At 41.7% G+C, this 57671-nt stretch carries 38 protein-coding genes, 1 pseudogene and 1 CRISPR repeat array (1 of these 40 cut by a window edge); of the genes and pseudogenes, 9 read left to right on the top strand and 30 right to left on the bottom strand.

All coding sequences use genetic code 11. The features are described 5' to 3' along the window. Window positions 1-393: 393 nt before the first annotated feature. The 10 genes and pseudogenes from HHO47_RS03445 to HHO47_RS03400 form a co-directional block, all read right to left on the bottom strand. Window positions 394-915 (bottom strand): hypothetical protein, encoded by a 522-nt coding sequence (locus HHO47_RS03445; RefSeq protein ID WP_169018923.1) that lies wholly within the window; start codon window positions 913-915, stop codon window positions 394-396. 6 nt (window positions 916-921) lie between these two features. Continuing rightward, on the bottom strand, window positions 922-8010 hold the full coding sequence (locus HHO47_RS03440) for an FG-GAP-like repeat-containing protein (RefSeq protein WP_169018921.1): 7089 nt from the start codon (window positions 8008-8010) through the stop codon (window positions 922-924). Window positions 8011-8120: 110 nt separating this feature from the next. After that, a complete protein-coding gene (locus HHO47_RS03435) occupies window positions 8121-11282 on the bottom strand; it encodes a PQQ-binding-like beta-propeller repeat protein (protein ID WP_169018919.1) in 3162 nt (1053 codons plus the stop codon). A 1-nt stretch (window position 11283) separates the two neighbouring features. Beyond that, on the bottom strand, window positions 11284-12654 hold the full coding sequence (locus tag HHO47_RS03430) for a hypothetical protein (RefSeq protein ID WP_169018917.1): 1371 nt from the start codon (window positions 12652-12654) through the stop codon (window positions 11284-11286). A gap of 124 nt (window positions 12655-12778) precedes the next feature. Next, window positions 12779-13030: a hypothetical protein gene (locus HHO47_RS03425; RefSeq protein ID WP_169018915.1), complete on the bottom strand. Its 252-nt coding sequence runs from the start codon at window positions 13028-13030 to the stop codon at window positions 12779-12781. Window positions 13031-13073: 43 nt separating this feature from the next. After that, window positions 13074-13478 carry a DUF1761 domain-containing protein gene (locus HHO47_RS03420; protein WP_169018913.1) on the bottom strand — a complete coding sequence of 135 codons (405 nt, stop codon included), beginning with the start codon at window positions 13476-13478 and terminating at the stop codon, window positions 13074-13076. Between the two features lie 283 nt (window positions 13479-13761). Further along, complete coding sequence (locus HHO47_RS03415; RefSeq protein WP_169018911.1) at window positions 13762-14292, bottom strand: response regulator transcription factor; 531 nt, start codon at window positions 14290-14292, stop codon at window positions 13762-13764. Further along, window positions 14280-15530: pseudogene (locus tag HHO47_RS03410) on the bottom strand (ATP-binding protein). Before HHO47_RS03410 ends, HHO47_RS03415 begins: the two are co-directional and overlap by 13 nt. A 70-nt stretch (window positions 15531-15600) precedes the next feature. After that, window positions 15601-16005, bottom strand: coding sequence for a DUF4440 domain-containing protein (locus HHO47_RS03405; protein WP_169018909.1), 405 nt, complete (start codon window positions 16003-16005; stop codon window positions 15601-15603). 8 nt (window positions 16006-16013) lie between these two features. After that, window positions 16014-17327 carry a metal-dependent hydrolase family protein gene (locus HHO47_RS03400; protein WP_169018907.1) on the bottom strand — a complete coding sequence of 438 codons (1314 nt, stop codon included), beginning with the start codon at window positions 17325-17327 and terminating at the stop codon, window positions 16014-16016. A gap of 153 nt (window positions 17328-17480) precedes the next feature. Between HHO47_RS03400 and HHO47_RS03395 the strand changes: the two genes are divergently transcribed. Beyond that, window positions 17481-18560, top strand: coding sequence for a ketoacyl-ACP synthase III (locus HHO47_RS03395; RefSeq protein ID WP_169018905.1), 1080 nt, complete (start codon window positions 17481-17483; stop codon window positions 18558-18560). Between the two features lie 148 nt (window positions 18561-18708). Here HHO47_RS03395 and HHO47_RS03390 read toward each other — a convergent pair whose 3' ends face one another. Both HHO47_RS03390 and HHO47_RS03385 read right to left on the bottom strand, forming a co-directional pair. Further along, on the bottom strand, window positions 18709-20070 hold the full coding sequence (locus HHO47_RS03390; RefSeq protein WP_169018903.1) for a leucyl aminopeptidase family protein: 1362 nt from the start codon (window positions 20068-20070) through the stop codon (window positions 18709-18711). 95 nt (window positions 20071-20165) lie between these two features. Further along, the gene (locus HHO47_RS03385) at window positions 20166-20615 is read right to left on the bottom strand and encodes a hypothetical protein (RefSeq protein WP_169018901.1); all 450 of its coding nucleotides are present in this window, start codon (window positions 20613-20615) and stop codon (window positions 20166-20168) included. A 249-nt stretch (window positions 20616-20864) separates the two neighbouring features. Between HHO47_RS03385 and rlmF the strand changes: the two genes are divergently transcribed. Further along, complete coding sequence (gene rlmF, locus HHO47_RS03380) at window positions 20865-21824, top strand: 23S rRNA (adenine(1618)-N(6))-methyltransferase RlmF (RefSeq protein WP_169018899.1); 960 nt, start codon at window positions 20865-20867, stop codon at window positions 21822-21824. On the opposite strand, the gene HHO47_RS03375 is transcribed toward rlmF, so the two are convergent. The 11 genes from HHO47_RS03375 to HHO47_RS03325 form a co-directional block, all read right to left on the bottom strand. Then, window positions 21801-22391, bottom strand: coding sequence for a thymidine kinase (locus HHO47_RS03375; RefSeq protein WP_169018897.1), 591 nt, complete (start codon window positions 22389-22391; stop codon window positions 21801-21803). The genes rlmF and HHO47_RS03375 overlap by 24 nt on opposite strands. Window positions 22392-22509: 118 nt before the next feature. After that, a complete protein-coding gene (locus tag HHO47_RS03370) occupies window positions 22510-23331 on the bottom strand; it encodes an amino acid ABC transporter substrate-binding protein (RefSeq protein ID WP_248290909.1) in 822 nt (273 codons plus the stop codon). Between the two features lie 76 nt (window positions 23332-23407). Then, window positions 23408-23881, bottom strand: a complete 474-nt coding sequence (locus tag HHO47_RS03365) for a methylated-DNA--[protein]-cysteine S-methyltransferase (protein ID WP_169018895.1) — start codon at window positions 23879-23881, stop codon at window positions 23408-23410. Continuing rightward, window positions 23878-25239, bottom strand: coding sequence for a DNA-3-methyladenine glycosylase 2 family protein (locus HHO47_RS03360; protein ID WP_169018893.1), 1362 nt, complete (start codon window positions 25237-25239; stop codon window positions 23878-23880). The genes HHO47_RS03365 and HHO47_RS03360 overlap by 4 nt, the downstream gene beginning before the upstream one ends. Before the next feature lie 78 nt (window positions 25240-25317). Next, complete coding sequence (locus HHO47_RS03355) at window positions 25318-25944, bottom strand: superoxide dismutase (protein WP_169018891.1); 627 nt, start codon at window positions 25942-25944, stop codon at window positions 25318-25320. A 31-nt stretch (window positions 25945-25975) separates the two neighbouring features. Then, window positions 25976-26482 (bottom strand): hypothetical protein, encoded by a 507-nt coding sequence (locus tag HHO47_RS03350; RefSeq protein ID WP_169018889.1) that lies wholly within the window; start codon window positions 26480-26482, stop codon window positions 25976-25978. 90 nt (window positions 26483-26572) lie between these two features. Further along, window positions 26573-27064 carry a GNAT family N-acetyltransferase gene (locus HHO47_RS03345; RefSeq protein WP_169018887.1) on the bottom strand — a complete coding sequence of 164 codons (492 nt, stop codon included), beginning with the start codon at window positions 27062-27064 and terminating at the stop codon, window positions 26573-26575. Between the two features lie 65 nt (window positions 27065-27129). Continuing rightward, window positions 27130-30270, bottom strand: a complete 3141-nt coding sequence (locus HHO47_RS03340) for an efflux RND transporter permease subunit (RefSeq protein WP_169018885.1) — start codon at window positions 30268-30270, stop codon at window positions 27130-27132. Between the two features lie 11 nt (window positions 30271-30281). Continuing rightward, window positions 30282-31508 (bottom strand): efflux RND transporter periplasmic adaptor subunit, encoded by a 1227-nt coding sequence (locus tag HHO47_RS03335; RefSeq protein ID WP_169018883.1) that lies wholly within the window; start codon window positions 31506-31508, stop codon window positions 30282-30284. Beyond that, a complete protein-coding gene (locus HHO47_RS03330; RefSeq protein WP_169018881.1) occupies window positions 31505-32764 on the bottom strand; it encodes a TolC family protein in 1260 nt (419 codons plus the stop codon). The genes HHO47_RS03335 and HHO47_RS03330 overlap by 4 nt, the downstream gene beginning before the upstream one ends. A 53-nt stretch (window positions 32765-32817) precedes the next feature. After that, window positions 32818-33198: a hypothetical protein gene (locus HHO47_RS03325; RefSeq protein WP_169018879.1), complete on the bottom strand. Its 381-nt coding sequence runs from the start codon at window positions 33196-33198 to the stop codon at window positions 32818-32820. Between the two features lie 249 nt (window positions 33199-33447). Here HHO47_RS03325 and HHO47_RS03320 point away from each other — a divergent pair, with 249 nt between their 5' ends. The 4 genes from HHO47_RS03320 (at window position 33448) to bfr (HHO47_RS03305) (ending at window position 38394) form a co-directional block, all read left to right on the top strand. Continuing rightward, window positions 33448-34539 carry a PepSY-associated TM helix domain-containing protein gene (locus HHO47_RS03320; RefSeq protein WP_169018877.1) on the top strand — a complete coding sequence of 364 codons (1092 nt, stop codon included), beginning with the start codon at window positions 33448-33450 and terminating at the stop codon, window positions 34537-34539. A 538-nt stretch (window positions 34540-35077) separates the two neighbouring features. After that, window positions 35078-37216 carry a TonB-dependent receptor gene (locus tag HHO47_RS03315; protein ID WP_169018875.1) on the top strand — a complete coding sequence of 713 codons (2139 nt, stop codon included), beginning with the start codon at window positions 35078-35080 and terminating at the stop codon, window positions 37214-37216. A 229-nt stretch (window positions 37217-37445) separates the two neighbouring features. Then, window positions 37446-37919 carry a bacterioferritin gene (gene bfr / locus HHO47_RS03310; RefSeq protein WP_149980077.1) on the top strand — a complete coding sequence of 158 codons (474 nt, stop codon included), beginning with the start codon at window positions 37446-37448 and terminating at the stop codon, window positions 37917-37919. 10 nt (window positions 37920-37929) lie between these two features. Continuing rightward, the gene (bfr, locus tag HHO47_RS03305; RefSeq protein WP_169018873.1) at window positions 37930-38394 is read left to right on the top strand and encodes a bacterioferritin; all 465 of its coding nucleotides are present in this window, start codon (window positions 37930-37932) and stop codon (window positions 38392-38394) included. A gap of 94 nt (window positions 38395-38488) precedes the next feature. Here bfr (HHO47_RS03305) and HHO47_RS03300 read toward each other — a convergent pair whose 3' ends face one another. Together HHO47_RS03300 and HHO47_RS03295 are read right to left on the bottom strand one after the other, a co-directional pair. After that, window positions 38489-38683 carry a (2Fe-2S)-binding protein gene (locus tag HHO47_RS03300; protein ID WP_011329912.1) on the bottom strand — a complete coding sequence of 65 codons (195 nt, stop codon included), beginning with the start codon at window positions 38681-38683 and terminating at the stop codon, window positions 38489-38491. A gap of 271 nt (window positions 38684-38954) precedes the next feature. Continuing rightward, entirely contained in the window at window positions 38955-39518 is a 564-nt protein-coding gene (locus HHO47_RS03295; RefSeq protein WP_169018871.1) for an isochorismatase family protein, read from the bottom strand. 133 nt (window positions 39519-39651) lie between these two features. Between HHO47_RS03295 and HHO47_RS03290 the strand changes: the two genes are divergently transcribed. Beyond that, entirely contained in the window at window positions 39652-44190 is a 4539-nt protein-coding gene (locus tag HHO47_RS03290) for an EAL domain-containing protein (RefSeq protein WP_348981633.1), read from the top strand. Here HHO47_RS03290 and HHO47_RS03285 read toward each other — a convergent pair. Further along, window positions 44187-46964, bottom strand: coding sequence for an ATP-binding protein (locus HHO47_RS03285; RefSeq protein ID WP_169018869.1), 2778 nt, complete (start codon window positions 46962-46964; stop codon window positions 44187-44189). The genes HHO47_RS03290 and HHO47_RS03285 overlap by 4 nt on opposite strands. A 76-nt stretch (window positions 46965-47040) precedes the next feature. Further along, window positions 47041-47928 carry a cation diffusion facilitator family transporter gene (locus tag HHO47_RS03280; protein WP_169018867.1) on the bottom strand — a complete coding sequence of 296 codons (888 nt, stop codon included), beginning with the start codon at window positions 47926-47928 and terminating at the stop codon, window positions 47041-47043. 344 nt (window positions 47929-48272) lie between these two features. Here HHO47_RS03280 and HHO47_RS19250 point away from each other — a divergent pair, with 344 nt between their 5' ends. Continuing rightward, window positions 48273-48764, top strand: coding sequence for a hypothetical protein (locus tag HHO47_RS19250; protein ID WP_248290908.1), 492 nt, complete (start codon window positions 48273-48275; stop codon window positions 48762-48764). Window positions 48765-48836: 72 nt separating this feature from the next. Beyond that, on the top strand, window positions 48837-49583 hold the full coding sequence (locus HHO47_RS19245; protein WP_248290907.1) for a GGDEF domain-containing protein: 747 nt from the start codon (window positions 48837-48839) through the stop codon (window positions 49581-49583). 127 nt (window positions 49584-49710) lie between these two features. Beyond that, a CRISPR array of direct repeats spans window positions 49711-56044; the repeat unit is 32 nt; unit sequence GTTTCAATCCACGCGCCTGCGTGAGGCGCGAC. A 180-nt stretch (window positions 56045-56224) separates the two neighbouring features. On the opposite strand, the gene cas2 is transcribed toward HHO47_RS19245, so the two are convergent. The 3 genes in view from cas2 to cas4 are tightly spaced (at most 36 nt apart) and all read right to left on the bottom strand, a layout consistent with a single transcriptional unit that may run on beyond the window. Next, window positions 56225-56518: a CRISPR-associated endonuclease Cas2 gene (gene cas2, locus HHO47_RS03270; RefSeq protein WP_169018865.1), complete on the bottom strand. Its 294-nt coding sequence runs from the start codon at window positions 56516-56518 to the stop codon at window positions 56225-56227. A 36-nt stretch (window positions 56519-56554) separates the two neighbouring features. After that, window positions 56555-57586 carry a type I-C CRISPR-associated endonuclease Cas1c gene (gene cas1c, locus HHO47_RS03265; protein WP_169018863.1) on the bottom strand — a complete coding sequence of 344 codons (1032 nt, stop codon included), beginning with the start codon at window positions 57584-57586 and terminating at the stop codon, window positions 56555-56557. After that, window positions 57583-57671, bottom strand: the 3' portion of a protein-coding gene (gene cas4, locus HHO47_RS03260) for a CRISPR-associated protein Cas4 (protein WP_169018861.1). 535 nt of this gene lie beyond the right edge of the window; the window shows 89 of its 624 coding nt (coding positions 536-624); its start codon lies beyond the right edge, outside the window; it ends in the stop codon at window positions 57583-57585. Before cas4 ends, cas1c begins: the two co-directional genes overlap by 4 nt.

Raw genomic sequence — 57671 nt, 5'->3', positions numbered from 1 at the left:
GGTAATATTCGTGATTTTCCACTAACAAGGCCTTTGCCAACAGCAGCAATTGCATTAACAGTAAATAAAACACTAATAAATATAAATACTCTTAATAACATTTTATTTAATATCCTTATTAAAAATAAGCCTCATAAGCAAAAAGAAAGACCTGACCCTATTGATTTCTTTATAAAACAACAAACTAAAACCAATACTAGTTTTTTTTAAACATCATTAATACTCTGCATAAAACAAATGCCAACTAACAAAAATTAAAATAATAAAAAGGAAAACAAGCCTCTGTTAATTTAGCCTTCAATGTCAAAAGTCAACTCCCCCTTTAGCTTTATTATTTACTTCTATTTGAAAAGGAATAAATAAAAGTTTTAAATTCGGATTATCTAGGATGATTTAGTTGTAGCAACTCAATTTGCCAACACCACCGTTGGCGATAATATTTCTACTCTCTCGATCTAATTTTTCGTAAGATTCCTTTCCAATTGGTTTTTCAAACTCTAAAAACACATGTTTTATATCACCAAATTGGTTTAGGAATCTCAATACTTCAAGATTTTTATATAAAGAAGCAGTATGTGCAACATTATATAAAATATATTCTTTTTCACTCTTGTTCTCAGCTAGGATTGAATCACAAAATACAGTAATAGTTTCTGACGACAAGCTCCACTCTTTAGGTAAACCAAGAGCGGACGGAAAAAGCATTTCCAAAAATATATTTTTCTTTTCTTCTAAAGTCACCCAGCTTAGTTTTTGTTGGACAACATAACTAGAAATAGATCTAATTAAACCATTATTATGATTACATAAATTTGTAAAGGAAAAATAATGGGTTTGCGAAATATACAATTTCGCAAACCCTATTGTGACAACAATAAGCAAAAATATTATCAGTGCCTTCTTTATTTTAATCATTGAAAATTAGCCTCCTTTTATAAACGTATTATAATAAGATCTTTGCTTTAGAATGGTCGCATTTTGTACTGATTGATAAATTGGAATTCCACCTCCACCTAGCAACTCCCAAGCCGTCATTCCGCCATTCACTAAATCACTTGTTACAGCAAAGCCGAAATCAAAAGCTGTAGTAGGAACTCCCATGTAAAGATAATTCATTGTTTTCTCAATAACGGCTTTTCCATAAGAAGCATCTACCATTTGATCTAGTAGGTATTGAGCATATTTGTGCTGATTGGTGCTAATTTCATCAGGGACACCATCACCAAATATAGAAAGAACTTTTCTTGCTTGATTCTTATTAATTCTTATTTTTGTTTTATCCCAGCTTTTCGAAGCCTGATTAAACAAATACTGATATGCAGCTGTCCTAGCTCCATTGGCAAATTTACCACCTGAAATCACGGATGCTGTGCCACCGATAACGGCTGATGCAACAGTTCCTTGGACAATTTGTCCTGCGGTTAAATCATTGCCACCGGGTAAGAAGCGCCCTCCAGCTCCTTTAGTAACACCCGCGGCAAAAAAACCATGACCAAATTTACCGCCTTGTAAATCCGCTATGACCCCGCCAGCAACGGCATGTGCGGTAACTTGCCCTGCTATTTGTCCACTAGTTAAATCTAGCCCTCCAAAAGAATGAGTTGTCGCAGAAGAAGGGTTGCTTGCTGCCACTCCTTTGAAATATTGGCCGATTCCATAGAATACTGCGGCAGTGGCACCAGCGGTTAAACCTGCTTGCAACGCCATGCTAGTACTACCTGTTTTATAATAGGTCAAGTTTGCTGTAGCAAGCGCTGTGAACCCAATACTACATGGCCCACAAAATACTGTAGTTACCACCCCGACAGCTGCAACGGTTAATTGAGTTAAAGTTTGGCTATTAGCAATCCATTTATGAGCTTGATGGGATAGAAGTGCCCCAGTAAAACCGCCACCAAGAAACCCAGCAAGCTTAGTTAAAGCTTTAAAAAAATACCCACTCGGATCGGTATAACTCAATGGATTATTCAATACATAACTGTACGCGTTGTAGTTTTGTAAATTACTCGGCGCTTGTACGACGGGATCGGCTTGCATCATTCGGCCGGTGCCGGCGTCGTAGATACGGCCATTCATGTGGATCACACGGTTGTCGCCATCGAGCATCACTTGTTCGTGTCCTGTATAACCACGAGTATTGCTGGCAATGGCGTTAAAAGCACTTAAATTACTTTGCTGGGCGTAGTAAAGCTGTGCTTCAAGTGCAGTTGGGGCAATCTCTGTTTGTTGACCAAATACATCGTAAGCAAAGCGTTTTAACAGTTTAAAGCTGCCATCAGTAATAGCGGTAATGGAGCCTTGATGGTCAGTAAACAGCCATTTTATGCTGGCATTGCCCGCAGCATAATAGGTTTGCATCGCGTCGTTACCAATATAGCGTTTGATGTATTCATCGTTCACGGTGTGATTAACCGTCAGCTCTAGTGCGCCTACGTAATAAATCGTTTGCTCAGTGTCTATGCGTTTATAGCGGCGGTTATTGGCATCGTAGTTAAAGTAGGCTTTTTTACCATTAATACTAATTTCAGTGGCTTTATTGCGGCCGCTATAGGTAACAGTACGCCAGTTTGTGCCGTTTTTCTTCGCCCAAGTTTGGTTACCGTTTTTATCGTAACCAAAGGTTTCGCTCATGCTGCCTTTACTGCGACTGGTTATACCATGAATAGGTGAATTTGCCGTTTCGTTATAGCGCTGCTCCCAATCGTCTTTACGCTCTAAATTACCGTTATCAGCATAACTATAAACAACTTGACCATCGACCGTGGTAACACGGTTAAGGTTATCGTAAGCAAAGGTTTGTTGTTGCGATGCGGTTAAATGGCGCCCGGTTAAATTACCCATGCCATCAAAGTTATACGTATCCGCTTGAATATAGTCAGTGCCCGTACTAATACCTGCTACATGGCCTGCATCATCGTAGTTAACGGTCATCAACTCTTGGCCTTTGTTGTAACCTATTACTTGGCCACGGTTGTTAAGCGCATTGACTTGGTAATACACACGACCAAAACTTGTTCCTTCACGGGCTTCTTGGCGCTTGAGTACTTGGCCGTTTTGATACGTGGTGTGTATGCCGCGTGCCTCGCTATACTTACCGCTAGCATCTCGACGGTAATCATCAAAACTAAGTAGTGGTCTGCCAAACTCATCGTAGTTTGTTTGTTGTATTACACAACGACTCGTGAGTGGGTCGTTAAGGCGTGTATCTGTGTAACGTAAATCGTTACTACGGCGATTAAAGACCACCATACTGGTACAGTTTAGGGCGCTTTCAACATTGGTTAAACTGGCTACCGCACGGCCAAAGTTATCGTAGTAGTAATTTTTTTGCCATTTATTGCCAATACTCTCAGATACTAAACGATGGGCGTGATTACCGGTGCCGAACAGCCATTGACTGGTTTGCTCCCCCGTGACTGTTTGCTTTGTTTTACGACCTAGAATGTCATAGCTATTAGTTGTAACAATACCCCGTGCATCGGTTTGCGTTTTAAGCTCACCAAAGGCGGTGTAGGTATAGCGCCAGTTACCACGGTCTTTATCATTCATTGATTTTTTACGACCTAAAACGTCGTAGGTAATTGTTGATAATATTTGATTATCGGCTGATGAATGCACAGTTTTTAAATTACCCAGTACATCATAGGTATAGGTTAAAACATTACCTGCGTTATCGGTCACAGAAGCTGTTTGGCCAAGCACGTTACTAAGCGTGGTTTTAACTTGTGTGCCCTGTGGTATATCGCCCGTTAAGGTAACTGTTTCCTTAAAACTATTAAGTTCATAGGTGGTGGTAATGTTTGAATTGGGATCGTCAATTTGTATTGGTCTGTCAAATACATCATAGCTGCTGGTAATTGCCTGCATACCCGGTGACGTTTGGCTCAGTGAACGGCCGTGTTTATCATACTGAGTATAGGCGGTTAGCCAATCACCCAATACGGTAATTTTACTTGCCGCTGTTGTGCGCCCTGCTTTATCAATGGTTTGCTTTTCAACCAATTCACCATTAACTAGTTTATTAACTTGTGCCACACAATTACTGCTATCGCAGTCACTCATATACGTACTAGTTTGTGCGCCAGTGGCGCTGTAACTTGATATTTTACTGCCAAACACATCATATTGAAAATACGCTTTGGTGCCATTAACATCGGTTACTGCTGTTGGCTGGCCGAACTTATTACGGCTATTGACCGTTTGCTCGGTAAATAAATCGTTCGCAGTAGATACTGCGTAGCGCCCTTCACTATCAAAGATTGAGCTTTTACTGCGTGTTTGATGCTTTTGCCCAGCTGCATTATTACAACTAGGTAAGTTTGCTGTTTGTATAGCAATTTCATTGCCAAGTGCATCATAGCGATGGATTGTTTTGAGGTAACTATCACAGCCACCTTGCGGCATCACAATTTCATCTTTAAGCATGCCTTCATTTTGATGGTTGCTTGGGTAATAGCTAAACGCTGTATTACGTGTAACAGGTGTAAGCCCACCTTGGCTTTGAGTAACCGTGGTCGCACTTAAACGGCCAAAACGTTTATCGTAATCACTTGTGCCGTAGCTGTTCGCTGTAACTACAGATGACAGTGAAGCGCCAGAGCCAAGCGACGCTAAAGACCCATGACTTTGCTCGTATTTATCGACCGTTAACTTGGTCACATTCGCATGTTCATCTTGCACAGTGGTTGTAACAGTACAGTTATAACCACTCACGGTTAAATCTGTATCAATACGAGCAGAGCATTCTTTGGTATTGGCGTTATACACTTGATAACTGGTTAAGTTATTTGCATTAACCGACGTTACATTGGTATAGCTATTAGCCGCAGAGCTTAGTAATGTGCGGTTGCTACCTGAGACCATATACTTTTCGGTTTTATCAGGCATACCTATAAATGGAAATGCTTGTCGGTAATAGGTATTGGTTTCAAACGTGTAACCGTCTTTTTCGGTTTCCGTAGTGAGCTTTCTAAAGCCCAGCCAGCCACGACCACCAAATTGCAATCTAGCACCTGCATAGCGATAGTTTACCGATAAAGTATCACTAGGTGACAAGGTACTAGGGCTATCGGTAGTCACTGTTTTAACCAGCGCAGATGAACCAATTAAATCCGTTACATTGAGATTTTGCCCGTCATAGAGCGCTCTATCAGCTGCGGCCGATTGCTCCTCACTCGCTGCTGGGTATTGTGCCGCGCTTTCTAAATTATATTTACTATATAATTGCGGATCAGACATTAAGCCATAATCTATAACTGTTTTACTGCCATACCCTTGACTCACTTCGCGTAGCATGCCTTGGCTGAATACTTCGTTTAGGTTGTACTTAACCTGAACTCGATTGCCACTTTTAAAGAAAATATCTGGCACGGCATCATGGTTGTGATCGGTGAAATACGCATAATCACCTTTTTCATAATTAATACCAGATGTATTAAAGGCTAAGTTTGCATTCTTATAAAAATATTTAGAGGCAGGATCCCACTGATAAGCGGTCCAAGTACTTGATCCCTCCTCTATAAAGAACAATTCGAGTTTACCATCACGGTCGATATCAATACTAAGCGGTGCAATATGCTCGCTCATATTGCCTACTCTAAATACTTGAGTAAACGTAAGTTCTTCACCACCCTCGTTAAGTAAAACTTTCCAGTTGTCGTCGCTTATATCATAAAATAATAAGTCAACTAAACCATCGCCATTGAAATCATTAGGTTGTAGGTGTTTTGCCTTGCCACTGCGAATAACAACTTGTTCTAAGTCTTTGCCATTATTGGTATTTATATAGGCTGAGATCTGGTCTACTTCAGTATTCCCATCGCACTTATAGCTGCTACAACCGAGCGTTAATATATCTGCTAAACCATCAAAATTTAGATCCAGCATGTACCATGGCGTGTCATCTTCAACAAGGTTACGCTGGTAACTTATGGTTCTACCTATACGCTCATTGTTTTGGGTTATGATGCCTAAGCCAACTTTAGCCTTATAACTTTGCGTATCCTGATCCCAAAAACGAGCATAGAGTTTTTCATCATCACTGCCTCTTTTATGAATGATATCAGCATAACCATCGCCATCGAGGTCTCCGAGCCTAATATCGGTCATATATCTATCAGTGCCTATTAATGGTAAGAGGCTATAATCTATGGAACTATTATTCTCATTAAAGCCATATTGATACCAATAATAATCAGTGTCACGAGAATGCTTATCACGCATGTTGACCCACAGCACTTGCTTACCATCCCCTTCAGGGTCAACGGCCATCATTTGCACAATATCAGCGCGATCAGAGCGGTAAATAGTTTTACACACCTTTGAATTAGTGCCATCAGTGAAGTTCAAACATAGCAAATACTGCTTATTATCTACTCGCTCAAGCGTGGCAAGTTCGGGTTTACCGTCGCCTTGCGCGTCTATTTGCGTCACTGCAGCTAACTTATTGCGGGGAAGGGTATGAAATACAGTGTGATAAGCTTCAAAGTTTAAGCGGTTATTAAATTCGTTGTACGCAAACTCAATGGGCTTTTTGCACACATAATCTGAACACTGCGCTACAGATTTCAGTAATCGAACTCCATTTGCTGCATTTTCAAAGGTTAAATTGTAATTAAAGAGCAGCTCATTCCTATGGTTATAAACTTTAATACCACTTAACTGCGCACGGGCTGTAAATTCACTACCATTTACATATGCCTGGCTGCGAATATCACCAGCTTGATGTTCAAAAACAACTTTATTACCGCTATAACTAATTTGTGCTAAGGCTTTTTCGCCAAAACCTAAATCGGCTGAATTGCTCGAATTTTTGTCTGTATAGCTAAAGTTAATGGCTGTGGTGTCGTTTTCTAAGTTGTCGTAAATTTTACGGATGTTCCATGTCAGTACTTTATCTGCTGCTATTGCTACTTCTGAATTTAACGTACCACCATAGTATTTTTTACTACCGTCTTTACCTTCAACAACAAACATTTTTTTGCTACCCGTTGTCGTGTTTGCAATTGTTATTAATAGCTGACTGTCTATTTCGGTTTTATAAGTAGCACCGACCTCGCCTTCAGCATAGCTATCATCGAGTAAAATAAGGCGTTGGCCATCTAAACAATAGCGATCAGACTCAGTAAACGTTAAACCACTAAATTGGCCATCTTGCGCAACTGTTTGACGACAGCGGCTAATAGAAGAGCCAGCACTAATGCCCCAACCAAGTCCCACTGACGTCTCTGGTGTTTGTGAATCATAGGTAAGCGCCACTTCAGGTTGCACACCAGCAATTCCTGCTGGTAACGAGATAGGAACCGTATAATTAGCAGAGCCATTTTCAGTGACTCTAAAACTGCCTAATGTCGGTGAAAATGATGCTGATGTGTTAAGCACATCTATACCTGGCCAATTTCTATCTGCAACTGACTCATTCAATGCCACTTGAATAGCTGACTCTTGCACGCTAGTAGTTACTAAGATTGTGGCAGGATCAGAGCGCTGCGAACATTGTTTTTTGAGCTGTCCCGTTTTAAGTGTTACTTCAATACAGGCTTTAGCCCAAAACTCATATTCGCCATTAGCCAAATCTACAGCATAACGGTTGTTAGTTACTGAGGCTAATAACCGCTCACTTTGTGCATTATATGACTGGATTAACTCATAAAAGGTAGTATTACTTGGATGATTAAAGCTTAATTCATATTGGCCTAAACCAAGTTCAGCATGGCTCAAGCTTGGTTTATCACTGAAGCCATCACGCGGATCGAGTGGGTTTTGCCCTAATAGAATTTCGACTTCATCTGAAAGGTTATCGCCGTCAGAGTCCGTATCGTATTGGCAATTACGCGAGCTTAAACAAAAGTCATAGAAATAATAAACCGTATTATTGGCAATAATATCAAAGCGCGATACTGAAAAAATAAGCTCATCAATTAAAGCGGCGCGTGTTAGCCCTTGGTTTAGCTGTGCTAACCACTGCGCTTTTGTTTTGCCTTTTACTACGGGGTTATTAGAAGCAAACAATAAAGTATAAAGTTTATTAATAAATACACTATTGCTATCAGCTAGCGGTAAATTGACTAAGCCTTCATCTGAATTTAAAAATGCATTGATCAGTTCATTATTTTCTATGCCTAATTGCTGGGCGTAAGCAAAAAAGTTAACTCTGCTTTGGTTGGCGCACGCTGTAATAATGCATAAAATAGCTTAGTAATTTGAATAATATTCTGGCTTTGTTGTGATGGCTGCCAACCATCAGGCTCATTATTTAATAAGTTTTTAATCAGTGAACTGTCAATATCGTCCCATTTTAATGCGTTGAGGCTGACACTCTCTCTATCAATAATATGCAGTTGTTGATCTTCGGTTGTAACATAAATTTTATTATTAGCCGAAACCACCGGCTGCTGAGTAATGCCACTGGTTAAAATATACTGCCACTGTACGGCACCCGTGTTTTGATCAAGCGAATACAATGCTTTATCCATAGAGCCAACATAAATATTTTTATGTTGATCGATTTGCGCGGCGGCTTTTATAGGTCCTCGGGTTTGTGTTACCCATTGCTCAACACCATCATGATTTAATGAGTACACCTTGTGATCAAATGAGCCTACAACAATATTGTCACGGCCATTTTTAGTAGTTAACAATGGCATAGCAACCACTGGGCCACCTGTTGTTACTTTCCAACGCTCTTGCCCTGATGCATTGAGGCCGTATATATCATTCCCACTGCCTAAGTAAATTGACCCAGTAGAGCTTACCACTGGTGCATGTGAAATCATGTCAAAGCCAGCATTAGCACCCGTGTTGTCTACGATGATTGAGCCTTTCTCAGCATCTGATACACCGTTACTTAGCTCTAGATACAAACCACCATTATTTAAACCTTCAATTACTCGTGGTGGTGCTTTAAATTGCAAGTTATACTCATCTATATAGCTCAACTGAGCGCTAGATAGCGAGTAATTAAAAACCTCCGCTGTATTACGAAGCCTTACATCCAACCGCATTTTTTTATTATTAAAGCCTACCCCTGTTATTTGCATGCAATTAATACCGCAATTAGGGTTCAACCTTGCTTGTTGAATATAAGCAGGAATATGATTTATTGTAATTTGCTGGCCTAACGTACAAGAGTCTTGGCTATTACAAGCAGATATTTGATATGTAAAATTGCCTAACTCTAGAGTGTTTATATCTTTATATAAACCGCTTAATGAGTATAGCAACTCCTTTGTAGCAGTTTGCGGATCAGCTGGCGTACCTTGCCAGCGCTCTAATTTATAATAAGCGGTTAAATTATCGTTGTTCTTTTGCCAACTAAGTCTATAAGGACCACTTTGCTGTAAGTTATGTGTTGTAAATACGGGCTGTTCGGGACTATCTAATAAGTTATTTATCTTGATAGTTTTACATTTATTTCCAGTGCCACGGGCACTTGTTTGCACACGACCATTAACGGTATTTTTTGCTGCTGCACAATAAGTAAATTCTTTATTGTGATCCTTAGTGCCTTTAGAAATTGCCACATTATAATTTTGATTTGAATACTCACCAATAAAGTTATCATTTTCATAAACTAAGTAAGTTTGTGCATAGGCAACTTGCTCAATTTTTACTGTAAATTGACCATTTGATTGTGGTCCAACTTGAATACTAGGCGTTGATGGCACAGGTAAGGATACATGACTTGTAACTGGTGCGCTTGTTCTAGACTTTCCACTTGAATCTGTGGCTATCGCTTGCACACTTACACCCCCTGCAACTTTAGGGATCCAAGAAAAACTAAACTCTTTGTGCTGCGTATTACTTGGAGGCAAATTTTGCGGTAAAACAGGCGACACTGAAATACTTTGCTCTTTGCCATTAACTAATAACTTTAATGACGATAATGGCTTAGCCGCACTTGTTAAAGCACCTACATGCACTTTCAAATTAACAGGTTCATTAAGTGTGATAGTCGTAGGTAGTTGCACTACTCTAACACCAAATGGCGCTAGTATATTAACATCAACACTGGCATGAGCTTTTAAACCGTGTAAGCCTTCAGCAAAAACATAGTATTTATAGCTAGATGCAGAAGACTTAGTGATATTTATGCCACAATTAGATGCCCCAACATCACATGTTTTTATTAAGTTTGCCCCACTGCATTGTGTAGGAGCTGTTGGCACACTCCCCGCCGGATACTCACATATTTGATAAGTGCGTAACCCCTGGCTATCATTTGCGTTAGCATTTATAGCGAACGGCTCATCAATAAATGGCGATGAGTTGGAAACACTTACAGCCACTGTAGGAGTATCATTAATATTGACTGCTGTAGAGCTTTCAACAGCACCGCCAGCATCTGTCGCTATAGCTTTAAAAACCGTATTCTTTGAAACATTTCGAGAAATGCTACAACTTAGATTTCTCCCTGTTGTTAAACAGCTTGTATTATAGTTAGAGACTGGCCTACACGAACTACCAACACAAAATTTAAACGACTTAATTTGGTTATAGCTTTGTGTATCATTATCAGTCGCTCTTAAAGTAAAGGTGACATTACCGCCCGCATTGACTAAGGTTTTATTGCTCGCGAGTGTGACTGTTGGCGCAGTATTTTTCTCCACAACATTAACCGTTGCAGTAGGACTTGATGTGCTTTTTATACCAAAGCTGTCTTCAGCGACTGCGGTGAATTTATATTGACCAAATGCAGTTCCTTTGAATGAAAATCTACAGCGACTAAATCTTGAAGTACAGGTTCTAACAACTTTATTTCCTTTTTTAATTTTTAGGGTCTTTAAATCATTACCAGCGTCAGAGGCAGAGAATTTTATTATTGCATTTTTTAAAGGCTCTATCGACACATTTAGATTCGATTTTAAAGTAATCTGAGGACGTGTTAGTCTTTTAACCTCGATATTAAAAACATGGTGCGTGGGGTAAGTAGCACCAACATCTTGACTGTAAGGATCATCTTCACCATGCTCTATGACTGCTGTTTTAATTAATATGGAATTAACACCTACAGGCAGATTTTTGAAAATCACATATTCATCTGCAATTACCAAATCAGTTACACTACGCTGATATAAAAATTTATTTATATTTACATAGCCTATTCCAAGATAACTTTCGTTGTGCCACAAACTCGGTTTCGGAACATTAATACGAACGTCATTACCTACTAGAATAATTTTATTTGGCAATGTTTTAACATATGGTGAAGCAGAGTAAGCGTTAGCATATGTAGAAAGTGAAAATAATAAAGTATAGAAAACAAAAAATAATAATTTAGACATCTTACAACTCCTTCTGCCAAGCAATATCTAACACTTGCGGCTCAGTATTTTGAGTATCGTCGCTGCTCGTTGTAAAAAAACGTTGTACGCTTGAAAAAATCTCACTGCCTCTTCCTGAACCCGAAGAAGGTATTAAAAAAGCAGTGACTTGATTTGGCGCTGTACGCAGCAGGAGTTCATTTTGCTTTGAAAGTTTTGCATCAGATAATATGGGGTTATTGCGATAATCACCTGGGAGTATAAATTGGTTTTTTACCGTTAATGTTTCAAGGCTATACTCATTGACTAAACCCGTTGTACTGACACTCAGTAGACTACTATTTAAACTGCCTGAAAAATAATTAGAGATAGAAAATGCTTGTTCGTCAGGTGGGGAAGTGCTGTTTTTGTTCGGCTTGATGACTGGGCTTGCAATAACCTCACTCCCAGTACTTTTACACTGAGTATCGGCTGAATGCATGTAGGTTTTGCATATTTCACCTTCACCGCTGATCAAACTAACACTGTAATATAGATAACCATTATCAATAATTGGTTTATTAGCCATAACACCATTAAGGCTTTTGCTCCAAATAATTTGCGATTGGTTATTTACCTTGTGTAAAAACCCATCTTGAGTAGGAACATAAGTAAAGTTACCACTTGTTACAATCGCTCGTTCAACAATATCTAACCCAAGGTTCATCAGTGGTTGCAGGTATCCGCTTAACTCTACTTCTTTAATTACTTGGGGCTTATCGACTACCACTGCCATTTTTTGTTTTTTAGTGCTGCCAAAACCCACTGCGGATAACTCAAATGAACTATAGTCATACGCTGTTATTGCTTTGTTGCCAGTAAAAGGTAACGCTTTATAATGTGTGCCATTTACTTTTAAATTGACTTCACTCGCCCCTTCAACATTCCACGACACAACAACTCGCTCACCTTGAGCAACTTTACTTTTGTTGGTAGAAAAGGAGGTAATATGAAGTGGTGACGTATTTACATTATTGATACTCGTCCAGCCTGCGCAACCATACTGATGACACCCTTTAACTCTGAATTTATTACCTAAACTTTTATCAGCACGGTATTCATTACCTGTAATATTGCTCGCAACTAACTGCCAACTACCATTAATGTAATGCTCAATAATATAATACTTACTGTCGGAATTTTTTGTCCATTGCAGCCAATATTCAGTTGGTGTCTCTTTAATAGTTAGGTAAGTTGTAGTATCTGGGTATAACTCAATGGGCACAAAAATTGTAATACCAGAGACATTTATAGGGGCATAAGCTTGTTGAAAGTCTTGCTGAGCAATGACTAAACAAGAGTAAAAGCTTAATACCGCGGTAAAGCAGTGAATTAATAAAAAGGCGGGCTTCATTTTAGTCCTTTAATTTAACCATGGTTACGTCCTAGTAATAATTATACGTAAACTATATATCGGTACAATCAGCCGAAAAGATGATTAAATGAATAAAAGATGAATGAAATATTGAATTAAGTAACTACTTAAACGTGACTTTGCCGCCGATCATTTTATACGCGGGTACGCCTCGGACAATGGCTTCTCGAGCAAAAGGGCGTGAGCAGTTGGGGCATATGCAAGGAATTGTGGTGAAATCTTGACTGATCCGTTCGATAAAACATTTAACCAATGCCCCTTTGCCGCCTTTACGATATTTGAATAAGGGAGCTTTACATTGACTACAAAAAATATCGACGGTTTTAGTAGGGCCTTTTTTATTCGGTTTTGCCATTATTTTGTTACTTTTACTACAAACACGCGAACAGATTAACAGCTTATGGCCAAAGTCCAAAGATTAAGCCCATTAAAGTAAACTGTAAAATATGGTAACCGCTATTGATTAAAAACAGCTTTAGTGGCCGTTGTTCATAAATATAGCTCATCCCTAAGGCACTGCTTACCAAACATAGTCCAACCGCAAAGCCAACGCCTACCGCAACTCCTAAATGTGGGTGTGGCCCTAAAAGCAGTGATAAACCAAAAGCGATAAATAACGATAAAACAAAACCGCCACTAAATACCCATTTTGGATTTGTTGCTTTTAAATCCAGCTCCGTTAATCCACAGCCTTCTAACCAGGCTCGTTGAAACAACCAAGGTGAATACCAAACGCCTCCTAACATAAAAGAAGACATGGCAGCTAATAATATGGCTACAAAATCTAGTTGTGATAAATCCATAATGACTACTCATGCTGATTGCAAAAAATACAATGATATTTTACTGTAGTTAATGAACCCAATTGCAGCAACTATCTAAACTGCAAAACTACCTACGGTGCATGACTGCCGCTTAAATATCAACGTATTAAAGTAACCTTAACTTCACTGAAAGTAGCTAAAGGCGACTGTGTTACCAAGTTTACCGGGTTAATTTTATTGCTTAAAAAGCAACAACAAACTTCTTGAGCATTACCAAACCAGAAACAGTGTTCTACAATGACGCTCACTATTGCGCTAGTATTTATTGTTGAACTGGTTTTTTTTGTAGCTTACGCTGTAAGGTGCGCCGATGCATATTAAGTTGCCGAGCAGTTGCTGAAATATTGCCTTGATTAGTATGCAGCACTTGTTGAATATGTTCCCACTCAAGACGCTCTGGCGACATAGTTGCAATATCGTCTGCAACTAACTCAGTAATTGGCTCGATTGTGCCTGTTAATGAGCGTAATAAGGTGAGCATATCAACGGGTTTTGTTAAATAATCATTTGCGCCTAAGCGCATAGCTTCTACGGCCGTGGCGATACTAGCAAAGCCGGTTAACAATACAATATGTGCGTCTGTTAGTAAGGCTCTCAGTGGTGCGATAAGAGCTAAACCATTGTCGTCAGCTAATTTCATATCTAACAGAATATGTGTCGGTGCGAAGTTTTTAGCTGCACCGATCGCCTGGGCTTTATTATGTGCTAGCAGACATGTAAAACCGTGTTTGGTTAGCCGTCGCGCTAGCGTATTGGCAAGATTAATATCATCTTCAATAATTAATAGCTGCATGCAGGCTCAACTTGTGGCTCGTCAATGGTTAATTGTACTTTGGCAACCGCACCACCTTGTGGGTGATTATATAATGTTAAAGAACCTTGTAAACGCTCAAATGTTACATTTGAAAGCATAACTGCTAGCCCCATCCCCGTTTCACTAGGCATTAACTGCCCCCCTAACTCTGCCAATTGTGCGGCGCTAAATCCTTTACCAAAATCACGTATAACTAAACTCACTGTTTTAGGGTTATCTGGAGTCTGTTGCCAGTTCAATTCCAGTGTTTGTTGCTGGGCCTGTTGATTGGCAAAAGCAGCATTTTGCAACAAGTTTAATATCGCTGGCAGTAACATAGCATCATTAGTAACCGAGCTAGCTGGCGCTGCATTTAGCCAATTAAGCTGTTGATCGGGATACTGTAATAGCATTGTATCGCTAATTTGTTGAGCTAATGTGTTTAACGATACAGTCGCTGCAACCGTTTGTGTGCGTAGTTCAGATGACAGGGTACGAAACTGTTTTAACTGCTGCGTGCATTGCAACAGCGGTTGCTGCATGTCTTTCACAATTTCGTTATCTGGTTGATCCTCAATAAGTTCTTCATACAACAAGTGTAAATTGGCGATTGGACTGGCTAATTGATGAGTGATTTGTGCCGCTGCACCATCAAGTGTGACTAACTGCTCTGCTCGTAATTGTTTTTCTCGCACAGTTGCAATGGTACGCTCTCGCGAATGCAGAGCACGGTTCATAGTGCCTATAACGAATGCAATAACGCTGGCACTGATCACAAAGTTAACCCACATTCCCACAAAGTGACTGGTCATTTGCATGTGATGCATGCTGGGCTGAGGCATTTTAAATAGCAGCACGCTATAAGCGGTGATCGCTAATACAGCAATTTAAGCTAAGCCGCGAGCACTGACACTCACCGCAGCAATCATTATAGGTAATAACAGTAACGACACAAATGCATTGGTCGCGCCACCACTTAGTGACAGCAAAACAGCTAAAAACAAGACATCTGCCGTCAGCTGCATTAACATCCCAAGCTCTTTCGCTTTACTGACATTACGATAAGCAATCACGCTTAAAATTTGGAATACGGCTTCAAGGGAGATCACTACCAATAGAGGCAATAACGGGATTTGGTGCTCAAGTAAAAAATAGCCTGCTACAACGGCCAATAATTGAATTGCAATTGCACCACTGCGTAACATCAGTAAACGGCTAATCGCAGGATCAGTGCGCATTAAAAACGCCATACATAACTACCTAATAAAGAGTACCTAATAAAAAAATGCCTAATTAAAGAAGGTTAACCTAATCATCATCCATAGAGATACTAAACACAGCACACGGCGTTCCTTGATGGAACACCATTTTCCACTGGCCTTCGGTTAATCGCCATAGCGACATCCGTAACGAATAGTTAAACTCAGCGCGCGCAGAGCGCCGATATGCCGCTTGATAACTTAGTTGGGCAATATCATCACTAAGCATTCGGCCTTTAAAATGCTGATTATAAAACTGCGGCACGACTTCCGTAGGTAACCGCGTTAATACTTGATATTTATTAAATACAGTACCATTGGCGGCAATTTCAATAAAATCGTCATCAAGCAAGGCATCCAGTGCCTGCTCAGATTGACGAACGTCAGGATCTAATAGTTGGCGCTCAGCGTCAATCAAATGATTAAACAATGATGCCTTGATTTTGCTGCCCATGTTGTATCCTACAATTGGTGTTTATATACCTGCCCCGCTTTCATCACAAATTGTACATTTTGCAATGTCGTTATATCATCAAGAGGAGAGCCATTCACGCTGATGATATCTGCTTGTTTACCAACACTCAACTGCCCTAGTCGGTCTTGTTCGCCGAGTAACTTAGCGGCATTAACTGTTGCTGACATAATAGCCTGCTTTTCAGTCATACCATACTTAACTAACCATAAAAACTCATCAGCATTATTACCATGGCGCGATACGCCAGAATCTGTACCAAAAGCAATATTAACCTTGTTTTTTAATGCTAGTTTAAATGAAGCTGCAACATTTGGTACAACAGTGCGTACTTTATTGGCAATAGCTACAGGCATATTTGGGTTACTGAGTACTTCTTGACTAACTGTTTGGCCTGCCAATAACGTGGGCACTAAATAAGCGTTATGTTGCTTAAATAACTTTACAGTCTCTTTGTCTAGGTAAGAGCCATGTTCAATTGAATCAACACCTGCTCGTAATGCCGCTTTGATCCCTGATGTACCATGAGCATGGGCTGTTACGCTGCGCGCTAAGTTATGTGCAGTATCAACAATCGCCGTCAACTCTTGATCAGTGAACTGCTGATTGACACCCGCTGCGGTATTACTTAACACCCCACCCGTTGCGGTAATTTTAATTACATCAGCACCTGATTTAATTACTTCACGAACCGCGCGGCGACAATCATCAGCACCATCGCACACCCCTAACCCCCCACTTATCACATCACTAATATCTTTACGGTAACCGTGCAGATCAGCATGCCCGCCTGTTGGGGTAATTGTATCTCCTGCAGCAAAAATACGTGGCCCTTGAATATCTCCACGCTCAACGGCACGCTGTAGTGGAAAGATCACTTTATAACTACTGCCTAAATCACGCACGGAGGTAAAACCCGCAGCAAGGGTGCGCTGCAAATATTTAACTGAGCGCAGCGCATAATCAGCCTCATATTCTGTTATCCAGCGATGTGGATTAGCACTTGCGTCACGCTCAAAAGTAACATGTACGTGCATATCAATTAATCCAGGCAGAACAAATTGATTTTTTAAATCAATGATCTTTGCATCGGGCAATGCTAGATCGGTAACACTCACATAGCCTTTTTCGATGCGCGTGATGATAGCGTCTTCTATAACAATAGTGCGTTGCTTTTCTAGTGTTTGTCCAGCACCTGCTAACATTGACCCTGCGTAAATAACCTGAGTTTGTGTTGCAAAACTCGCCGCAGAGCATATCGTCGTACTCAGTGCAGCCAAGATAGTAATTAATTTTTGTTTCATGTTTACCTCATTTTTCTACTACCATTAGCCTAAATTACGTTTAATTACCACTATTTACGACGTAAGCTAAGTTATAAACTAGTCTTAGAACTGGATTTTTGGTATAAATCAAACATAGATGACACATGTCTGACCACTTAAAGAGAGCACACTATGACCTACGCACACATAACGGGTTGGGGTAAATGTATCCCACCAGCGCGTATTAGCAACGATGAAATTAGCCAATTAGTTGATACCAATGATGAATGGATCACATCCCGCACTGGCATCAAAGCCCGTAGAGTAAGCCACGTTAGTACTGCAGAGCTTGCCACTGTAGCAGCTAAACATGCAATAGCCTGTGCTGGCATTGATGCTAAAGACATCGACTTAGTGTTACTAGCAACATGTACGCCCTCAACTATGGTGGCAAACACAGCTTCATTAGTACAAAAAAACATTGGTGCAGTTGGCGCAGCCGCTATGGACACCAATGCAGCGTGCTCTGGTTTTTTATATGCAATACAAGCAGCGACCGCACAAATTCAAGCCGGTATGATCAAAAAAGCAGTAGTCATTGCTGCTGAACGTATGACCTGGTATGTAAACTGGGATCGCCGTGACAGTGCGGTGTTATTTGGTGATGGCGCCGGTGCCGTAGTACTTGAAGCAGCAGACACGCCAGCGGGTTTACTCGCGACAAAAACAGGCTGTGATAGCGAAGACCGTGATATCTTGCATATCACTAACTTTGGTAGTGACTTAAATAAATATGTGCCTATTGGGCCGTCTGATTTATTGTTTGCAGGGCGAGAGATCTTTAAACGCGCTGTAAAAGGCATGAGCGAAGCCTGCGACGATGTGCTCACACAAGCAAATTTACGCCTTGATGACATCGATGTACTTGTACCGCACCAAGCAAATTTACGTATCATTCAAGCCATTCAACATCGCTTAAAAGTGCCGGATGAAAAAGTAATGGTTAACATTGGCGAATACGGCAATACATCGGCAGCAACTATTGCAATCGCATTATGTGAAGCGGTTGAGCAAGGATTAATTAAACCACATGCTAATATCATGTCTGCAGCATTTGGGGCCGGATTAACTTGGGCTGCTAGTTACATCAAATGGGGTGAACGCGTCACGCCAATCAGCCTGAGTGATGCAGCGCTACCGCCGTGTGATAAAACCGGTTTAGAGTTAGTGGCCCCCGCAGTAGCAGCTTGCAAAGGCAGTGATCAATATTGAGCAAAGTAAAGTGTATTTGCAAAGCCAAGGTGTAACGGTGGAAGAGATTCGAACTGATGAATACACAGGTAAACGGTTTACTTTTTTGCCATCCCTGATGGATTACCGCTTGAGCTTTATGGGCATAACCTCACAAAGCTCAATAAATTTACTTAAAACGACTTTGTAAGTAGTTAAATACGGCACGAATACCGAGTGCTTCACCACCGACTGGACGACCTGGTAATGAGCGGATATTCCATGCCATTACATCAAAATGTACCCATGGAGTGGTTGGCTCTACAAATTCTTTTAAATAAAGTGCAGCAGTAATTGCACCGCCAAATGGGGTGCTTGAACAGTTAGCCATATCAGCAACATCACTTTTTAATAAACTTTTATATTGCTCAAAAAGCGGTAATTGCCAAACGGGGTCGCTTACTGCAATACCAGCGTCAATAATGCCATTAGCAACATCACGTTCAGTTGAGAAAAACCCTGGCAACTCAGTGCCTAACGCAATACGACAAGCACCCGTTAAGGTTGCAAAATCAATGATCAACTCAGGATTGTCATTTTGTGCTTCCGTGAGTGCATCACATAACACTAAACGGCCCTCTGCGTCGGTATTATCGATTTCGACCATAATTCCTTTACGGGTTTTAATAACATCGCCAGGGCGAAATGCATTACGCGATACCGCATTCTCAACAGCGGGGACTAACACACGTAAACGAATAGGTAAATTTGCCGCCATAATTAATTGTGCTAAACCAATTACATGAGCCGCACCGCCCATGTCTTTTTTCATATTGCGCATACCTGAACTTGGTTTAAGATCTAAACCACCAGAGTCAAAACAAACCCCTTTACCAACCAAGGTGATCAAAGGTGCATCTTTAGCGCCCCAGTGTAAATCAAGTAAACGCGGTTTATTTTCACTGGCGCGGCCTACCATGTGGATAGTGGGATAGTTTTGTTCTAATAATTCATCCCCTATCCATTCATTGAATTGACCATTGTAAGTGTGCGCTAAATCAGCCATCACTTGTGATAGGTGCTGTGGCATCATGTCTGCGGCAGGCGTATTAACCAGATCTCTCACTAAGTTAATCGCATTTGCTTGGCGTGTAATACGCGCAAATAATGCCTCATCGGCTATTGCTAATTGTGCTTTGACAGCCCCTTTGGCTTTATATTCGTTAAATTCATAACCACCAAGTATAAAACCCAGAGCAATCTGTTCTAATTGTTGTTCACACTCTTGAACTTGGTAAATTCCTGCTGGCAGTTTAGTGGCTAATTCACCCGCGAGCCAAAAGTCATCAACGCTATTAACTAAACAATACACCTGACTTAGTGCTCCACTTTGTGGATTGACCACCAAGGCGAAACCTTGTTTTGCAAAATCACAGCTATTTAGCCAGTTTTGTAAAAAAATTGGCTGCTGGGATTGCCATCTAGCTAAGTCATTTTTAACAATAAAAGATAAAGGAATACCCGTAGAACTATGACGAATTAATGCACTCATTAAATGACTCGTTTAAAATTATAAAGATGATCAAGCATATCAATAACTCAATATAAAAGGTATAGCATAAAGACTATCCTTTAAACTGCATGGCATTATTTTTTTACAGGTGGTTTTACGTCTGACTTTGCCGATTTTTCAACGTGGTGGTGTTGCTGCTCTTCATCAACAATCAGCTGATCAATCTCTTTGAGTGACTTGTTCATATTGAATGAACTTGGCAATACATCAACCCCAACCAATTGCCCTAACTTAACTACTAAGGGAATTGTCACCGGTGCAAAGGGCAATACCGCAAATACCCCCAACCCTAATCCTTTGAGTATATCTACAAACTGTGCGTTGGCTTTTCGTAAATCATCTTTACTGACATCTCCTTGGGTGTAGCGACGATAAATTGTGAGCATTTCTTTGGTTTCTTGTTTTTCCTGTGCCAGTGCAATTTTAAGTGCCACCATAGCGCGCTTGACACGCAACTGTTGGCGTTTTGTCGTAATTTTTGCCACTCGAATTGGAGCACGGTGAATAACTTTATATAGTCGCATAATGCTATTCTCACATAGCCTTAACACTTCACAAAGCATAATTTAATACAATCACCGATAAACAGAGCCACATACCCTTGCTCAGCCAAAAAGGCACTAAGCCCTTATTTGAATACGTATAAAATATTTTGCCATTTTCAACAGCACCATGCATAAACAACTCATCCCACCAGTAATTTAAACAAGATCACACGTCAATGTGTTTCTCTGGTAAAATAACTTTTTTGTTTGTTAAGCTAATTATTTGTTATGAAATCAACACCATTAAAATCAAAACTACACCCTCGAAATCGCCATAACAAAGGCTATGATTTAGACTACCTAAGCATTCAAGTACCCACTTTAAAACCATATATCGTGATTACTCCCAATGGTACTAAAAGTATTGATTTTAGTGATAAAAAAGCTGTAAAAGCGCTTAATCAAGCTCTTTTGCAAGCGTACTATAACGTTGATTTTTGGGATATACCTGAACACAACCTTTGTCCACCAATTCCGGGGCGCGTTGATTACCTTCACTACTTGGCCGATTTACTAGCAAACGATAATCAAGGCGTTATACCGCAAGGCAGACAAGTTAAAGTGCTAGATATAGGTACGGGTGCAAACATAATTTACCCTTTACTAGCAAGTCATGAATATAACTGGAGCGTCACAGGCTCAGATATAGATCCAAGCGCTGTAAAATTAGCCAAACAAATCGTAGAATTTAATAATCGCAAAATTACCGTAAAGCTACAAAAGCAATCACAGCATATTTTTCAGGGGGTGATAAATGCGAAAGAGCTTTTTCATATTACATTGTGTAACCCTCCTTTTCATGCCAGTGAACAACTAGCGGCTCAAAGTAGCGAGCGGAAATGGAAAAACTTAGGCAAAGCCCCAAAATCAACTTTAAATTTTGGTGGGCAACATAATGAGTTGTGGTGTGAGGGTGGCGAAGCGCAATTCATTTGTACCATGATCGATGAAAGTGCACTATTTGCTGAGCAGTGTATGTGGTTTACTTCTTTAGTTTCAAAAAAAGAAAACTTAGCCACGTTACAAGCACAATTAAAAAAACACCCTGTGGCTGAGGTTAAAATCATTGAAATGGCACAAGGGCACAAAGTGAGCCGCTTTATTGCGTGGAGTTATTTTGATCAACAAACTCGCCAAGAGATCTGCCAGCAATTTATAGCAGCGTCAACTACGACGCTGTATGTTTAACGCAGCTTTATAGTGTTTGCGGCATACTGATACATAGCGATCGTTGCCGCCGATTTCCACTTGAGCGCCGTCGACAATAGCATTACCCTGCTCATCAGTACGCAATACGTGGTTTGCTTTGCGACCGCAATGACACACGGTTTTAAGTTCAACCAGCTTATCAGCCCACGCCAGTAAGTACTGTGAGCCGCTAAATAGTTCACCTTTAAAGTCATTGCGCAAGCCATAGCACAATACAGGAATACCTAGTTCATCCACCACATCGGTCAGTTGCATTACTTGCTGGCGTGATAAAAACTGACATTCATCCACTAGCACACAGTGGCGTTTTTGGTCGCTATTAAGCTGTTTGATCAGTTCAAAAACATCTTTGTCAGCATCAAAAATATGTGCATCAGCTTGTAAACCAATTCGAGAAGATACCTTACCAACACCGGCACGATCATCTAAAGCAGCTGTTAAAATAACTGGCTCCATGCCGCGCTCGCGATAGTTAAATGCCGATTGTAAAAGCGTGGTAGATTTACCTGCATTCATTGCAGAATAATAAAAGTACAGCTGAGCCATGAAAATGCCTACCCTGAAAAAAGTGCGCTAATGCTACCTTAATCTTGATTGAACATCACCTTTTTTACCCATGCTACAAAACCGTTACTCAACTGCGTCTGCTACTGACGGCCTTAACTTAGTCGTTAGTTTTGTTTAAGTATTCAACATACAGCTTAGCATTATCTTGTGCGGCGATGGTTTGCCAAATGCGTTGACTAAGCACTTTATGCTGTTGATAAAATTGCTTAGAAAAAAGCAAATAGCCTTGAGCTTTTTCAAGTGGGGGATAAATTGCCTGTACTTGGGCTGTTTTATACCGGTAGTTTGACACTTTCCGATCGCCAACTTGGCACACGTCAAGCGTAGCATCAACGACACCACGGTTGATCAACTCCACCGCTTTTTCGACTGAGGAAGTATGTTGAACAAAAAAAGGCTCTTGATGTAATGCCTTACCTAAGTCATAACCATTCGCAATAGCTAATGTAAAAGCCCTCGTCTGAAAGACTTCACGGCTTTGCCATTGCTGATGAAATTTTTTTCCGCCGATCAGACAACTGCCAAATTCACTCACGGCAAAACGCGGATCCGGTTGCTGAGAGCCAGCCATTGGGTATTGGGCAAATTTAGTTCGTTCAGGCCGATAGCTAGCAATAACCGCATTCACTTTATTAGTACGCAGATCATTTAAACAGCTTAGCCAAGCTTTACGCTGATAACGAATAGACAGTTGTGAAAGTGTATTATCAAGATTTTGTAGGATTTTTAGCGATGCTTCTGGTTGAGTACCTAACATTTCATTGCTTTGCGCTAAAAACATCGGCGCGACAGTTTTATCTTCATAACAAAAAATTAGTTCAGTTGCGTTAGCAATTGCCGCTGTAGATAGCAAACTACACCCGCTACTGAGCATCGAGAACGCCAATAAATTATCCCTAACACGTTTATTTTGTTTCATTTTATCTTGATCCCTAGACGTTTTATCTAAAGTGTAGACCGAAAAAATGAATTGTTTAGTAACTAACCCAAAAAAATTAGATGATCCCTTCGTGCTCTAGTAACCACTGCTTGCGCTCTAGCCCACCCGCATAGCCGGTCAATTTACCATTGGCACCAATAATACGATGACACGGCACAATAATACTGATTGGGTTTTTACCATTAGCAGCCCCCACTGCACGAACCGCCTTGGGATTATTGAGTGCATGAGCAATATCAGAATAACTTTGTGTTTGTCCAAATGGTACAGCGGTGAGCGCTTGCCATACCGCTTGTTGAAAAGCAGTGCCATCAGTGGCTAGAGTGACATCAAAGGTTGTTCGCTTGCCTGCAAAGTAGTCATTAAGCTGCGCAGCACAGTTTAAAATATATGGCTGCTCAACCTTTGTAAATGGGATTTCTGGGCACTCTATAACCGGGTAAAAGCCCACATAACTCACTCCGTGTTGGTTACCTTGAATAATAATGTCATCAATGGGGCTGGGAATACGTGTTTGGATAATACTCATGTTAGCTGCTGCCATAGTTGAAAAGTTAAATAGGAGCGAAATGGTGCGCACATCTCATCGTTAAATGGTTTTGCCCCCGCTTGCGCTTTCTTTACGCCTAAATCTCCCGCTAATAAAATATCGGGCTGACTTTGGCCGCGTAATTTTGCATAGTTTACTGTCCAAGGTCCTATCCCTTTGAGTGGCAGCCATTGATCAAGCTGTTGGCAATCAGGGTTATCGGCACAAAATTGCGCTAAATTACGCAATGCATTTTTTCGCGCTTGAGGCATTTTAAAAAATGCCAGCTCACTGTTCGCCACTACCTCTGGGGTTGGAAAATACACTCGCTCGCCATCTTGTGCGCCCAATTCCGCCACCAGCTGAGTCACTAAATTACGTGCAGCAGTCACGCTGACTTGTTGGCCAAGCACCGCTCGAATTCCCGCCTCAAATACCGACCAAATACCCGGTAACCGCAGCCCTTGGGTTAACACAATTGCCCCTTGAAGCTGAGTTGCTAGGTGTTGTTCGATTTGCGTAGTATCGGCATCTAAATCGAGCACTCTGCGAATTTCACTTAAAATAGGCTGTAAAAAGCGCGGCTGATCAATATCAATGCTGACTAAAAAATGATGTTTGTACTCTACAAACTCAGCCGTAAACTGGCCTTGGCAATGCTGATTTTTAAAGCTGCGACCATAATGTGTCTCGCCAAGCCACTCAAGAGGTGAAATTAACCGCTTAGCTAAAAATTGCTGCAACGCAACCCAATTATAAGGGGGCCGAAAAGGTAATTTAAGCGTCAACACCGCATGTTTTGTGCTGTGCTGCCCACGCATTTTTGATGGGCAAATATGTAACTGCTGTAAAAACGCATCATTAAAGCGACGAATACTGTTAAAGCCCGCCGCAAACGCCACTTGGGATACCGATAAACTTGTTTCTTGCAATAATTTTTTCGCAAAATGACAGCGGTTAAATAATCGGTACTGGGTCACTGAGATACCAAAATGTTGTTGAAACAGTTGCCTTAAATAGCGGCTACTCACCCCTAGTCGTTCTGCTAAGCGTTCACAGCTTTGCTGCTGAGTTAAGTCACTATCTATTAACTGTTTGGCTCGCAGCGCTGTGGTTTTTGCTCCTTGCCATGCGCTACTGCCAGGGGCGCTATCTGGGCGACAACGAATACACGGGCGAAATCCAGCCTGGGCAGCATTATGGGCATATTGAAAGTATTCTACGTTTTGCTCTTTTGCAGTAGGGGCAGGGCAAATTGGCCGACAATAAATACCGGTGCTTTTAACACCGATGAAAAAGTGTCCATCAAAACGATGGTCGCGGCTTTGTCTGGCAAGTTGCCAATGGCTAGTATCCATAAAGTGCTCTTAACTATACATCTGCTGATAGAGTACGTGAAAAAACACAGTTTACTAGCCATTTTCGGCACTCAACCTTTAGTTGCTGATTGATTTACTGATAGCAGCTAAATAACGACACTCAACTTCAGCCCAATTAATAACATTATAAAATGCTGCGATATACTCAGGACGGCGGTTTTGATATTTCAGATAATAAGCGTGCTCCCACACATCTAAACCTAAAATCGGCGTGTTGCCGTGCATTAATGGACTGTCTTGATTTAAACTACTTTCCACCACAAGTTGGTTATCTTTATTAACACTTAGCCACGCCCAGCCACTACCAAAACGGCTCACCGCTGCGGCGGTAAATGCGTCTTTAAATGAGACAAAGCCGCCAAGTTGCTCAGTTATGGCAGTTAATAACTCGCCAGTTGGTTGCCCTCCCCCGTTGGGACTCATTACTGTCCAAAACAATGAATGGTTTGCGTGTCCGCCAGCGTGTTCTTGTACTACTTTTTGCAGCTCACTTGGCAGTGACTCAATATTACGTAGTAACTCATCAACATCGGTATTGGCATAGCTACTACTTTCAAGTGCCGCATTGGCTTTATTAATATATGTTTGATGATGCAATGTATGGTGGATCTCCATCGTTTGAGCGTCAAGATGTGGCTCTAATGCTGCATAATCATAAGGTAAAGCGGGTAATGTAAATGCCATGATTGCTCCTTAGGGGCATAGGGTTGATTGCTCAATGCAAGGTAATATGTTGATCGGGTGTATAACTTAATGTTTGGTTTATTCTGTCAATCAAATGAGGTTGATGATTATGCACCTTGGCAAAATGTACTAGCTCAAGATACGTTTTATGGTGATGATGAACCACTACCGTTCGTACTGTATTACATGGGTGCAGAATTAAGTGACTCAAGGTGATATGTACATCGCATAGCCACTGACAGGCTTGCTCTGTTTGATTCATTGCGCGGTAAGTGTCGGCTAGGTTATGCGCCGCAACAACCAATGCAGGGCAGCAATGTTCAATCGCAGTGAGTACGGATTGGCATATTGTGGCTTGACTAAATTGACTTAAAAGGTGTGAGGCCAAAGTGTGTGCAGTTGTGTATTTGTCTCTAGCCTCGAGTAAAGCACCTCGTTCAAAAGCGTAGTTACCAGCCATAATATTAGCTTGCCAAGGACTCAGAGCCTGCTCAACACATGGAAGTTCTGCGACAGTGGTACGCTGAAGTTGTGGCATAAAAATCACCTACACAAAATTAAATGATGTGATTAATTTACACACCCAAACAATTAAATGCAAATGATTTTTATTTATACTTATATATTATTATGTCTCGGAAAAATCAATTAATGCTTGCCCTGTTAATCGATAGATAATCCACTCATTTTGTGGCTCAGCTCCCATACTATTATAAAAATCTATTGCCGATTGATTCCAATCAAGTACCACCCACTCAAAACGGCCGCAGTCTTTTGCGATAGCTTGACGTGCCAAATGTTGCATGATCATTTTTCCTGCGCCTTTGCCACGGCTATCTGGACTAACATATAAGTCTTCAAGGTACAGGCCATTCTTACCAAGCCACGTCGAGTAATTGTAAAAGTACACTGCAAAGCCAATTGGCGTATCGCCTTCAAAACAAATCAAACTATGCGCTGTTGCGCCGTCACTAAACAGAGTTTTTAAAATCGCCTGTTCATCGGTTTTAACCGCATCAGGCTCTTTTTCATAAATTGCCAGCTCGGTAATAAAGTGCAAAATAGTAGCAGCATCCGAAGGCTGCGCATCTCTTAAAGTAATCGTTTTTTGGTCTGTCATAAGTTCTCTTATTTATTACTGCATTATTTAATACTGATACACCTTGTATAGCTAGCATAACTGGGCTATTTACGATGTCCATTAACGCGATAAAACTGTTGACTAAATTTTGTGTAAAGCACTGGTAATACAAATAAAGTCAAAAATGTTGCGGTAAACAAGCCACCTACAATCACCGTTGCCAATGGCTTTTGGATTTCAGCTCCGATACCGGTTGAAATTAACATGGGTAGCAAACCAAGTGCCGAGGTTAATGCCGTCATTAGTACGGGTCGTAGCCGAGATAGTGCACCATTAAATGCCGCTGTATCTAAACTATCACCGCTTTTCACACGGTTATTAATGCTCTCAACCATCACCACACCATTGAGAACGGCCACCCCAAACAAGGTAATAAAACCTACCGAACTTGGCACTGATAAATATTGCCCTGATACGTAAAGCGTAACCACACCACCAATCACCGCTAATGGCACATTCACTAAAATCAACATCGCTTGGCCTATCGAGCCAAATGCAAAATACAAAAGTAATGCGATCAAAGCCAACGAAATAGGCACCACGATAGATAAACGCTGCTGCGCCCGTTGTTGGTTTTCAAATTGGCCGCCAATACTAATACCATAACCTGGCGGTAAATCAACTTGCTCACCAATGGCAGTACGAATATCCGCAACCACAGAGCCCATATCGCGCCCTTGTACATTTGCTTGGATCACTACTCGGCGCTGAACATCATCACGGCGCACTTGTGGCGGACCAGATTCAATATTAACCGTTGCGACATCTCCAACCCTAACCACGGCACCTGTCGGTGATGATAACCGTAAATCAGCAATCGCTTCAGGGCTGTCACGAAACTCAGCCCCAATGCGAACATAAATATCATAGCGCTCATTGGCATTAATAATTTGCCCTGCCGCAGTGCCGCCAATACCATCTTGCACTATCGACATTAAATCACCCACTGAAAGCCCATAACGCGAAAGCGCTAAGCGATTCGGTTTGATCACTAACTGTGCTTCACCAGCAATTTGCTCCATTGCCACATCTTTAGCGCCAGCAACGCCTTTTACAGTTTGCTCAATTTGCTGCCCTTTAGCGACTAACACATCTAAATCAGCACCAAACAGCTTAATCGCCAATTGCGCTTTCACCCCAGATAGTAACTCATCCACCCGCGTGGCTATCGGCTGTGAAAAGTTAAACAATAAACCTGGGAATTGCTCCAGCTTTGTCTCCATTAACACTTGCAGTTGCGCTCGGCTTTCAGCAGATTGCCACTCGCTTACAGGCTTCAAACCTAAGTAAATTTCGATATTATTAACTGGCTCTGGATCGCCCCCGACTTCTGGGCGACCAATTCTGCTAAGCGCATACTCAACTTCAGGAAAGGCCAATAATATCGCTTCCACCTTAGGAGCGACCATTAAAGCCGTATCCAAACTCGCCGAAGGTGCTAATGTTACCCGTAAGTTAATAGTGCCTTCTTCAAGCTCTGGCACAAACTCAGTGCCTAGTTGTGGTAACAGGGCACCAGCAATGAGCACTAATATTCCCGCTAGAGAGATCACCGTTTTTCGTGCGTTCATTGCCCAGCGTAAACATGTTTGATACGTTTTATCTAACGGCTCAAGTAATACACTGCGCCTAACAGTGACACCTTTAGAAAATAAATACACTGCCATTGCTGGCACGATCGTTAGCGCAACAATTACAGCGGCAATAATAGCTAACATAATACTTATAGCCATTGGCTGGAATAATTTTGCTTCTACGCCTTCAAAACTAAACAGCGGCATAAACACCACTAAAATAATGAGTGCAGCAAAAAATACTGGCCTGGCAACTTCTTTAGCCGCCATAGTGATCAATTTAGCTGGTGAGTGATTAGCATCAGTATTATTAGTTAAGTGGCGAAAAATGTTTTCCACCATCACCACAGAGCCATCAACCAGCATACCAATTGCCACGGCAATCCCACCGAGTGACATTAAGTTAGCAGAGAGTCCAAACCACACCATCACACTAAGCGCTAAGCCGATTGAAATTGGGATCGATAATAAAACTAATAATGTGGCGCGTAGATTCATTAAAAACAACGCCAGTACAATCACAATAAATATAAATGCTAATAGCAATGCATCCACCACAGTATCAACCGCTTTGGTGATCAAATCAGCTTGGTCATACAGCGGTTCAAACGTTACCCCATCCGGCAGCGCTTGATTGATCATTGCAATACGAGCGGTGATTCCGTCAATGGTTTGCTTGGTATTTGCACCAATACGCTTTAATACTACCCCCGTCACCACTTCGCCCAGCGATGTAATATTACCATCGGCATCTTTTTTACTCATGGTCGCCGCGCCTTGGCGAATTTCACTGCCAAGCATCACCTCAGCCACATCGGCAATGGTGATCACTGTGCCATTAATGGTTTTTAATGGGGTTTGAGCTATTTCTTGCAGTCCTTGTTTGCCGGCATTAAACCAACCTGTACCACGAATAACTAACTGTTCCTGGCCACGGTTCATATACCAACCACCTACATTGGTATTGTTTTCTTCAAGTGCGCTCACAACTTGCTGCTGATCTAACTGATAAGCCAATAACTTATTTGGGTTAAGATTTACTTGGTATTGACGAACATCGCCACCAAACGACAATACTTCTGTCACCCCATCCACAGGTAATATCAGTAATTTTACAATCCAATCGTTTAAGCTGCGCAGTGCCATACTGTCCAAGCCAGACTCAGGCGATGCCGTTAATAAGTATTGGTAAACCTGCCCGAGTCCTGAGGTATTCGGCCCCATTTCTGGCAAACCAATCCCTTCCGGGATCAGTTCTTTCGCGGCTTGCAAACGCTCAAATACCAATTGCCGGGCAAAATAGATATCCACCCCTTCTTTAAACACTACAGTAACTCCTGAAAGCCCCGTTTTAGAAATCGAACGAACTTGCTCTACATCAGGCAATGCATACATGACCGCTTCAATTGGGTAAGTGATCAGCTGCTCAACTTCAACAGCAGCCAAACCGGGTGCTTCGGTATTAACAGCCACTTGCACATTGGTTACATCAGGAAAAGCATCAAGATTGAGTTTTGGGATCACTACAACACTGGTAACAATTAATACACAAAGAGTCAGTAAAACCAGTAGTCGATTAGCAATCGCACTATCTATTATTTTATTAAACATAGTGTCAGCTCCTAATGGTTATGCGGATCAAAGCCGCCTTTTGCTTGTTCTGATACAACAAAAAATGCCCCTTGAGTAACGACTTTAGTGCCCTCAGCCAATCCTTTAATTTCACGAAACTGACCAAACCGTCGGCCACGCTCAATTTCAGTTGCTATAAGTTCACCATCTTCATCTTGCACATATACCGCCCAATCACCATCGGGGTTCCTAAGTAGAGCTTGCTCTGGTACTGCCAACACTGGTTGCTCAGTTGAAAATTCAAAATACACGTCACTAAACATCCCTGAGTGCAATTGATGCTGACTGTTTTGCACACTTAAACGCACAACCCGTGAACGAGTGATCTGATCTATCGTGTGTGCTTCTTGGATCACCTTGGCCGGGTATGTGACTTGATTCACTTTCACTTGCGCTATTGTGCCTCTATCAATATCAATGGTCTGATTTGCCGACAATTGCGCCTCAACCCACAGTAGGCTTTCATCAGCAATCAGCATTAGTTCAATGCCTGCATCGACCCGCTGCCCTTGCGCAAAATTATCACTGAGCACAGCTCCTGACGTACCAGCAAATAATGTGTACTCACCCAGTTTATCCGCTGGACTGACCGCACTTTGCGCAATCGCTTTAGCCGATAAACCAAATGCCACCAGCTGGCTCTGCGCCACTTCATATTCAGCCTTAGCTGTGAGTAAGCGTTTTTCGCTCACAGTGCCTTTACCCATTTTTTGCACCCGCTGCCACTGCGCCTTAGCTAACCGATAAGTGGTTTGCGCACTGGCGACCTCGGCACTAAATAAAGTCACTAACGGTGCGCCTGCTTTAATATGTTGCCCTAAGGTTGCGTGACGTTTCACCACAATTGAATCTACCCGTGGCGACAACACATAGCTGCTATAACCATTAGCTTTGATTTCACCAGGGGCATACAACTGCGATTGATAAGTACGCTTCACTAATGGGCTGATCTGCACTTTTGCTAAACGCATTTGTGTTTCTGTTAAGCGTACCCCACTAGCTTGCTCGTCGTGCTCTGGCTGCGGATCCGAAATAGCTTGTTCATTCTCGTGAGGAGCTTCATCAGCTTCATGCACATGCATAACTTGTAATTGTGCTTCACTGTGATCATGGCCTGATTTGGTGTGTTCAACATCTTGCGGTGTAGATGTGGCTGCCTGTACCACGTTGGCAAACATTAATACAAGGGCAGAAAAAGTAATTTTTAAGCGCGTCATAGTGCAGCTCCATCAGTTAGGGGATCCGTAAAGGTAGAAATATAATGACTAAGTTGCCCACTTTGCGTTAACCAATTAACGCTTGCTAGTTGACTTTTTTGAACAATTTCAATGCCAGCAAGTAATCCTGAAATACGCTGCTGGCGCATAGTTAGGTACTCAGCAGTACTAATATCACCGCTTTGCCATTGCTGCTCTATCAATGCAAGGCTACTATCTGCATTTGCTTGATTAATCGTCTGCCAACGTTTAACGCGCTGAGCGTACGCTTGCATCACCTCTTTACTGGCTTGCGCTTGAAACGCCATGGTGCGCTTTAAAGCTTGATATTCAGCTTCTTTTGACATCGTCATAAATTCAGCGGCTTGATATTCATCACTAAAACTATTCATTATATTCAGCGGCATAGAAAAACTTACAGAGACAAGGTTATCATCACCACTTTTACCTGCAACAAGCCCAATGGTTGGTTTGACGGCTCGCTCTGCTTTGATTACCTTTACTTGCTGACGCTGTTGTTGCCATTGTGATTTCACCAGCAAAAGTTGTGGATGTCGGATCACACTTTCAGTATCTGAATTGAGTTTAATACCACTGAGTAACTGTTCAGGTGTCAACGGCCCACCTTCGCGCCACGTTGGTAACAGTGCCTGCACGGCTAATTTAGCATCTGCATAAGCACTGGCTTGTTGGGCGGTTTGATTTAAAATTTCTGATAGTGAGTACAACGCTAATTGTTCATCCAGCAACCCGACTTCTCCGGCCGCTCGACGGCGCTTAACCACGGTAACTAAACGCTCTAGTTGCTGCTCTTGCTGTTGTGCTAACTGAAAAACTGCTTTACTACTGCGCCAATTAATAAGCGCAATCAGGGTTTGTTCAACTAATTGTAAATATGTTAATTGCAAACGCTGCTGCTGCGCAACCAATGTGAGTTGCGCCGCACTATGTTGTTCCTGTTGTTGATCATTAATATCAAGTGTTTGGCTCAGCCCAAGAGTAAAGTTATTAGCATTGCCTTCTTTTTCAATACTCGACTCAAGGTTTGGATTATATAGAGATTGCCCTGCGGCTCGCACAGACGCAGTGGCACTTTGCAGCTGCTGAAAATCAGCCTGTAAATTAGGGTGTTGTTTTAATTGCGACAACAACCAGGTTAAGTCGCCGGTATTATGCGTTGGCGCAGCCAGAGCCAGTGGTGCAGCTAATACAGTGGCACACAGACAAGCAAACCCAAATGGTTTGTGTAAATTCATAACATATACTCTTACTAAATAAATCGGTGACCATTATGTTGGCCAGCTAAAAATTAACTTAGTAAGTGAGTAATTGGAGGGCGTAGATCAGGAATAAGTAGACGTGAATCAAATGCTGGGGCATTCAAACTAATAATGTCGTAGCTTGGTAAATTAACATGCTGCTGCCACGGCTCTGTAAAAAATGCGGGAATATGACATACATGACAATGCGCATCATCAGCGTTATCAGCTAAAGCTTGGCTTAATTGCTGATGCTGCAATCGGTGGGTGTCATGATCGTTATTGATAGAGCAGTGTTCGTCTAATTGACTTTGTTGATATAATAATTGCGAGGTTACATTAATAGCAGTGTTATGATCAGCCACATCAAAACTATCCAGCACAGGCTGAAGTAGTACAAACGCTAAAATTAACAACACTAATTGCTTCAAGCAATACATCCTTTAAACGATTTCCAAGCTAATTTAACACATCTTTTCCTTACTGAGAAGTACTTAGCCGCTTACCACAGGTGCCAACTTTATGCTGCAGGCTAATTCAGCCATGCTCATTTAGTATATATGGCTTATCAATATGCTACTTACTATTGCCCAAGTTGTTGGCTGTAATTGCATTTAATTGGATTTTTATTGAAAACAGCTTGCGTTCTCATTTATCATCACATCTTTATATATCATAGGATGTCTGTGTTGTTAAAGCTGTGGTTACGCCGTACTCATTTAATACTGACATTAGTTAGTGGGCTGTTTTTGATCTGTTTGAGCATCAGCGGCGCTATTTTAATTTACGCAAAAGATATTCAGCAAATCATTCATCCGCAATATTGGACAGTAACTCCGCAATCAACACCATTGGCTTATCCGGTGCTTATTAATACGCTGGCTGTTCACTCAAAACAAACTGTCACTTTACTTATGCCAGAGCAGCAACCCACTGTTGCATGGCAAGCCCAGCTTGCTGATAAAAACTATATCAGCGTTAATCCATACACTGGGCAAGTACTGCTCAAATATGATTATTACAGTACACTGTATGGCTTTACCATGGCCGTTCATCGTTGGCTATTATACCAAGATGCAGATGGTAAAAAGCCGCTGCGCAATTGGGTCTCTATCTGTGCGTTAATTTTTATTATCAATATATTCGTCGGCGTATACATGTGGCTTAAACCTAAAAATCGCCTGAAACGTTTAGTGATAAAACCCAAGGCTAAATTACGTATTTTGCTTTACCAACTCCATACAGTAATTGGCATGTATCTGTTTATCCCTCTTATTTTAATTGCCTTTACTGGTATGGCATTTCACTGGAAAGACGAGACCAAAGCAGTGCTTGAATTTGTAACACAAAATAATGTAGAGACACGCCCTACAGCACCGGAACTCGAAGTGCCAAATATAATCAATGGCGATAACTTTGCAGTGGCTATACAAAACGCATTAGCCGTATTTCCTGAGGCTGAATTATTTCGTATCTATTTACCTAAAAAAGCCAGCGACCCAGTTGCCCTTAGAGTAAGAAACCCTGATGAAAGTCATGCTTATAGTTGGGTATGGGCCGATCAATACACCGGTCAAGTACTGCAATCTTACGATGCCTCAAAGGCCAACCTCACAACTCGCGCGTGGAATTTTAAATACAAATTTCATATTGGTGATTTTGCCGGTTTTCTAGTGCAAATGTTATGGCTATTGATTGCACTACTACCTGCTTTTTTTACTATCAGCGGGGGTTACTTTTGGTATAAGCGGCATTATAAATATACTTTTTAGCCTTGTGGCAACTCATACATCAAACAAGTGACGTCGCTTTATTTTTCCTATTTTAGATCCTAAAATTAATCGTACCAATTACATTAAATTAATCACTTATTAGTACAACAGGAAAAACATAAGGGCGGGAGCAATGAGAAGTGTTCTATTATTATTTATAATCAACCACCTATGTTTTTTTATAATAGCCGAGTTTTTTACTGGCACCTTGAGTAAACTATCAGGTAGTAGCTTTCTCTCCGTGGTAGGACTCATTTATGCCTTTGTGGGTTTTCCGCTCCAGCTACTTATTGAGCTACTGCTGCTTATTGGTTTTTGTTATCAAATTTTTAATGTCGGAAAATATCAGGCAAGTGCACCGCTTTGGTTAGCTTTTTGTGCAAGCATAATGCTGATGTTTAACTTTTTTGAATAGCAAAAAAAATAAAATGCAATTGATAATAACTATCAATACCCTTGCCTTTACACTTCTTTACACTTATTATTGCATCAATAAAAACAGTAATATTTCATAATTATATAGCCGTAAAGGATCTTCATGTTTAAAACCTCTTTCACTTTATTAGCCCTCGCTATAAGCACTGCCACTTTTGCCGATGAAGTAATCAATAAAAAGCAATTAACCGATGCACAAATGGAGCGTGTGGTTGTCTCTGGTAGCCGTATTTTTGAAAGTATTGATGAGGTTCCCGCATCAATTACCATTATCAATCAACAGCAAATCGAAGAGCATTTAAAAGTAAATCCAGAGCTACAAAGCTTACTTGCGCAAATGGTGCCAGGCCTTGCTCCTGATACAGGTAGTTCGAGTAATACAGGGCAAACGCTGCGCGGTCGCGCTCCTTTGATAATGATTGACGGCGTGCCGCAATCAACCCCGCTGCGTAATGGCTCTTTAGGTATAAAGAGCCTCGACCCAAGTGCCATCGGTCGTATTGAGGTGATCAAAGGTGCCACCTCTATCTACGGTAACGGTGCATCAGGCGGTATTATTAATTACATCACTAAACAAGCAAAAAGTGATGGTAAAACCGAAGGTGAAATAAGTTTATCGAGTCGTTTTAGTGCGGTAAAACTTGAGGAAAGTGCCGGTGCTAGGCTATCAGCAGCCATAAATGGCCGTGCTGACAAATTTAGCTATTTAGTTACTGCCAGCTATGAAGAAAATGGCGTACAACGCGATGCTAAGGGTGACATACTCGGTTTACAATATGGGTTATCCGACGCAGTTACACAAAACTACTTTACTAAATTGGGCTATGATTTTGATGACGAAAAACAGCTACAATTTAGTTATAACTACTTCAGTTCGCAGCAAAAAACTGACCTCGGTGATGTTGTGGGCGATATGAGCTTAGGCGAAAAAACCTACGCAATCCATGTACCACCAGAATTACAAAAACAAGGTAAACCACAAGGCCCCGAAGGCAACGAAAACATCACCCTAAAGTACACAGACTACGCGCTATTTGAGAACACCCAAATGACTTTAGATCTTTACATGCAAGATATAGAAAACGTGTTTTTCTTCTCCCCAAATCTTGCTAATCAAGGCGAAAATTATGACGGCGGCCAGTCAATTATCAGATCAGAGAAAAAAGGTGCACGGGCAACTTTTAATACCCAAATAGATTTTGATTCTATTGAAGCCTCATTTATTTATGGTATCGATGCATTAACCGATGTAACCTCGCAGCCACTTGTTGACGGCCGTATCTGGGTTCCAGAGATGGATATGCAAAGTGTTGCCGGCTTTTTACAAACCAAGTGGGTAATTGCTGATGATCTTATCGTCAAAGCTGGTGTTCGCAAAGAGAGCATTGATTTAACCGTAGACGATTACCGCACACTTAAACTATGTAAAACGCCAACTCAGTGCTCAGTGCCTATTAACGTTAAAGGTGACACCATTGATTACGATGCTACAACCTATAATATCGGGATCAAGTACAACCTTGATGAAAAATTCAGCCCATTTTTGAGCTACTCACAAGGCTCTGATATTTCAGACATTGGTCGTCTGCTGCGTGCTGCCACGGTGAATGATATCGGACAGATCCAAACTGAAGCCTCGATCATCGATAACTATGAAATTGGTTTTAATTCACAGTTTGATAATGTTCGTATTGAAGTTGCCGCCTATCGCAGTACTTCTGAACTTGGCACAACCAATAAATTTAATGAAGTGACCGGCGTATATGAGCCAGTAAGAGCGCCACAGGAAATTTGGGGCTACGAAACACTGGTAGATTACACCATTTCTGCAAACCTAAAATTACTGGCAACGTATAGCTATGTTGAAGGTAAAAACACCGAAGCAGATGTTTATTTAGGCTCTAAACAGATCAGCCCACCAAAAGCGACTGCTAACCTAAACTGGCGACCGAGTGAGGCTATGTCACTGACATTAAGTTATCTGTATGTCGGTGATAGAAAACGCTTTGCAGCAAATGACGATGGCAAATATGTGGGCGATCAGGGCCCTGTCGAAAGTTATAATATTTTTAACTTAACTGGCCAATATCAATTTGCTGATAACTGGCAAGGGTTTGCAGGTATCGAAAACTTATTTAACGAAGATTACTTTCCAGCCCGTGCTCAGTCATATACATTCGGCGGCTACAACATCAAAGGTTTAGGAACAACAGCAACAGTTGGCGTTAAATATAAATTTTAAGCATCATTCAACTCGTTCATTGTGCTGTGCAATGAACGAGCCCCTCTTAATTTCACCTTTAATCTTAAACCTTAAATATAAATAGCAATCTGTTCATAAAGCAACCAACAATGCAAACTTAAACGAGAATCACACGCAATATTAACCATATGATTTAAAAGGAAAATACTTGCAATTTTGTGATTTTACACTAAACTTGTCGCTATTATTAATTTCAAGGTAGGCCATTATGAAAGGTAATCAAAAAGTTATCGACAGCTTTAACACGCTGCTTGCAAATGAACTTGCAGCAATCGATCAATATTTTATCCACTCACGTATGTACGATGATTGGGGTTTAGATAAACTTTATGTACGCCTTAATCATGAAATGGAAGAAGAAAAAGATCACGCTGATTGGTTAATTAAGCGTATTTTATTCCTCGAAGGCGTACCAAACATGACCAAACGCCGCGATCTTATTATTGGTCATGACGTTAAATCAATGATGCAAAATGACTTAACCCTAGAACTTGAAGTCGTTGAGTGTGTTAAAGAAGTAATTGCAGTCTGTGAGCAAGAAAAAGACTATCAGTCACGTGAGATCCTTGAAAAGCTATTATTTGATACCGAAGAAGATCACGTTTACTGGCTTGAACAACAACTCGGTTTGATTGATAAAATTGGTAGCCAAAACTATCACCAATCACAAATGGGCGAATAGGAGCTAAATTATGAAAGGCGATAAAGACGTTCTTGCTGCATTAAATAAAATATTGGCAAATGAATTAGTCGCTATTAACCAGTATTTTTTGCATGCCCGTATGTTTAAAGATTTTGGTTTTAGCGTATTAGACAAAGCCGATTACAAAACCTCGATTCAAAAAATGAAAAACGCTGACCGTTTAATTGAGCGTATTTTATTTTTAGAAGGCTTACCTAATCTTCAAGATCTTGGCCGTTTACGCATTGGCGAAAACAGCGAAGAAATGATTGCCTGCAATATGAGTTTTGAACTAGATTCATTGGTTGATCTAAAAGATGCGATCAAACTTGCTGAAAGTAAAAAAGATTATATTAGCCGCGAAGCACTCGATAACATTTTATCTGAGCAAGAAGAACAAATCGACTGGCTAGAAACGCAACAACAGTTAATTAAAAGCACCGGTATTGAAAACTACCTACAGTCGCAAATGTAACGCTTGGTTAATACCAAAAAAGCAGCTTAGGCTGCTTTTGTAGTTTTTATCATACAAATAAATGTCACTGAGTTTAAACAATTACCAGCAATAGCTACGCCACTTGGTCGGTAATATCAGCGATTTGGATAAGTTTACGATTGAGGATCTTTTTAGTACAGCCACAGCATTTGCCGCACTGGCTACCGACTTTAAGCTCTTTAGTTAGCTCGCGCATTGTAGTCGCGCCGTCGTCGATTGTTTGTTCAATTTTTTTATCTGTCACACCGTGACATAAACAGATATACATGAATACAAACCACTCTCAATAACATTCGAGCTTGTATATTAATCTAAACGTAAACAGTTCGCAATTAGTAATCGCATAAAATTGAGAATTATTTTTATTTACTTAATTTCATATCGTTTTGTAAAGTTTCTGCTAAGTCAGCATTATTAATATCAATAGAGCTATATCCACCGCTTGAAGCGCTATCAATTCAGATTAAACAACTGTGACACCGCAAAACCACTATCATTTACAATACTGAAGTGGGATTATTCTGTTCTTGCAGCCAAACTTATTTAACAATCTTTAAAATCTCTTTAAATACAGGCGTCGCTGCCACTTCTGTCCATTGAAAAATCACACTTTCAGCACAGCTGATCACAGCACCTGCTTGTCTTAACTGAGCGATGGCTAAATCGCGGTGTAGATCATTACGCGAACTAACCGCATCCATGACTAAAAACACCTGATAATCTTGCGCCAGTAAATCTAAACAAGTTTGTAATACGCATACATGCGCTTCCATACCAACCACAATGATTTGCGGGCGTTTATAGCTGGCAATAAGCTCTAAAAAACCGGTCTCCTTACACGCGCTAAAGTGAGTTTTATCAAAGTATTCAGCTTGCCCAATCTGAGCTTTTAATTGCTGATCAGTTTCACCAAGCCCTTGTTTATATTGTTCGGTGACTAAGATAGGAATATGCAACAATTGTGCGGCTTTTACTAATTGCACTGTGACCTGTTTTACTTGTTCATAACGAGACATCGCCGGACTTAATTTGACTTGAATATCGACAACTAACAACAGACTTTGCATGGCGTGAGCATTTAATGAGTGAGGCAATGTGAACATCCTGTGATCTAAACATAACTAACAGCATAAGTGATTTGTTCTATAAAGTTAATTCTTTAATTAAACTATAAATTGTTATGCTATATTTACTTATAGCTAACGAGTATATTACCTCAGGGGAGCAGTACCTTAAGTGCGGTTAAGTAACTTTTTTTTCATCTTAGTTAGTATTTTATGCACTTGGTTTAGTGTTAATTCCAGTGCTCAAAATTATGCACAACAATTACAGCGAATATCGACTGATGAAGGGTTATCACAAGGCCATGTTACTAGCACACTACAAGATAAACTAGGATTTATTTGGATCGGTACATTACAAGGCTTAAATCGGTTTGATGGCTATGAGGTAAAAACATTCACTGGTGAATACTCACTGGATCAACTCTCAATTATTGTATTGTTCGAAACACACAACGGCGATATTTTTGTATCAACTGAGTATTCTGGTGCATTTATTATTGATCCTGTGACACTCAAGGTTAGCAAAATTTATTCAGGTAAATTAAACGCTGAAGAGAAGCGTTTTTCTCCTATTTTTGCTATCGCCGAACATCAGCAGCTATTTTATTATGCCATTAACGAACATGTGTATGCTTTTAACCCACAAAAAAACACCTTTACTCACGAGTTTTCAATCAATAAAGATGAGAATTTTGTACGCGCAATTACTATCCACAATGATTTTTTATATATCGCCACCACTGATGGGTTGTATTCAAAATCATTAATTGATGAACATATTACGAAAATACCTTTAGTTGCCAAAGACAAACTCAATTCCGATAACAACAATATCAAATTTTTATCCATCGACTCGCAACTTGGTTTACTGGTTGGCACGGTCGAAGGATTTTACTCTATTGCATTTAATAACAATGAGTTATTAAACTTAAACAACGTAAAAACGCTACTTGCAGAACGTAATATTTGGGACTATGTTAATACTCCTTATGGTGAATTTATAGTCACTGAGGACGGTCTTTATCAATACCATCGCCATATTGATCACAATGAGTTTCTATTACGTTTTGATCAAAGCAAATTTCACATGACCGACAACACTATTTTAGATGTGATGGTTGATAAAACGGGACTTATGTGGCTTGCCTCACGCTCGCAAGGTGTTTTTACTTGGTCCACTTTAGCAAGGCGTTTTAGCAGCATTCAAATCACTAGTAATGATAAATTGCACAGCAATGTGATCCTTACTGTTTATCAGGACGATAACACCGTGTGGCTGGGCACCGATAATGGCCTAGCCAAAATACGCCAAGATGAAACTACCGAGAAAACTTACTTAGTCAGCGATGATACCAAAGCGTTTTATGGCCAATTTGCTGTGTATGGTATTACCTCGGCACACTTAAATGAGCCGGGCCGTTATTTGTGGTTACTGCTGTATGATGGTCTTGCTTTGTTCGATAAAAAAACTGAACAAAAAATTGCCCTACCAATGCAAGGCAATACACAAGCGATTCTCGACCGTGGCCCAACCTATGGATATCATCAAATCACGGCTGATACGTTTGCATTTTTTAACGAGAATGATTATTTTCTGTATGATGGAAGCAGTGGTCAAACTAAAGTAATCAAAGGTCTTAAAGAACAACTTGCCCCGGTCAATGTACATGCATTTTTAAAACCGTTGTCCAATAAACCCGATGACTACGTGATCAGTGTATCAGGGGCGCTATATCGTTATAATGAAGCCAGGCAAAAACTCACCTTGATCTACGAAGTCAATAATTATAATCCAATAAATTATGTCACTATTGATGATTGGGTGATCGATTATAACAATACCCTGTGGCTTGCCTCCTCTCAAGAAGGGCTAATTGGTCTTGATGCAACCAGTTACGAAATAAAACACCGTATTAACCTCAGTAATGGTATTAAAACTAAAGCAGTTGTCGCCTTGCAAATCGACCAATTTGGCTTTTTATGGTTCAGCAGTAAAAATGGTATTTATCGGCTAGATTTAAGCTCAATGCAATTAAATGCATATACAGTTAAAGATGGCTTAACTGTGAATGAATTTAATATTGACTCACACACTCAGTTAAACGATGGCCGCTTAGCTTTTGGCAGTACACGCGGCGTACTAACTCTCGCCCCGCAAAACTTCCTATCTGTTCCGAATGACCACCACAGTACCATAACTGAAATCACCGATATATCGTTACTCTCCCGCGCACTCAATTATCATCCATTGCAATACGCTAACCAATGTTTACAACTGACTAATGAAGACGTGGGCTTAGAAGTTAGTTTTTCTAATTTTGATTTTCAAAATATAGATCAAACACGCTATAAGGTGTCATTAACCGGCCCCAATACATTAAGCTATAACAAGCTAAACAATAATAAAGTTTTTTTTACTAAGCTCCCGGCTGGTAATTATCAACTAACAATCGCAGCATATAACTTAAATGACTCAGGCCTCGGTGATGAAAAAACACTGAACTTTACTGTTGCCTATGCTCCGTGGCGCTCTCCGCTAGCTATCAGTGCATATGCATTGATTTTTTTTGCGGTGTTATTTTTCATCTTTTGGCAATACCGAACAAAACAACAAACAATTGCCCAAGCTCATAACAAAGTGCTTTATTCACAACAACAAACAGAGTTGGCATTAAGTAGTAGTAACAGTGGCGTATGGGAAATTAATTTAACAACAGATGCTGGAACTCGACACCGTATAATCAAAGAATTAGGGTATTTAAAAGTCTCAAGGGAAATTGATTTTGCTGAATATTCTAAACTTATTCACCCAGAAGATCTTGGTAATTTGATGCAAGAATGGGCTCGCTTTATATCACAAAATAACGATCAACAATGGCAGTCTACGTATCGCATTAAACATGCTGCAGGGCATTGGCTATGGTATCAAGACATAGGCAAAATTACCCAAAGGAATGAACAAGGTGAGCCTACTAAGGTTTCTGGGATTTATACCAACATCACTGAACAAAGAGCCAATGCTCAACAAGCCACCGTTTTAGGTGAAGCATTTAGTCAAATCAACGATTGGCTATTGATTTTAGATTCTCAACTGCTACCGTTTTCGGTCAACAATAGTTTTGCCGAAGCTTTCTCTATTAACACAAACACCATTAAGCTTGGGTTAAAACACTTTTTAACTGCAATGGGTAAAAAGCAATATCGTGAGTTTCTCAATATATTAAAATCATTATCACCAAAACAAAACTGGCGTGGTGACGCTTATATAAAAACTAAGATAAATCCGTCGCACCCTATCCATATTAGTATTACCGCAGTGGCAAAAGACAGTAATGTGGTGAGCTATTATGTGGTGGTTATTTCTGATTTAACCGAGCAAAAACGCGCTGAAAATGAACTGCGCTACCTAGCCAACTATGATCCATTAACTAAGCTACCAAATCGGTCACTAATGTATCAAAAGATATCGCATGCCATAAAAGATGCCGATACACATGCAAGTATGGTTGCTTTGCTGTTTATAGATTTAGATAAATTCAAACCAGTGAATGACTCATTCGGTCATGCGGTTGGCGATCAGCTGTTATGTGATATTACCTCTCGAATGAATAGTATGCTTGATAATAATGCTGTTGTTGGGCGTCAAAGTGGTGACGAGTTTTTATTATTAATTAAAAACTTAGACTCACCACAAAGTTTGAGTAACTTAGTGCATAGCCTCACCGCAGAGCTTGCAAAACGGGTGGTGGTCAACGATTTTGCAATTAATATCTCGGCCAGCGTCGGGGTTGCACTCTACCCATTTGATGCCGACACCACCGATGAGCTTATTCGTAATGCCGACATCGCAATGATGCATGCTAAGCAATCGGGCCGCAACGGCTTTAAGTTCTTCACTGAACAAATGAATAACCAAATCACCCAAAAGCTGCTGCTCGAAAATGCCTTAAAAGATGCCTACAAGGACGATTTATTTTTTAATAATTACCAGCCGATTGTTAATAATAAAAGCAAGAAAATAAACGGCGTAGAGCTCTTAATGCGCTGGCAACACCAAGCTGAATTGATATCCCCAGCAGTGTTTATTCCTATTGCTGAAGAAACAGGTTTAATCGATGTACTCACAGAGCAAGCGCTGACTCGTGCACTTGAAGAACTCGCACAATTATTTAAAGCTAACCCACGGTTTTACTTATCGTTAAATCTATCACCGATGCATATTTTAAAATCTAATTTAACCGAGCGCTTATTACTTATTTTAAATCAGCACCATATAAAACCGGTACAATTACGTTTAGAGATCACTGAAAACACCTTTCTTGATGATAAAAACAAAGCGGCTAAGCAGCTGCAAGCGCTCAGAAACGCAGGTTTTAAATTATTACTGGATGATTTTGGTACCGGGTATTCGTCTTTAACGTATTTAAGTCAATTTCCAATTGATGTGATTAAAATTGATCAAAGCTTTGTGCGTAATATCGGCCAAGATAGTAATAATGAATCAATCATCAAAACAATCCACACCTTAGCTGAAAACCTAAATCTATACTGCATTGCAGAAGGCGTAGAAACAATTGAGCAAATACACTTTTTAAATCACATCGGCTGTGCTGACCTACAAGGCTATTATTTTGCAAAACCAACAACTGCCGACATACTCATTAGCGATGCGTATATCCAAGCACTGCAAGAGAAATTACAAACTACCTAGCTCAATGTATCAGCCCACTTTTTAAGACATTGAAAAAGTTGGCCACGATCCACAGGTTTGGCTATAAAATCATCCATACCCACTTCTAAACAACGTTTTTTATCGTCTTCAAAGGCATTAGCAGTAATGGCTATAATAACCACAGAGCCAAATTGAGCACTGTTATTACGGATTTCAGTTGTGCACTGGTAACCATCCATAATAGGCATTTGGCAATCCATTAAAATAATATCGGCCATATTGTGTTGTAAACACGCCAATGCTTTTTCACCATCGTTAGCAACCTCTAAGGTACAATGGGTGTCACTGAGCATTTTTGCAATAACAATTTGATTGATTTGGTTATCTTCTACCAGTAATAATTTCAGTCCAGTTAAATCAGGGATGCTTTGCTGTATGTCTACCTCATGGTTAAGTTGTGCCACTTCAACTGGAATAATGATAGTAAAGCAACTGCCTTTACCAATCTCGCTGTGTAGTACAAGCTTGCCCCCCATTAACTGAACTATTCGCTTACAAATAGTCAAGCCTAATCCTGTACCACCATATTGCCGCGTGGTTGAAATATCAGCTTGAGTAAACTCACGAAACAACGATGATTGCTGCTGCCCAGAAATACCAATACCAGTGTCGGTGATCGCCACAGACAAATGATTATCAGCATATTCAATGTTCATCGTTATGCTTCCTGTTTGCGTAAATTTCCCCGCATTACTTAGCAAGTTATTAACAATTTGGCTCAATCTTAGTGAGTCTAACTGCACCACATCCGGAACTGACGGGGCAATATTTAATACAAATTCAACACCTGGCTGTACACCAGTATTTGTAAACACCTGTGCTAACTGGGTAAGCAGTTTTCGTACTCTAACTATATGAATATCTAATTTGACAGCCCCCGCCTCAATTTTAGAAAAGTCTAAAATATCGTTTAAAATCAATAATAGATTTTTCGCGCTTTGCTGTATCATTTGCAACTGTTCACTGTGTTCCAGCTTCACAGAATCGGCATTAAGTAAAATATCAGTTAGCCCCATAATACCGTTAAGCGGGGTGCGAATTTCATGACTCATGTTCGCTAAAAATTGTGATTTAGCTTTGCTGGCCTGATTTGCAGTTGCCACAGCTTTAACTAACTCATCTGTTTTTTCATTTACTTGATACTCTAACTCCACATTAAACTGTTTTAAATGCAGATTCAGTGCTGCATTTTCAATATTCACTTGCTCTAGATCTTTAAAATTAGTGGTCAATTTAGATGCTAAGGTCGCAAATTGCTGCTGTAAACTCAGTACTTCCAGCCACGCATTGTTTTGCGTCTGTAAATCACTGATATCTTCTTTAGGATCAAACGCATCGATTTGTTCGGTAAGCTCTTCTATAGGCCTCACCAACCATCGGCTCAATTGGGTGATAAAAATACTGATCAAAACAATCACCATAAGAGTTAGTAATAGTGATTGCCCCCAAGCACTTGCCGCAACAAGGTTTGCATACTTACGTTTTAATAAGCTTGCTACATACCAACCTTGTTGTTGTGATAAATATATTTTTACGTAATATTGTTCACCATCAATGTCGGTAGTCATTATGGCCTGTTGATCACCTTGTAACTGCGTAAATTTATCTTCAGTGAGCTGAGTTAATACCGAGTAATGGGTAGGTAAAGTGCTAAACACCACGTGTTTTTTGGCATCAAGAATAATCAACTCACCATCATTATCAAATATGGTTGGCCTAAATTGCAAAAATGAGCCCAATACTAACGAGCCTTCAACAACCCCCTGAAAACGGCCGTTAATATGCACAGGCGCAGAAATCCCCACAATAGGTTCATCACCAAATCCTCGCCCCCTTAAAACATTAGAAATATACCCTGTTGGCGAGTCTTTACCGATCGTAAAGTAATCACGATCAGCAACCGATAAATTGCTGCCTTTTAAGCTTTCTTGCAAACTAAGTGGGTTAAATACCTGTGCTATTGCGTTTTCATCCGTGACCATTGACGTGCGAAAATTTGGATAAAGTGCCATTAACTGACTCAATGCTAACTGTTTATCAACCCCCTGCTCAATGGCTTTTGCAGTTAATACGATGCCACGGCGATAGTCATTTAAATACAGGTCAATTTTTTCAGCAATGTCTTCGGATTTTTCAGCAAGCTGCGACTTCACCTCGTATTCAATACGCGCATAATGATTGTTGGTAAGTACAATGGTGGTTAATAACACCACTAAAATAATGAGGATGCTTACAATGTAATTAAGAATTTTATACAGCGAATTTGCTCGTTTTTGCCACACTTGCTGAATAAAGAAAAAACTGAGTAAATCAATAACACATAAAACAATAGCAGCATTTAAAAAATACTTAACCAAAGCGGTAATGACCGCCAATAATGGCAACTCAATGATAAAATAACCAATGAGCCCCAGCAGCGGAATACCAATTAACAACCAATAAATAATGCCGCGAATAAACAGCAGTCGCGCGGTTTTAAAACTAAAGTAATACAGCCAAAGTACTTCGCCAATAAACACGAGTGATGGCCAACTATGTCCCCAACGATAAAAAATAAAAGCACCGCTGATAGCGCACGCAATTAACGCGTAGCGTAAACCAAATAATAACAAACAAATTAAAACAAAAAGCTGACCAAATAAAAATTCAGAGCTGTCGAAAAACCAAAATGGCAGTAAATTAACAAAACCAGCCAACACGCCTAAAAGTATAGAAAAGCTGAATGCAAAGTATCGATGCTGAAAAAACGGCAATGGATTGTTCCGAATAAAGTAGGCTATATCTAAAAGTAAAGTAAAAAACACATTTTGCCAAGTTAACTAATTGTATTTAATGCTGACAACCATGACTTTCGATTTGCAATACGCTATTACCAACATTAAATTGCCTTGCTAGCAATTGCTCAACTTTAAGTCGACATGCTTCATCATGTTTTTCTTTAGTGCAATGTTGTTTAAGTACCACATGCGCCCCTACAACTAACTCCTTGTCACGGCGCATAACAGTAACATTGTGCACATTTTCTACATGTTCGACTTGCCCTATAGCACTTTCAATATCGGCCACATCAGGTAGTTTTGCTTTATTTAAACGCAGACCTTTAACACAACCAACAATCACTTTCACACCTGTAAACAAAACAAATAACGCAATCAGCATGCTCGATAAAATATCAATAATGCTCCAACCCGTTAGATAAATAAGTATACTGGCGATAAACGTAGACACCGTTGAAATCAAATCAAAAAATGAATGTAAAAATACCGCATAAACATTAAAGCTAGCCTTCCTACCTTTATATAAGACCCATGCTGCAGCACCGTGAAATAAAAATCCAGTGGCAGCAATAACCGACATTAAATAGCTATTGACGACGGGCTCTTGCCCTTCATGATGATGTATAAAGCGCTCTCCGCCCTCGTATAAAATCACCAGGCTGATCGCCAAATATAAACACCCATTGATCAAACCACCGGTCAATTCAGCTTTTTGATAACCATCGTTGTAGTTTTTAGCTAAATGAATCGCTAAGCTCGATGCGATCAAGGCAATAAATAAAGAACTATTATGAACAAATAAATGCCCAGCATCAGCTAATACGGCAAGAGAGTTTGCATAATAGGCACCAATAACTTGAATAACCATAAATGAGCTAGTGATTGCTAATGCAATTAATAATCTACGTCGTGATGCCTGGTGAGTTGTAATGTCGGTCATGAAAAGCGGTTTTACCTGTGCTTATAGTGTGCTAAGAGTCATCATTCTAAGAAACGTTTAAAAGAGTAATGATATACAGTATCAATTGTAGTACTTCCATAAGCCAAACGCACTAAAAACTTAATATTGAGTTAATTTATCTGTAAAATGGCCAATTAAAGTGCCATTTTATTCAAACTGAATGTAGACTCAATATGTTAATAGAAAGTTGAAATTCCAGTAAAAAGTATTCTGTAAACGAAATTTGGCAATCTTTACAAACATTACCACTTGCAATTGTACTGTTTGATCAACAAACAGATACGCTGCACGCCAACATACCTAGTCAGCAGTTACTCAAGTTAATGCCCACAATAAGTCCGGTGGCAAAAGCGTTTCAACACTTATCTATTCAACAAATAGAAAACCACGCTATTGTGGATTATCACACATTTTTAACCCCCCCAAATAACACCGAGCACACCTACAATATTGCCACCAAACACACCCCCCTGCGTGTTATAGTCACCTATAGTTTAATTGGCTCACAATTAATGATGCTGGCAATTGAACCGCACTCATCATTCACTGTACGAGCTGACTTTGACGAAGTAATAGCAAAAATATCAACACAACTTATTGATATACAAATAGACAATCTCGACCAACAGATCGAAATCGCTTTAAAAACCATAGGTACATTTTGTGATGCTGATCGCAGCTATTTATTTCAATTTAGTGACGATGGCAAAACCATGAGTAATACTCATGAATGGGTTAATACGCAGGTCAAGCCTTTTAAAGAAAAACGGCAAGATATTCAACAAGATTTATTACCTTATTTTTTACCACAATGAATAAAAAACACGTTTTCAAGGTATCTGATGTTAACTTGTTATCCCCTGTAGCTGCTGCCGAAAAGGCTGAATTTGAATCAGAAAGGATTCAAGTCTGTTTTATGTATTGGGCTGCGCTCTGAAAATGCCTTATTTGGTTTTATTGGTTGTGATTGCGTTACCCATATACGCCACTGGAGTGACACCGATCTAATGCGGCTCAAACTGGTAGGTGAAATTATCGCCAACGCACTTAAAAATGTATTTTACAAACAACGCTTAGAGCAAGCTCAGCAGCAATTACTCTTGGTCAATCAAGAGCTGCAATCACAAGCAAACCTCGATAGCCTAACTGATATCGCCAACCGCCGCTGTTTTGATCAAACCTTACTCAATGAAATTCAACGTGCAACACGCTCACAGCAACCATTGAGTTTAATCATATGTGATATCGACTATTTCAAACGATATAACGACAATCATGGCCACCAGCAAGGCGACGAAGTACTTAAACAAGTTGCCCAAACATTGCATAACTTATGTAAACGACAAGGGGATTTAGCAGCCCGCTACGGCGGCGAAGAATTTGCAATTGTGTTACCCTGCATTGATAAAAACCACTGCTTAAAATTTGCCAGATTACTACAACAGCAAATAGGCCAACTAAATATTCTGCACCCAAATTCAAACATCGCCGACCACCTCAGCATCGGATGTTATAGTTGTAAACCAGATAAACACACCACCGCCGATATGCTAATCCTTGCCGCCGACAGCGCACTTTACGTGGCAAAAAAATCCGGCCGCAATCAAATTCAAGTTTTTGATGAAGAGCACTAGGGCCATGTATTCGTAGCCACGAGTTATCTCGCAGCATGGTGACACGCTCGGCCACTCAATTTCAACCCACCACGCGCCTGTGTGAGGCGCGACTGGCATTTAATGCAGAAGCAGCCGCCGGTAAAAAGTTTCAATCCACGCGCCTGCGTGAGGCGCGACCTTAGCAATTGATGGCTGGAGCATACCGGGGTTTGTTTCAATCCACGCGCCTGCGTGAGGCGCGACGGTGCGGCCTAATTCCGTTGCGTACGAAATTAGGTTTCAATCCACGCGCCTGCGTGAGGCGCGACCAAGGGCGCAGGCTGGCATATGATGAGCATCCATGTTTCAATCCACGCGCCTGCGTGAGGCGCGACTATCGTGTGTTTTACCGCAGACCTAAAACGCCATGTTTCAATCCACGCGCCTGCGTGAGGCGCGACGACCATGCCTGTTCACCCGCTGCTTCAGTTGTTGTTTCAATCCACGCGCCTGCGTGAGGCGCGACGCATTCCGAAACGCTATTGACGCTATTAACGACAGTTTCAATCCACGCGCCTGCGTGAGGCGCGACTTCCGTTGAAAACCTACCCCAAGTTGATATTTCTGTTTCAATCCACGCGCCTGCGTGAGGCGCGACCTCCGTTAGTAGTCTTGGTAAACGAATGTAAGATGTTTCAATCCACGCGCCTGCGTGAGGCGCGACTGTATTTCTTCACTTAGTCTTTGACCGAGTTTAAGTTTCAATCCACGCGCCTGCGTGAGGCGCGACTGGTGCAGTTATGCAACTGGGATGGCCTTGGAACAGTTTCAATCCACGCGCCTGCGTGAGGCGCGACAGATTTTGCAATCAGCCCAAGGACCAAAATCAGGTTTCAATCCACGCGCCTGCGTGAGGCGCGACCATCGAAGAATACGCACTAGGTTTCAATAAAATTGTTTCAATCCACGCGCCTGCGTGAGGCGCGACATTACACAGCATGTTAAAGAAAATGCCTAACGTGTTTCAATCCACGCGCCTGCGTGAGGCGCGACTAAAACTACTATCATTTTTAAATATGACGGTTCAGTTTCAATCCACGCGCCTGCGTGAGGCGCGACAAAAAAAGGCCAAGATGATGGTTTGGCCTTACTTGTTTCAATCCACGCGCCTGCGTGAGGCGCGACTTTTTTTGATGATGATGTACCTAGTTTCTTAAAGCGTTTCAATCCACGCGCCTGCGTGAGGCGCGACTGTGAATTAATAACTTGACAGTTCACGATATTATGTTTCAATCCACGCGCCTGCGTGAGGCGCGACCCTCTTGAGGATGTAGAGGACCCTGATTGCCCAGTTTCAATCCACGCGCCTGCGTGAGGCGCGACTTTGACGGACTCGCAGCAATTCCCTATTACAACAGTTTCAATCCACGCGCCTGCGTGAGGCGCGACGGTTCTTTTAAGTCAGCTAGCGCAACATGGTTTGTTTCAATCCACGCGCCTGCGTGAGGCGCGACAAGGTATGAACGCCACAGGTGAAGGGGACGACAAGTTTCAATCCACGCGCCTGCGTGAGGCGCGACAAGTGACGCACTTACTGTGTTGTCTGGTGACGTAGTTTCAATCCACGCGCCTGCGTGAGGCGCGACTCATTTCACTAAGATATCTACTTTAGGTGTAACAGTTTCAATCCACGCGCCTGCGTGAGGCGCGACGTATTCACATCGATACCAGCGACACGCATCGCTAGTTTCAATCCACGCGCCTGCGTGAGGCGCGACCAATTGTGCGGTTTTACGTAACTCATCAAGTGAGTTTCAATCCACGCGCCTGCGTGAGGCGCGACCTAGAAATAGGAGGTCTTAGGACTAATACTTGGAGTTTCAATCCACGCGCCTGCGTGAGGCGCGACTTTTAACCAAGTCGCCAGCATCACCAGCGGTTAAGTTTCAATCCACGCGCCTGCGTGAGGCGCGACCACACTGTGAATATACAACCCGCAACGGACAGAGTTTCAATCCACGCGCCTGCGTGAGGCGCGACTAATTAACTACACGTCACTGGTGACATATGACTAGTTTCAATCCACGCGCCTGCGTGAGGCGCGACCTGCCAGAGCTTATGCCCTTCCTCATGCTGAGAGGTTTCAATCCACGCGCCTGCGTGAGGCGCGACTAAAAGCGCCCCCGATATCGAGAGCTGTTATCTGTTTCAATCCACGCGCCTGCGTGAGGCGCGACATGGCATTAAAGGTGAACTTGGCTTTATTGGTGGGTTTCAATCCACGCGCCTGCGTGAGGCGCGACAGGTTCTTTTAAGTCAGCTAGCGCAACATGGTTTGTTTCAATCCACGCGCCTGCGTGAGGCGCGACTATTCAAAAATGTGGCTTTGAACCTAAGAGCGTAGTTTCAATCCACGCGCCTGCGTGAGGCGCGACCTGGATGCCAACGGGCGCATTGGTTTTAATTGATGTTTCAATCCACGCGCCTGCGTGAGGCGCGACGCGGTTGTACGACACATAATACCAACTATCACAGTTTCAATCCACGCGCCTGCGTGAGGCGCGACTGCATTAATGTATAAATCTTTTTATTGCATAGGTGTTTCAATCCACGCGCCTGCGTGAGGCGCGACGTTTTAATCGTTGGCGTTGCACTTGCTTACAAGGGTTTCAATCCACGCGCCTGCGTGAGGCGCGACGCAGTCTATGGTGACTATTGCCGTGATTTAATAGTTTCAATCCACGCGCCTGCGTGAGGCGCGACCCATTCTCAAAAAAAGAGCACTACTTACAATATGTTTCAATCCACGCGCCTGCGTGAGGCGCGACTTTAAACGTTGATGTTTTCTGTGAGGTTTATGGCGTTTCAATCCACGCGCCTGCGTGAGGCGCGACGGAGGATCTTTGATGTGTGCTAAACCTCAGCCGTTTCAATCCACGCGCCTGCGTGAGGCGCGACGGAGGATCTTTGATGTGTGCTAAACCTCAGCCAGTTTCAATCCACGCGCCTGCGTGAGGCGCGACTATTCTTGTTGGTTATCTTCAATAACACCGTGTTGTTTCAATCCACGCGCCTGCGTGAGGCGCGACGCAATTAACTCGAAAACAAATTGCTGACTTGAAAGTTTCAATCCACGCGCCTGCGTGAGGCGCGACATACAGTATTCTTTTAACTTATATGACTATGATAGTTTCAATCCACGCGCCTGCGTGAGGCGCGACTTTACTGCAACTGGTAAAGACTGCGATGGTGATGTTTCAATCCACGCGCCTGCGTGAGGCGCGACGTTGTTGATGGTGAATTTCATAACTATGGGGGCGTTTCAATCCACGCGCCTGCGTGAGGCGCGACATTAGTATCTCGCCGTCTATAACTCTCTTAGCGTGTTTCAATCCACGCGCCTGCGTGAGGCGCGACACGCTTTTAAGCGTTTATGGCGTGAGCCTTTACCGTTTCAATCCACGCGCCTGCGTGAGGCGCGACTGTATTCTTCAATTGCGGTTTGTTGGCCGTCAATGTTTCAATCCACGCGCCTGCGTGAGGCGCGACAATTTGTAAACGGTCTTTATCTTTAAAGGATCGAGTTTCAATCCACGCGCCTGCGTGAGGCGCGACCACCACCGGTGACGTTAACAGACGAAGTTAAAGAGTTTCAATCCACGCGCCTGCGTGAGGCGCGACGTTGAAATCGCACGTATGGACGTAGAGTTCGAAGTTTCAATCCACGCGCCTGCGTGAGGCGCGACCATACATACTGATAATAATAGTGAGTGTTTTATAGTTTCAATCCACGCGCCTGCGTGAGGCGCGACCCAATCGGGTATGCTTGGTTGTGGTCATCAAATGTTTCAATCCACGCGCCTGCGTGAGGCGCGACATTCAATAAAAATAGGAGTCATATTTTTACGATGTTTCAATCCACGCGCCTGCGTGAGGCGCGACAAAGTGCAGTCGATTTGAGCTAGCTGGGCATACTGTTTCAATCCACGCGCCTGCGTGAGGCGCGACCCGTTGCTGCCGATCCAACTAAACCGGATTTACCGTTTCAATCCACGCGCCTGCGTGAGGCGCGACCCTTTTAATATTGTTGGTGATACCCACTTTAAAGTTTCAATCCACGCGCCTGCGTGAGGCGCGACCCAACACCGTGGCAATTTAAAAACTCGATGGACGGTTTCAATCCACGCGCCTGCGTGAGGCGCGACGCTGTGTGCGCTCAGTTTATTAAAGGTGTTGAGGTTTCAATCCACGCGCCTGCGTGAGGCGCGACCCAAACCCATATTTGAAATAAACCCAGGTGACCCGTTTCAATCCACGCGCCTGCGTGAGGCGCGACCGGCACACTTACCCCAACTACGCAAACGCTCGAAGTTTCAATCCACGCGCCTGCGTGAGGCGCGACGTTTTAGTTATTCAAAAGCCGATCGTTTATTCAGTTTCAATCCACGCGCCTGCGTGAGGCGCGACGTCAGCTTATGAAAATGGCTTTACTGGTATTTGGGTTTCAATCCACGCGCCTGCGTGAGGCGCGACTAACTATGGCGGCCAACGCCCTTTTTCAAAAAAAGTTTCAATCCACGCGCCTGCGTGAGGCGCGACAGAGTGTATAAAATGATTGACTTAACTGAAGTAGTTTCAATCCACGCGCCTGCGTGAGGCGCGACCAGTGAATCAATGTTAGAAGGTCGTGCGTTTCACGTTTCAATCCACGCGCCTGCGTGAGGCGCGACTGCTGCACACTCGCGTCGATTCGCTGCGAAGCTTGTTTCAATCCACGCGCCTGCGTGAGGCGCGACCATTCTTGGTTTTTTGTATACCTACTAGTGAAACGTTTCAATCCACGCGCCTGCGTGAGGCGCGACTGCCAGAGCTTATGCCCTTCCTCATGCTGAGAGGTTTCAATCCACGCGCCTGCGTGAGGCGCGACCGTTTGCAGCCGATGCGACTTTAGAAGCAACTTGGTTTCAATCCACGCGCCTGCGTGAGGCGCGACACCTTCACTACCCACGTCGATTTGATGTTCTTGGTTTCAATCCACGCGCCTGCGTGAGGCGCGACAGCGCAAATAATTTACACCCAGGGTTCTTCTTTCGTTTCAATCCACGCGCCTGCGTGAGGCGCGACATAATCTTATAAATGTTGACATTTAGATTCTTAGTTTCAATCCACGCGCCTGCGTGAGGCGCGACTTCGCGTTACCCGTAATGTAAAGCATTAACTCTTGTTTCAATCCACGCGCCTGCGTGAGGCGCGACATTGTCGAAGAGGCTATGCGAACACTAAGTGAGTTTCAATCCACGCGCCTGCGTGAGGCGCGACACCCGAAGACGCGTTAGATGAAAAGCCAGTTATCGTTTCAATCCACGCGCCTGCGTGAGGCGCGACTATCGCTATTTTCTTGTACTCGTTCGAAGATCTTCGTTTCAATCCACGCGCCTGCGTGAGGCGCGACATACGTATAGAGAGGGGTTCAGTTAAATTCCAAGGTTTCAATCCACGCGCCTGCGTGAGGCGCGACATTGTTTAGCGGCGTTGTTATAGGCAGCTCTCTGGTTTCAATCCACGCGCCTGCGTGAGGCGCGACGTAACAAAGCGGGCACGCATTATGTGTGGTTAAAGTTTCAATCCACGCGCCTGCGTGAGGCGCGACAAGGTATGAACGCCACAGGTGAAGGGGACGACAAGTTTCAATCCACGCGCCTGCGTGAGGCGCGACTCTGAGCCTACACCTGATTTAGGTGGAAGCATTGTTTCAATCCACGCGCCTGCGTGAGGCGCGACAGATAAAGGTTTTCATGGTTATCACAATTCCATGTTTCAATCCACGCGCCTGCGTGAGGCGCGACGAAGTCACTTTGAAGCCCTTCACATTCTGCTAAGTTTCAATCCACGCGCCTGCGTGAGGCGCGACGTCTCTGGTTGAACATGTCACCGTAAATAACAGGTTTCAATCCACGCGCCTGCGTGAGGCGCGACCACTACTGGGAAAAGCGTTTGGGTATCTACTGTTGTTTCAATCCACGCGCCTGCGTGAGGCGCGACAAAGCACATAGACGACATAACATGGCGCAAGGTTGTTTCAATCCACGCGCCTGCGTGAGGCGCGACACAGACGCTTATAATTTCTCGTACAACAAGCGTGTTTCAATCCACGCGCCTGCGTGAGGCGCGACTGATAATACGGACTTTACATTACCCATTCTAGGGTTTCAATCCACGCGCCTGCGTGAGGCGCGACGGGGAGCTAAAAAATGATACACGGCATTTCAGGGTTTCAATCCACGCGCCTGCGTGAGGCGCGACCACGTAACTATACGGACCCTGACGACGGTTTAGAGTTTCAATCCACGCGCCTGCGTGAGGCGCGACCATTATGGATAATTCACCTGGTAAGGAATTTACAGTTTCAATCCACGCGCCTGCGTGAGGCGCGACGAAATATTCGTATATTATCGGCGATACGGCCCAGTTTCAATCCACGCGCCTGCGTGAGGCGCGACCACCTTGGTTAAAAGGCACGGTAAGCCTAGCATAATTTATGATATGCCGCTAAGCACATAAGTAACATAGTAATAAAATAATCATTTCTATGTTACTCGTAATAAATTCTTTGTTTTTAAAGAGCTTAAAAAATCGCTAAGGCAGCGGCTTTTTTATGAGAGCAAAGGGGTAGCGCGAGTTTATAAAATTAATGTGTCTCTAAAAATATCTATGGCGACTTTTGCACCATGATGCTCAACTTTACTTTGCCAATTTTTACCTAATTTATAAAACCTTAGGCTATCAACATCAGGATCGTATATTGAAAGTAGCTTTTCTTTAAAAATCAGCCATTGTGTTGAATCAACCTCACATTCAAAAACAGAATATTGAACTCGCATACCATAATCTAAGCACACTTTTGCCAAATTACGTAGTCGTCTCTGCCCTCCTTCATTTTCAAAAGAAACATCATAAGTTACTAATATCATCATGGTGCTATTTCCTTATAAATGTATTTATTTGAGTGATTACTTTTGTACATAATAAGCAGGGTACTTAGCCAAATCACCACGAATATGACGTGCAAGTAACATTGCTTGTACGTGTGGTAAGAGCCCAACTTGTATTTTTTCGCCTAAAAAAGGGTGTGTTATTTCTTCTTGTTTTTTTGCTTGATAAGCCTGAAAAACCAATCGCCTAGCATCATCTTTTAGGGTAAAACCGCCTACTACATCTTGAGTAAAATCTTTGCTACTAAGTTGCTTATTGTTGAATAATTTAATAGTTATACTATCGACAATGCTCGCTCTAAATTCTTCGAGTAAATCTAATGCTAAACTGTTGCGTCCAGGTCGTTCTTTATGTAAAAAGCCAATTTGTGGATCAAGGCCAACACCTTGCAAAGCGCCACTTATTTCCTGCCCTAACACTGAGTAAAGTAGTGAAAGTACGGCATTAACAGGATCTTTGGGGGGACGACGGCTGCGGTTTTTAAATAATACATTATCTTTGTTTGGCTTTATCAGTTCGCCAAATATTGCAAAATAATGCGATGCGGCTTCGCCTTCTAACCCTAAAACCGTTTGGTATTCATTTATATGGGGTAACTGAGCAACGATTTGTTTAAGGCGAACTATTGCTTTGCTTAATTGAACTGAGTCACCATGATTGCGCCTATGGCGCATTAATAATACACGAGATGAGCGAATTTTAGCCCCTACACAGGTTTTAGCAATATCAAGTGCTTGTTCATGTTGAACACTAAATTGTTGGCGTCTGAGTAATACGTTCCCCGTTTGCTTGCCGACTACATTGGCTAAAAACTTTCCATACATATCAAAAAAAGCTAAGTGTGTGCCACTTTCACCACAAAACCCAAGTAGTTGCGGCGATACCATAATATTACCAAAGCAAAATATACTACAGATAGAATGAATTGGTATTTGCAATAGTTTTTCTTTTTTGCCTTCGATACGTTGCTCTATTAACAAGGTATCCCTTTGTTTATGAAGGTAGGCACCCTCTTTTGTGATGTATAAACAATTTTGTAATTTTTTCATTCATCATCCATGTTAAATAAACGCGTAATATAACGCGATGAGCTGTCTTTAATTATGAGCTCAGGTTGGCAGATTTCATTTAAAG

The sequence above is a fragment of the Pseudoalteromonas arctica genome (assembly GCF_012927645.1).
Taxonomy (GTDB): Bacteria; Pseudomonadota; Gammaproteobacteria; order Enterobacterales; family Alteromonadaceae; genus Pseudoalteromonas; species Pseudoalteromonas arctica_A.
This window is presented reverse-complemented; position numbering and strand designations above follow the sequence as displayed.

What these genes read in the sequence shown, in the direction of transcription:
- bfr (WP_169018873.1), top strand. Translation starts at nt 37,930, where the DNA reads ATGAAAGGCGATAAAGACGTTCTTGCTGCATTAAATAAAATATTGGCA.
- HHO47_RS03355 (WP_169018891.1), bottom strand. Translation starts at nt 25,944, where the DNA reads ATGGCATTTACATTACCCGCTTTACCTTATGATTATGCAGCATTAGAG.
- HHO47_RS03395 (WP_169018905.1), top strand. Translation starts at nt 17,481, where the DNA reads ATGACCTACGCACACATAACGGGTTGGGGTAAATGTATCCCACCAGCG.
- HHO47_RS03280 (WP_169018867.1), bottom strand. Translation starts at nt 47,928, where the DNA reads ATGACCGACATTACAACTCACCAGGCATCACGACGTAGATTATTAATT.
- HHO47_RS03350 (WP_169018889.1), bottom strand. Translation starts at nt 26,482, where the DNA reads ATGCCACAACTTCAGCGTACCACTGTCGCAGAACTTCCATGTGTTGAG.
- HHO47_RS03400 (WP_169018907.1), bottom strand. Translation starts at nt 17,327, where the DNA reads ATGAAACAAAAATTAATTACTATCTTGGCTGCACTGAGTACGACGATA.
- HHO47_RS03405 (WP_169018909.1), bottom strand. Translation starts at nt 16,005, where the DNA reads ATGGGCAGCAAAATCAAGGCATCATTGTTTAATCATTTGATTGACGCT.
- HHO47_RS03370 (WP_248290909.1), bottom strand. Translation starts at nt 23,331, where the DNA reads ATGAAACAAAATAAACGTGTTAGGGATAATTTATTGGCGTTCTCGATG.
- HHO47_RS19250 (WP_248290908.1), top strand. Translation starts at nt 48,273, where the DNA reads ATGCCCACAATAAGTCCGGTGGCAAAAGCGTTTCAACACTTATCTATT.
- HHO47_RS03430 (WP_169018917.1), bottom strand. Translation starts at nt 12,654, where the DNA reads ATGAAGCCCGCCTTTTTATTAATTCACTGCTTTACCGCGGTATTAAGC.
- HHO47_RS03340 (WP_169018885.1), bottom strand. Translation starts at nt 30,270, where the DNA reads ATGTTTAATAAAATAATAGATAGTGCGATTGCTAATCGACTACTGGTT.
- HHO47_RS03425 (WP_169018915.1), bottom strand. Translation starts at nt 13,030, where the DNA reads ATGGCAAAACCGAATAAAAAAGGCCCTACTAAAACCGTCGATATTTTT.
- bfr (WP_149980077.1), top strand. Translation starts at nt 37,446, where the DNA reads ATGAAAGGTAATCAAAAAGTTATCGACAGCTTTAACACGCTGCTTGCA.
- HHO47_RS03415 (WP_169018911.1), bottom strand. Translation starts at nt 14,292, where the DNA reads ATGCAGCTATTAATTATTGAAGATGATATTAATCTTGCCAATACGCTA.
- HHO47_RS03335 (WP_169018883.1), bottom strand. Translation starts at nt 31,508, where the DNA reads ATGACGCGCTTAAAAATTACTTTTTCTGCCCTTGTATTAATGTTTGCC.
- HHO47_RS03300 (WP_011329912.1), bottom strand. Translation starts at nt 38,683, where the DNA reads ATGTATATCTGTTTATGTCACGGTGTGACAGATAAAAAAATTGAACAA.
- rlmF (WP_169018899.1), top strand. Translation starts at nt 20,865, where the DNA reads ATGAAATCAACACCATTAAAATCAAAACTACACCCTCGAAATCGCCAT.
- HHO47_RS03330 (WP_169018881.1), bottom strand. Translation starts at nt 32,764, where the DNA reads ATGAATTTACACAAACCATTTGGGTTTGCTTGTCTGTGTGCCACTGTA.
- HHO47_RS03435 (WP_169018919.1), bottom strand. Translation starts at nt 11,282, where the DNA reads ATGTCTAAATTATTATTTTTTGTTTTCTATACTTTATTATTTTCACTT.
- HHO47_RS03385 (WP_169018901.1), bottom strand. Translation starts at nt 20,615, where the DNA reads ATGCGACTATATAAAGTTATTCACCGTGCTCCAATTCGAGTGGCAAAA.
- HHO47_RS03365 (WP_169018895.1), bottom strand. Translation starts at nt 23,881, where the DNA reads ATGAGTATTATCCAAACACGTATTCCCAGCCCCATTGATGACATTATT.
- HHO47_RS03345 (WP_169018887.1), bottom strand. Translation starts at nt 27,064, where the DNA reads ATGACAGACCAAAAAACGATTACTTTAAGAGATGCGCAGCCTTCGGAT.
- cas1c (WP_169018863.1), bottom strand. Translation starts at nt 57,586, where the DNA reads ATGAAAAAATTACAAAATTGTTTATACATCACAAAAGAGGGTGCCTAC.
- HHO47_RS03375 (WP_169018897.1), bottom strand. Translation starts at nt 22,391, where the DNA reads ATGGCTCAGCTGTACTTTTATTATTCTGCAATGAATGCAGGTAAATCT.
- HHO47_RS03445 (WP_169018923.1), bottom strand. Translation starts at nt 915, where the DNA reads ATGATTAAAATAAAGAAGGCACTGATAATATTTTTGCTTATTGTTGTC.
- HHO47_RS03315 (WP_169018875.1), top strand. Translation starts at nt 35,078, where the DNA reads ATGTTTAAAACCTCTTTCACTTTATTAGCCCTCGCTATAAGCACTGCC.
- HHO47_RS03390 (WP_169018903.1), bottom strand. Translation starts at nt 20,070, where the DNA reads ATGAGTGCATTAATTCGTCATAGTTCTACGGGTATTCCTTTATCTTTT.
- HHO47_RS03295 (WP_169018871.1), bottom strand. Translation starts at nt 39,518, where the DNA reads ATGTTCACATTGCCTCACTCATTAAATGCTCACGCCATGCAAAGTCTG.
- HHO47_RS03320 (WP_169018877.1), top strand. Translation starts at nt 33,448, where the DNA reads ATGTCTGTGTTGTTAAAGCTGTGGTTACGCCGTACTCATTTAATACTG.
- HHO47_RS03420 (WP_169018913.1), bottom strand. Translation starts at nt 13,478, where the DNA reads ATGGATTTATCACAACTAGATTTTGTAGCCATATTATTAGCTGCCATG.
- HHO47_RS03360 (WP_169018893.1), bottom strand. Translation starts at nt 25,239, where the DNA reads ATGGATACTAGCCATTGGCAACTTGCCAGACAAAGCCGCGACCATCGT.
- cas2 (WP_169018865.1), bottom strand. Translation starts at nt 56,518, where the DNA reads ATGATGATATTAGTAACTTATGATGTTTCTTTTGAAAATGAAGGAGGG.